Here is a 50,000-nt window from a genome sequence, read left to right as displayed (position 1 = left end):
CCCCACCTTCCTCCGGTTTGTCACCGGCAGTCACCTTAGAGTGCCCAACTAAATGCTGGCAACTAAGATCAAGGGTTGCGCTCGTTGCGGGACTTAACCCAACATCTCACGACACGAGCTGACGACAACCATGCACCACCTGTCACTCTGTCCCCCGAAGGGGAACGCTCTATCTCTAGAGTTGTCAGAGGATGTCAAGACCTGGTAAGGTTCTTCGCGTTGCTTCGAATTAAACCACATGCTCCACCGCTTGTGCGGGCCCCCGTCAATTCCTTTGAGTTTCAGTCTTGCGACCGTACTCCCCAGGCGGAGTGCTTAATGCGTTAGCTGCAGCACTAAAGGGCGGAAACCCTCTAACACTTAGCACTCATCGTTTACGGCGTGGACTACCAGGGTATCTAATCCTGTTTGCTCCCCACGCTTTCGCGCCTCAGCGTCAGTTACAGACCAAAAAGCCGCCTTCGCCACTGGTGTTCCTCCACATCTCTACGCATTTCACCGCTACACGTGGAATTCCGCTTTTCTCTTCTGCACTCAAGTTCCCCAGTTTCCAATGACCCTCCACGGTTGAGCCGTGGGCTTTCACATCAGACTTAAGAAACCGCCTGCGCGCGCTTTACGCCCAATAATTCCGGATAACGCTTGCCACCTACGTATTACCGCGGCTGCTGGCACGTAGTTAGCCGTGGCTTTCTGGTTAGGTACCGTCAAGGTACAAGCAGTTACTCTTGTACTTGTTCTTCCCTAACAACAGAGTTTTACGACCCGAAAGCCTTCATCACTCACGCGGCGTTGCTCCGTCAGACTTTCGTCCATTGCGGAAGATTCCCTACTGCTGCCTCCCGTAGGAGTCTGGGCCGTGTCTCAGTCCCAGTGTGGCCGATCACCCTCTCAGGTCGGCTATGCATCGTTGCCTTGGTGAGCCGTTACCTCACCAACTAGCTAATGCACCGCGGGCCCATCTGTAAGTGATAGCCGAAACCATCTTTCAATTTTCTCTTATGCAAGAGAAAATGTTATCCGGTATTAGCTCCGGTTTCCCGGAGTTATCCCAGTCTTACAGGCAGGTTGCCCACGTGTTACTCACCCGTCCGCCGCTAACGTCATAGAAGCAAGCTTCTAATCAGTTCGCTCGACTTGCATGTATTAGGCACGCCGCCAGCGTTCATCCTGAGCCAGGATCAAACTCTCCGAAGAAATGTTTGACTTGCTCATAAAAGTTTAAAAAATTAACGTTGACGTTTGTCGCTTTGTTCAGTTTTCAAAGTTCAATTTGGTAATGGAGCGGGTGATGAGAATCGAACTCACGACATCAGCTTGGAAGGCTGAGGTTTTACCATTAAACTACACCCGCATATGGCGCGCCCGAGAGGAGTCGAACCCCTAACCTTTTGATCCGTAGTCAAACGCTCTATCCAATTGAGCTACGGGCGCATTATTTTCTATCGCTTCGTTAGCGACTTAACTATCTTATCATCTCTATTTGTTAGTGTCAATACCTTTTTTTGTTTTTTTGGTGCGGCCGAGAGGACTTGAACCTCCACGGGTTATTCACCCACTAGGCCCTCAACCTAGCGCGTCTGCCATTCCGCCACGACCGCTTAATAAAAAAGGTTAAAGATAAAAGTGCGGGTGAAGGGACTTGAACCCCCACGTCATAAAGACACTAGATCCTAAGTCTAGCGCGTCTGCCAATTCCGCCACACCCGCGTGTGTGTATTTAAAATGGTGAGCCATGAAGGACTCGAACCTTCGACCCTCTGATTAAAAGTCAGATGCTCTACCAACTGAGCTAATGGCTCTTGATGGCTGGGCTAGCTGGATTCGAACCAACGCATGACGGAGTCAAAGTCCGTTGCCTTACCGCTTGGCTATAGCCCAATCAAAAAGAAATGGCGGTCCCGACGGGAATCGAACCCGCGATCTCCTGCGTGACAGGCAGGCATGTTAACCGCTACACCACGGGACCATCCATACAGATGATATACAAACAAAATATGGAGGATGACGGGATCGAACCGCCGACCCCCTGCTTGTAAGGCAGGTGCTCTCCCAGCTGAGCTAATCCTCCGGAATTAAATCATAAATTATTCAAGCAAATATAATATGACCCGTACGGGATTCGAACCCGTGTTACCGCCGTGAAAGGGCGGTGTCTTAACCACTTGACCAACGGGCCATTATAAAATGGCGGAGAAGGAGGGATTTGAACCCTCGCGCCGCTTACACGACCTACACCCTTAGCAGGGGCGCCTCTTCAGCCTCTTGAGTACTTCCCCGTTATAATGGCTCCACAGGTAGGACTCGAACCTACGACCGATCGGTTAACAGCCGATTGCTCTACCACTGAGCTACTGTGGAATAGTGTTATCAGACTCATTAAAATTTACTATATTTTGACTTATTTGTCAATGTTTTTTCAAAAAATATTCAAGCACTTTTGAGTGCTTTATAAATTTATCATATGCCTTTTCCATAGTCAAGGGCTTACTCTAATTTTTTTAACATTCCACCGCAATAACCACAGAGATACTTTTGGAGATGAATCTTTCTTTTCCTTGTATATTTAATCTTACAACCAGTGCATTGATAAAGATGTACTGGACTATTTTGCTTTTTTGCTATGTTTTTTGCAAGTGGCTTGCAAAACCTAGGGGCACCTACTTCTTTCATTAATTGGCGAAAGTCTCGATCTCGATGTCCATATCCTTTGCCTTCTAAATGCAAATGGTAATGACATAGCTCATGTTTAATAATGTTAATAACCTCTTCTTGACCATGTTCTTCATAGTGACCATAGTTGATTTCAATATTAGAGTTATGAACAAGGTACCTTCCACCTGTTGCTCTTAGTCGTCTATTAAAATAAGCTTTATGTAAAAAAGGTTTGTGAAAAAATTTCATTGATATTTCTTCTACTAATTGTTGTAGTTCGTTGTTCTCCATTTTATTTCCTCCTTGTTATCACCTGACTAGCATGCATTGCATACATTTAATATTACATTATTTTTTATACATTTATATAAAAGGAGCGAATGCTGTGATGCCGATGTGGTTACAAAGACAAATGCAGCGTGCTTACTTACAGAGAGATTGTGCACAGATTCGACTATTAAACCAATGCTGGTTTTTTTACCGTAAAAACCACTCTTCAATGGACTAACCCCTACAATCCAATAGAAAAATCGCCCTGACATTAATGTCAGAGCAATTTTTCTGATGGATTTAGAAAGTAGCTTGTGGCGAAATCATTGTTAATGAAACTCTCCCTTTAGCAACATCTACACCTTCTACCCAAACAGTTACCACATCTCCGACAGAAACAACATCTAGCGGGTGTTTTACATACTTGGTTGTTAATTTTGAAATATGAACCAACCCGTCCTGCTTTACACCGATATCTATAAACGCACCAAAATCCACCACATTGCGTACGGTTCCTTCAAGTTGAAGACCTTTCGATAAATCCTCCAGTTGCAAAATATCTTTTTTCAAGAGCGGCTTTGGCAAATCGTCCCTAGGGTCTCTCCCTGGCTGTACTAGCGCTTGAATAATATCTTTTAAAGTAAACTCTCCAACTCCTAGCTCTTCTGAAAGATCAGAAATAGATAAGCTATTTAATGCTTCTTTTAATTCATCTGTTCCAAGATAATCATAAGTTAAATTCACCTTATCTAGCAATTCATTCACGTAACCATAGCTCTCAGGATGAATACTCGTTTGATCTAGCGGCTCTTGGCCATCAATAATTCGCAGGAAGCCAATACATTGTTCATATGTTTTAGCACCTAATCTCGGAATCTTTTTCAGTTCCTTTCGGCTTTTCAGCTTGCCATTTTCTTCTCGATAACGAATAATATTTTGAGCGACCGTCTTATTAAGACCTGACACATATTGAAGCAAAGAAGAAGAAGCCGTATTTACATTCACTCCCACCTGGTTTACTACTGTTTCCACCACGAACGTTAATGAATCATTTAGCTGCTTTTGAGAAACATCATGCTGATATTGTCCAACACCAACTGATTTTGGATCGATTTTAACAAGTTCGGCAAGCGGATCTTGTAACCTTCTCCCAATTGAGACTGCACTTCTTTCTTCCACCTGAAAGTTTGGGAACTCGTCCCTAGCGATGTCAGAAGCAGAATAAACGCTAGCACCCGCTTCATTTACGATTAAATAAAAAATATTTCTAGATTGATGTTGCAAAATCTCCGCAATAAACTGTTCTGTCTCTCTAGAAGCTGTACCGTTTCCGATTGCTACCATTTCAATTGAAAATTTTTCAATGATTTCAGTTACTTGCTTTACACTTTCTACTTTTTTATTAACAGGAGGATGCGGGTAAATAACATCAATCTTGAGCACTTTTCCTGTTTCATCAATAACTGCCAGCTTACACCCAGTTCGATACGCAGGATCTACAGCCAGGACAACCTTTCCTTTTAGAGGCGGTTGAAGAAGTAGCTTTCTCAAATTCTCGGAAAAGATATGTATAGCCTGTGCTTCAGCTCTCTCTGTTAGCTCTTTTCGAATCTCTCGTTCGATAGCAGGAGCAATTAGCCGCTTATATGCATCTGTAATCGCTTCTTCTACTAATGAGACAACAGACGATTTCGTATTTTTAACAAATCCTTTTTGTATGTATCTAAAAATGCCTTCTGTAGATACGTTAATGGATACTTTTAATATCCCGTCTTTTTCCCCTCTATTCATAGCTAACACGCGATGAGGAACAATCTTGCTTACAGATTCCTTATACTCATAATACATTTCATATACATTTTTTTCATCTTTTTCATGAGCTCTAGCTTCGGTTTCAATAACGCCATGTTTAAACGTATAGTCTCGAATCCACTGACGATAGGAAGGCTCGTCAGATATAATCTCCGCGATGATATCTTGAGCACCCTGTACGGCATCCTCCACGCTATCGACACCTTTTTCCGTAGATATGTATAGCTGTGCTTTCTCTTTAACTGCTTCTAAAGGAAATGTTAAAATCCATTGAGCAAAAGGCTCTAATCCTTTTTCTTTTGCAACAGTTGCTTTAGTTCTTCGCTTTTGTTTATAAGGTCTATATAAATCTTCCACTTGCTGTAACTTTGTTGCTTTTGCAATACTTGTAGCCAGCTCATCCGTTAGCTTTCCTTGCTCTTCAATCAAGCGGATAACTTCTTCTTTTCGGGTATTTAAGTTCGTTAAGTATGTCCACTCGTCTAAGATTGCTCGAATTTGCACTTCATCAAGAGATCCTGTTTGTTCCTTACGGTAACGAGCAATAAACGGAACTGTATTTCCCGCTTCAATTAAATTTATTACATTCTTTACTTGCTTTAAAGGAAGGTTTACTTGATCACTTACATGCTTCATTACATCAGTTGTTTGCACTTTTGCTATGGCCGTCAACTCAATCTCTCCTAGCAATGTTTTCTTTTAATTGTAACAAAACTCACATGTATTAGCACATGTGAGTTAAAGTTTTACATCATTAATTTGTTTGTAGCTCTCCCAATATGAATGTTACATCGTCTTTGTGAGAAGATAGTTTCGCTTTCAGTTGAGCGGATAATTGCTCTATGTTCATCCGAGAACTAAAAAAGGCTCTAACTTCTTTTAAATCTAATCCATCCGTATGAATTAAAAACTGAGAGTTCGGTTCATATGGAAAAGTCTGAACCTGAATTTTTTGTTTTCGACCTGATAAAAACCCTTTTACAGGTAAAGGATACGTAAGATTTCCGTCTGGGGCATATAGATAAAAACGAATATTACCTACGTTCGTGTACGAAAAATGCCCGCTGCGTTTATCAAACTTCAATAGAGCAACAGCGGCTCCTCTCGTCCCTTTAGTCACATCATTACACAGCATCATTAAATCATCAAGCTCAAGATTATGATTTTGCTTCGCAGTTTGAATGACAGCATCGGACGCTATTTTTGCATGTTCACCGCTTCCTAACCCATCCGCAATGGCACATAAGAAATAATCGCTAGTTTCTTTGATATAAAAGCCGTCACCACAACAGGTGTTTCCATCTTTAGGTGTTTGATGAGTGGCTGTTTTTATGAAAGATTGATTAGCAGATATACGATTCGTCACTTTTTATACTCCGCTTCGGTTAAGTCTGTTCGAGCCGCATTTCGAAGCTTATCAAGAGCTCTTCTCTGAAGACGCGACACATGCATTTGAGAAATACCTAATTTCTCACCAGCTTCTTTTTGACTCAGGTTCTCAATGAAGGTATAGCGAATGACTTCTCTTTCTCGCTCGCTTAAAACATGTAAAATCTTCTCCAAGACCAATCTTTGGTCGGTTTTCTCATAGCCTGCTTCTTTTTCACCAACTAAATCTAGAATAGTTACGGTACTGCCATCAGAATCCGCTTCAATGGAGTGGTCAACAGAGAGCGCTTGGTAGCTTTGCCCCATTTCCATCGTCTCTAAAACTTCTTCTTCCGTGACTCCAATATAATCAGCAATCTCTTGCACTTGAGGAGAGCGCTGTAATTGGGTTGTCAACTCTTCAACAGCTGCTTTAATTTTCGGACCTAATTCTTTAATTCGACGAGGAACATGCACGCTCCACGTTTTGTCACGTAAGAATCGTTTTATCTCACCAATGATTGTCGGAACAGCAAACGACTCAAAGCTTCTTCCAAACGAAGGATCATATCTACGAATTGCACCTAAAAGGCCTAACATACCAACTTGCACAATATCCTCATGCAAACTTCGGCCTTTTGAATAACGACGGGCAATCGATTCAACAAGATTTTTATAGTGAATAACGAGCTCACTTTGTGCTTCTTCATCTTGGAATTTTTGAAAACGCTCAATTCGTTCCTGAACTTGTTCTTTAGTTAATTTCATAGGTTGAGACTGTGTTTTCATCACTCTCCACCTGCTCTCTTTGCAAATACTTTGTCATCATGAGGGTAACACCTTTAGAATTCATCATTTTCACTTCATCCATGAGCGTCTCAATTAAATATAAGCCTAATCCACCTTCTGGCAGCATCTCAACTTCTTTCGCTGTCTCGTAAGGCCCGATTTTCTCTTTTAATTCTTCAAAGTTAAAGCTTTCACCTTTATCAACCACCATAATTTCTAAGCGGTCAGAAAAAAGGCCAAAACCTACCTTAACTTCACCATTTTCATCTTCTTTGTAAGCATGCTGAACAGCATTCGTACACGCTTCACTTATTGCAATCTTCATGTCTTCAATATCATCATAAGAGAAGCCCATACGGTTTGCCACTCCTGACAAAGTTAGGCGAATGATTGCGACATAATCTGGCTTAGCTGGAATTTTCATCTCAACGAAATCATACGGTTGCTTCATTTCACGCCACCTTCTACCTGTGAATTCACATTTAAAATATCCGTCAATCCTGTAATATCAAATAATCTCTTTAAACGCTCAGACACACCAACAAACTTTAATGAACCGTTATGCTTTTTAATTGCTTTTAAAAGTGCAATAAAAACACCAAGACCTGTACTGTCCATATATGAAACGTCTGTCAAATCAATTGTGATTCTAACATCGTCTTGTTCTGCTATCTCCATAAATTTCTCTTTTAAATTCGGAGCTGTATATGCATCAATTTCGCCAGCCAACGTAATACGATATTCCTGACCAGCATCTTGAACATCAATCTTTAAATTCATCGTATCTATAAACCCCCTCAGTTTTCATAAACTATACATTCTTTACCCTTCATTCTTTCTAGTTAAACTGCTTTTTTTAAAATAATAAGGGTAAAATCGTCTCGAAGCTGAAACTCTTGTAGTTTTTCTAATTCTTTAAAAACTGCCTCAACAATTTCTTGAGGTGTCAAATGCATGTATTTACGAATTAGTTTTATAATGTCCAACCTTTCCAAAAATCCTGCTTCAGTTCGACATTCTGTTACTCCATCCGTTAATAAGATAATCATATCATCTTTGTGAAGCTCTTTTTCATACTGTGAGTACTTCACATGACGATCTACACCTAGAACTAGACCTCTTGCTTCTAAATCATGAAATGTATCAGTTGAAGCTTCATAATAGAATCCTGGTTCATGACCGGCTGATGCGTAGGTAAACAAGTTGTTAGCAGGATGGTACGTACCATAAAACATTGTAATGAACATACTCGGATCCACGTTGCGCTCTACAATATTATTCAGGTTTTCAAGCACATAGCTTGGATTTTTCCGAGAATCCGGTAAGCTATCCATCGCATACTTAATCATCGACATGCACATCGCAGCCGGTATTCCTTTACCAATTACATCTGCAATCGCAATGCTAACACCACCGTTGTCTTCATCCACGAAATGAAAATAATCACCGTTCATCTGCTTGGCTGGTACGCTCACTGCGCCAATCTCTAAAGTATCCACATTATCCGGAATATTTGTTCCCAATAAATTTTGCTGAACATTTGCAGCAACTTCAATCTCTGACCGAAGCTCTCTCTGCTTACTTTTTAACGTTTGATGTTCACGTAACGCTAATCCATAGCTAATCATAACCTCTAATAAAAAATCTAATGAATGCAATACTTTCTCTGGAATATCAGAATAAATCTCTTCAATTACCTCTTTATGAATACTAACGATGTCTTCTGGCGATATTTCATTTTCTAAAGATTTGCGACTTAGCTTTTGTCCTTGGTATAAAACTTGCTCATCTTGCGTTTGAATATAATTCCCCAAAATATCCCTATATAGCTGTTTCATCTCTTTATCAAAAGACATTTATTCTCCTCCTAGCGGAGCCACTTAATTGCTTTGATTTCAGTACCGTCTCCTACATTTGATTCAATTGAAAACTCATCCATGAGACGTTTCACTCCTGGTAAACCTGCACCTAATCCTCCAGATGTAGAATATCCATCTTCCATCACTTTGCGAATGTCAGGAATACCTGGCCCTTCATCTGTAGCAATAATTAAAAGTCCTCGTGTAGTTGAACGATCCAATTTTTCAATATGAATCTGTCCTTTCCCCGCGTATAAATAAATATTACGTGCTAATTCAGAGATGGCTGTTGTAATACGCGCTTGATCTACAGTTCCAAATCCTAAATCCTTGGAAACATTTCTACCTAGCTGACGCGCCGCCACAATATCCCACTCCGTTACAATTTTTACACTGGATTGGAATTCCATCTATTATTCCCCCAGTTCCGATTGGAGTTTCTCAAGACCTTTTTCCAAGTCAAGCGCAGTAAAAACATCATTTAATCCAATACCTAGTTCCACTAAGGTAATAGCAACAGCGGGTTGAATTCCTGTTAAAACAACACGTGCCCCCATTAAACTGGACATGCTAACTACATCACCTAACACTTTAGCAATAAATGAGTCAATCATATCAATGGATGTTAAATCGATTACTACGCCTTTTGCTCCAGTTTGGTGTATTTTACTTAGTAAATCTTCTTGAAATTGAATAGCTGTGTGATCATCAAGCTCCCATTGAATCGAGACCAGTAAGTAGTCATATAATTTTAAGATCGGTATTCTCACGTTCATTCCCCCGATTCCATATCGATAATTTGACGGTTAGTCATTTCTAACGCAAATTCGATTCCTTTCTTCAACGAGTTCTTCGTAATTAGCTCATTTAAATTGATTCCCAAATTAACAATTGTTTGTGCAATTTCAGGGCGAATCCCTACTAATAAACATTTTGCTCCTACTAATCGTACAGCCTCAGCAGCTTGTATAATATGATGAGCTACCATTGTATCAACTACCGGCACTCCTGTAATATCGATTAAAACCACTTCTGAGCGATGCTTAACAACGCCTTGTAGAAGGTTTTCCATAATTTTTCTTGCACGCTCTGTATCGATTGTCCCCACGAGGGGCATAACTGTTATTTTATCAAATACCGGAATTAGCGGCGCTGATAATTCTTGTAAAGCTACTTTTTGTAGCATAACCGTATTTTCCCATGAACTTGAATATTGCTCTACTATCTTGTTATAAACAGGACTAAGCCATTTATCAAAATGATAAAAGATTTCCGAGTGTGCTTCTTTGTTCGAAGATCCTTCGTTTAGATACCCTTCCACAACAACATGTCCTAACTCACGCAAGCCTTGCGTTAGGTATCCAAGTGGCCATCCTAGCTTGACAACTTTTTCTACAATATCTTCGAGTTCATTTGAAAACTCATTTAAAGAACGAAATGCATTCGATAAAACTACATTCACAAAATTTGAACTAACGTTTACATAAACTTGTTCCGATACAACACTTTTAATTCGACCCGTTTCAATATCATTCATTGTAACAAGCCAACGTTCAAATATATCCGCTTTAGATTGTTGAATATACTCAAATAACTTCTCTTGATTCATGAGCTCCTCCTTGTAAGAAATCACATTTCTTTATGCTATTTAGCTATTTTTTACCATATTTAATAAACCCATTAAATAGATTTCTTCTTTCAATATACGTTTACTAGTTATTCTTCGTCAAATTAAAAAAGTTGCCCTTAAAGGAGCAACTTAGTATAAATGGAAGTATAATTCTAAAAGTCGATAAGTCCTACACTGATTTGCAAGGCATCATCCACTCTGTCCATCATTTCATCATCTAAATGGGTGATTTTATCAGTTAGTCGCTGTTTGTCAATTGTTCGAATTTGCTCTAGCAAAATAACTGAATCGCGCTCAAACCCATACTTTTTCGCATTAATTTCTACATGCGTAGGCAACTTTGCCTTTTGAATTTGAGCAGTAATTGCAGCAACAATGACAGTCGGACTAAACCGATTTCCAATATCATTTTGGATGACAAGTACAGGGCGAACGCCTCCTTGTTCTGAGCCAACAACAGGAGATAGGTCAGCAAAATAAACGTCGCCGCGTTTGACTACCAAGACATTAACCCCCGCTGACTAAACGATCCACTGTGTGATTTGCTTCAGACTCAGCTAAAAAAGCTTCAGAAGCAATGTTTAAATTTATCTTTGCCATCTCCATATATCCGCGACGCATAGACTCGCGAATATGGCGTTTTTTTCGCTCACGAAGGTATAATTTCGTTGCTTGGTAAATAAATTCGCTTCTGTTACCATTTTCTTGTTTCACCATAAGGTCAAGTTCCGATACTAAATTTTTCGGCAATCTTACCAGGATTTCTGTAGTTGCGCTCGCTTCAGACACAAACATACACCTCCAACATCAATACACACACACCAATAGTCTCATCTTTCCTTATCATAACACTCATACGTATTAATGGAAAGTTAATTCTGTCAATTTCTACACTATTATTGTCAATCGACGCATTGTTTTATGCATAAATTTAATTTTTAAGCTGAATATTTATTAAATCCTACGTCAATTGTGTTCGTTCAACAAGTAGTTAGTAATATTCACTTGCTCTTGATTCTTCACAATCACCCTTGGTACACGAGCTGAAATCATACAAGGTACTTCGTAGTTAATAGTTTCCAAGTGCTGTGCTACTTGATCAATGGATATTTGTTCGTTGCCCTGCTTACCAATAAGCGTCACTTTTGTACCTACTGGATACTGCTCTGGAAGGCGTACCATTAGTTGATCCATACAAATACGTCCCACCACAGGAACTTTCTTTCCTTTAACAAGGATAGTAAAGTTATGAAGCTTTCGAATCCATCCGTCCGCGTAGCCAATTGGAACCGTTCCAATCCATTCTGCTTTCTCTGATTCATACGTAATACCATAGCTAATACCACTACCTGGCTCTACTTTTTTAACATGTACAAGTGTACTATGCAATGAAAAAGCTTCTTTTAAAGGGACAGAAATGATTTCCTTCATCTCTGGTGACGGGCTTAACCCATACATTGAAATCCCTAGTCTAGCAGCGGTAAACAAATTCTCAGGTTGCTGAAAAATAGCCGCACTGTTTGCACAGTGAACCAGAGGAGGATTAATTCCTAAAGACTGAATAAGCTGCACTACGCTTTGAAACCTGTGATATTGATTTTGAAAGTAAATTGAATTTAGTTCATCTGCCGTTGCAAAGTGAGTAAATACTCCCTCTACTTCCATAAAGGATTGTGATTTTAACAGTGTTGCTACTGCCTTGATCTCATCATCACTTCGTAAGCCTAGTCTTCCCATTCCAGTATCTATTTTCAAATGAATAGTTAACCTTCCATTATTAGCTTGGTCTGCAATTACTTCTTCTATCCATTGCTTACTATAAGCAGTTATCGTAACATTCCATTTAATAGCCTCTTTAACATAAAGAGACGGCACAGCTCCTAGTACTAAAATGGGGGCTTTAACCCCTTTCTGACGAAGTGAGATTGCTTCATCCAAAAATGCAACTGCTAACATATTAGCACCTGCTTGTAGTGCTAAGTCTGCTACTTCTACATCTCCGTGCCCATATGCATTTGCTTTCACTACAGCCATGAGCTTTTGATCCGGTTTTAATAACTTTTTAACTTCTTGAACATTATACAAAATTGCATCTGCATTAATTTCTGCCCATGTTTCTCGGTAAAATGCTTTAACCATTGTGACACTTCCTTTTTCAGAACCATTATAAACATATGCTACTTTGCTAGTATAATACATCCAAAATTAAAGTTCATTAGAAGGAAATAAAAATTAAACTAAACAGATTTGAATTTTCTCACAAATGAAACCAAATCCAATTAAGAAAACAAAAAAGACTCGCTATTCGCGAGCCTGTATTAAAAGTAGTTATTTGCCAAGCTGAGTTTGAACTGAATTCGCCACTTTACTCATCTCTTCAGACGTTAAGTTTTCTGAAGCAATCATAAAGTCAATTCCATCATAAGACCAAGAAAGCGTCTTATCCGTTAGTGCTCCAACTGTAAATCCTAAATCAAACGGCTCCCCAGCTGTTAAAGTAGCTGTAGAGGCTGCTGTTTCCGCTACTTTTGCTTTCTCTTGAACAAGCGTAAACGACTTTTCACCTTCATACTTTAAAACAATTCGCTCACCGTTTTCGCCTTCAACCTTTTTCTCCTCTGCTAGCTTAACGCCTTTTGGTAAGATTTCTGGATAAAGCACACCGAACTCATCAGATTTCTCTGTAGCCATTGTTGGAACATCAATTTTAGCCCCTGTCATGTTGCGTTTCGTATCAAATGCACCCTTATCAAACTTTGAATCAACTTGTACTTTTGAAAAATCCACTTCAATTAGTACCTTGTTGTCTGTATCCATAATTTTTACAGATACAGGCGTTAAATCCTTTTTATTTAGCTTAATTTCTTGTTTTGGCAACATCGTGCTATTTTGGTAATTTGTTTTTGTCTTAAATACATAATGTTTATCCGTCGACTTAAATTCTGCACTTTCATCCTGCACAATGTCTTGCACTAACGATTCATATAAATAAGCTTGGCTACTGTTTTGTGGCCAATCACTTTGGAAACGGAAGCTTTTGTTTAAGGCTGGTGTTAAGACAAAGACACCTTCATCGTTGCGCAAAATCATTTGACTTTGGTCTTTCTTCGTATTTTTTAAGTTTACACGATAATAGGTTGGCTTACTGTGCCAAATTTCAACGTCATATACTTGCGCGTCCTTGCCTGTATTTAGCTTCATTTCTGCTTCAGCTTTATACCCTTTCATATCTTCAATCTTAGCATCTAGTGCATCCGTTACGTCTTGCTGACTTTTTTCGCCACAAGCAGCCAATAGTAATAGTAAAAAGGCGCACGCGAATAACCCAATAAACTTTTTATGCATCTCCCCAACTCCTTTTATATCATGTCATACCTACATGTCGAGAGAAACAAGATACTACCTGTCTCCCTTGTCCGCAATATGAATATATGAAGTTGGGAATATGAATATGCAGACTAGCTTGACGAGCTTTCAATAATTACCTGTGTTACAACATAATGTTGACTGTGTGAAATGGAGACATGAATGTACTTGTTATCGCTTTTATTTAGCGTATAAAGCACTGGTTTTCCACTATGTTCATTTAGAACTTCAATATCTTGAAAACTTAAATCTTTTCCTATTCCTGTTCCTAATGCTTTAGAATAGGCCTCTTTCGCTGAAAAACGACCTGCCAGAAACTCAATCTGCCTTTTCCCTTGGAGTTTATCGTAGCTCGCCTTTTCATTTTTTGTTAAAATACGAGTAACAAACGAAGATTGTCTTTTTGCAAGCTTTTCAATTCGATCTAGCTCGGTAATATCCAGTCCAATCCCTTTAATCAATTGCTCTTCACACCCTTCTATCTTTTTGCATACTGCATAAAATAAAGAAATGCACCTAAAACAAACTATACTAATTTCCTTATGAAAGGAAGTGGTTGCGATTTTTGTTCGAACCGAAAGCTTTCGCGAATTCAGAACCTACTATCCAATTACATTTCTACTACTTTGTATTCATATACTCTTGTGGGCTTTATTTTTAATTCCTGCCCAACCTATTCAATCCTTATTTTATAACTTTGTTGGTTATAACGGTGCCATTGGCCAAGGAGAATATTGGCGCTTGGCAACATCCATGTTTCTACACAACAGCTTTGCTCATTTACTGTTTAACTCTTTTTCACTATTTTTATTTGCACCACGTTTAGAAAGAGAGCTATCACGCTATAAATTTCTTGGTTTTTATATCGCGTGTGGCTTATTAGCAAATGTACTTACTTTTATCATTCAGCCTGCTTACTATAGTCATGTAGGCGCATCAGGTGCAATCTTCGGCGTTTTCGGTGCCTATATTTACTTCATTCGAAACAAAACAATTTATTTTACAAAAAGCGATCAACAAATTGTCATTGTGCTCTTAATTATAGGGTTACTATCTGGATTTTTAAATAGCGGAGTAAATAACGTTGCTCATATCGGTGGCTTTATAAGCGGCTACCTATTAACAATTTTGTTTGCCCGTAAATAACAGGAGAACCGTTCTTTAAACGAACGGTTCTCTTGTTATTTTACAATAAACGTAGATCCATTTACTATTTCGATTCTTTCATATGTTTTTAAATCATTCATCAGCTGAAAGAGCGCTGCATCTTTTTGTTTTGCTTCAATCATGCAATCAATCTGTGGTATTGTCCCAGAAATTGATTGTAAAAATTGATAAAACTCTTCTGCATTTATGTAGTCTGCATGGGCACGAAAGTCTTTTGAGCTTTTTGGACTCGAGATGTGCATTTTCAATGGAAGCTTTTCTTGTTCCCACGTAGCAACAATTCTAGACCAATATTCTGTCCAATCAGGGTTTTCATGATTAGCTTGATGGTGATGCAAATCAAATATTAAAGGAATGTTCAATTTTTCGCAGAGGTATAATGCATCCTGAACAGAGAATGTTGTATCATCATTTTCAAGCATAATCATTTCTTGAATAGAATGAGGTACTAGTCCCCAGTTATGAATAAACTGCTCAAGCGCTTTTTCTTTGTCGTTATAAGCTCCTCCTACATGTAAAACACAGCGGTTTTTAGGTAATATCCCCATTCCTTTTAACAACTTTTTATGCATTTGAAGGGTTTCAAGGGAATGCTTTAAAATATCTTTATTTGTAGAGTTTAGCACAACAAAATGATCGGGATGAAAATCAACGCGCATCGGATTCCTCTCTAGGAACTGACGAATCTCAAGAATGACCGGCTTTAAAGCGTTCATGTAGTTCCAATCACTAATCTCTGGGTGATTGGCAAGGGGAATGAGTTTTGAACTAAGCCGAAAAAATTCCACTTCACTCCAAACATTATGCTTCAATAACCTTAAACAGTTTTCTAAGTTAGAAATAGAAATACGCTCTAATTTAGAAATAGCAGCTTCTCGGTTTTGAATTCGTTGAAACTGCGCAAAAGTCATCGTCTGAGACGGAGACGCATTCTGTAATTGAACACTCATTGCTACATATCCTAAGCGCACTAAAGTTGACATAGAAAACACCTCACTTTCCGTTTAGTATTTCCTGATGGCAAAAAAATAAGCGAGCCAATTGGCTCGCTTTTCTTTTATGCTTTTGTACGTGAATCTTTGCGGTTGTTTTGGCGATTTCCTTGACCACCGCTATTATTGCTACGGCGCTTATCTCCAAATCGCTTAGAGTTTCCACGACGGTTTTGTTGTGAATAGTTTTTAGAATTAGAGCGTGAACGACCACTGCCGTTGTTACCACCACGTCTGTTCTTATCACCTTTTCCAACAACAGGTGGTTCAGCTGTTAAGTTTACAGGCACATCGTTTGGCTCTTTTGTTGCTAACTTAAGTGCTGCTGCTACTAATGCTACAGATTCATTTTCTTCTAGTAGCTCTTCAGCTAATTGCTTATAGTAAGATAAGTTACCTGTTTTTACTGTTTCAACTAACTTATCTGCAGCAATACGCTGTTGACCTTCTAATGCTTCATCCAATGTTGGAGGTGTCATCCGATCCATTTTACGCTTAGTTGTGCGCTCAATGTTGTGTAATTGACCAGATTCTCTTGGTGTTACAAACGTCATCGCTGCACCCATTTTACCCGCACGACCTGTACGTCCAATACGGTGAACATAGCTTTCTGGATCTTGTGGAATATCAAAGTTATAAACGTGAGTTACGCCTGAAATATCTAGTCCACGAGCAGCTACATCTGTAGCAACTAACACGTCAATAGAACCTTCTTTAAATTGACGCAAAACAGATAGACGTTTTGCTTGCGTTAAATCACCATGGATTCCTTGAGCTGAATAGCCACGTACGTTTAGAGCTTCTGATAACTCGTCAACACGACGCTTTGTACGACCAAAAATAATAGCTAATTCTGGTGACTGCATATCTAAAAGACGTGTTAACACATCAAATTTACGTTTTTCTTGTACTTCAACGTAGTACTGTTGAATGTTTGGAACTGTTACTTCTTTTGCTTTTACTTTTACAACTTTAGGTTCGCTCATGAATTTTTCAGCAATGCGGCGGATTGGGTCAGGCATTGTTGCTGAGAATAATAGCGTTTGATGATTTTCAGGAACATTAGATAAGATTTTTTCAATATCTTCAATGAATCCCATATTTAACATTTCATCCGCTTCATCTAATACAACAGTGTGAACATCTTGTAAGCGAAGTGTACGACGGTTAATATGATCTAACATACGTCCTGGTGTTCCAACGATAATGTGAGGGCGTTTCTTTAGAGCGCGAATTTGACGGCTGATATCTTGACCACCGTAGATTGGTAAAACACGAACGCGTTTTGTTTGTCCAATCTTATAAAGTTCTTCAGATACCTGTACAGCAAGTTCACGTGTAGGTGCGATAATTAAACCTTGAATTGCATCAACGCTTGCATCTACTTTTTCGATAAGAGGAATACCGAATGCTGCTGTTTTACCAGTTCCTGTTTGTGCTTGTCCAATTAAATCATGACCTTGTAGCGCTAAAGGAATTGTTTCAGACTGGATTGGTGTAGCTTCCTCAAAACCCATTTTACTAACAGCGTTGTTTAGCTGTGGACTTAAACCTAACTCTTGAAATAATGCCAAATTTTTCAAACTCCTTCTATATTTAGACTATCTATATTTTACAAAAAAAAGCATTCCCCGATACCCGGAAAATGCTCTAAACGATTACTTAATGAAATCAACGTTTAGAGAATAAGCATCTCAAGACACTCAAACTACATCATAACACTATGAGTTTTTATTTGCAATAGAGCTTATTCTATTATTCGTCTTCTTATTTCGACATCACTTTAGTGATTACTTCTTCAAGCTTCATACCTCGAGATGCTTTCACCAATACAATATCATTTGAAGAACTAACAGATTGTAAGTGATCTGCTAACGTATCTTTATCGTCAAAATGAAGAACTTTTCCTTCTTGAAAATTCTCTTGTGCTCCTGAGGCAATCTCCTTACTTAGTGGACCGTATGTAAATACATATTCCACTGCAGCAGGGTCAATAAATTTTCCAATCTCTTTATGAAATTGTATTTCTTGATCACCAAGTTCGAGCATATCCCCCAAAACCAAGATTTTCTTGTTATAACCTTGAATCTCATGGATTAACTTAATCGCTGCTTTCATTGATGTTGGACTTGCATTATACGCATCATTAATAAACGTTAATCCACTCTCAGCCTTCACTAATTCCATTCGCATATTTGTCAGCTTCAAGCCAGCTAATCCTTGTGCAATTGTTTCATTACTCAGGTTAAAATAGCGACCAACAGCAATAGCAGCCATTGCGTTATGTGCATTATGCTCACCTAATACAGGAATGAAAAACTTTTGTGTTTCACGTGAAACGAAAAATGTCGTTCCATGTTCTTCTCTTGTCATATCCGTTAAAAAAAGGTCATTATTTGGTGAGCTTCCAAACGTAATGGCTTTAAACTTTGGATTATTCACTCGACTTGTTAGAAGTGGTTCATCACCATTAAAGATAAATTGTCCTTGCTCAGATAAACCGCTTGTGATTTCAAATTTTGCTTCAGCAATTCCTTCTCGGCTACCTAAATCTTGCAGATGGGATTCACCAATGTTTGTAATGACAGCAACATCAGGCTCAGCCAGGTTTGAGAGAAATTCAATTTCACCGCGACTACTCATTCCCATTTCAAGGACAGCAATATCAGTATCTTCTTCCAAACGCAAGATTGTTAATGGCATACCGATATGGTTGTTAAAATTACCTGCTGTTTTCAAAACTTTATACGTTGTCGATAAAACAGCATCCACCATGTCTTTTGTTGTTGTTTTCCCGTTACTTCCTGTAATTCCTACCACTTTTACCGCTAATTCATGACGGTACGCTTTTGCTAATTGCTGTAGTGCTTCAAGCGTATCATCTACTAAAATGACAGGTAAATTTTGTGGAATATCTTTTTCATCTTTGTTCCATAAGGTTGCCACAGCACCTGCTTCAATTGCTTTTTCAACAAATTCATGTCCATTGAAGCGATCACCTTTAATTGGTACATATAAATTTTCTGGTTGCAGTGTTCTTGTATCAATTGAAACACCTTTAATATGAACCTGTTCGTCACCATGAGCTAAACTGCTGTTTGGAATCATCTTCACCACATCTTTTAGCTTTCGATTAATCATAATGCTTATAACTCCTTTCGCAAAAAGCAGAAACACTATTCATTTTGAATAGTGTCAGCCTTTTTCTTACATCGTATGTTTAATTTTTTGCTTTTCATCATGACGCTGAAGCGCTAAATCCACTAATGTTTCAATTAACACCGGATATTCAACACCTGCATGCTTCCATAATAATGGGAACATACTAAACGGTGTAAACCCTGGCATTGTGTTTACCTCATTAATGATTAACTCGCCTTCTTTTGTTAAGAAGAAATCAGCACGAACAAGTCCTGAACCGTCAATTGCTTTAAATGCTTTAATTGCCAATTCTTTCATTTCTACATACGTTTCTTCGCTAATTTCAGCCGGGATAGCAAGACCTGTGCTACCATCTTCGTACTTAGCTTTATAATCATAGAAAGCAGCCTTTGGTAAGATTTCTCCAACAACTGAGCACGATGGATCATCATTACCTAATACACCGATTTCCACTTCGCGTCCAATTGCCGCTTCTTCAATAATAATTTTACGGTCAAATTGGAACGCTTCCTCAAATGCCGCTTCTAATTCTTTGCGATTATCACACTTACTAATACCAACGCTTGAACCTAAGTTAGCTGGTTTGACAAAGCATGGGTAACCTAAGTTTTCCTCAACAACTTCATATGCTGCTTCACGGTTCTCATCCCACTCTTTGCGAATAAAATATTCATATTTTACTTGCTTTAAACCTGCTTGAGAGAAAAGTTGCTTCATCACGACTTTATCCATCCCTGCTGCAGATGCTAAAACGCCGTTTCCTACATAAGGTAGGTTTAATAATTCTAACAGCCCTTGGACTGTTCCATCTTCACCGTTTGGACCGTGTAAAAGTGGGAAAATTACATCAAGCGTTTCTTCATTTTTCACGTCGGATAAAGCAAACATATTTGTATTTAAAGATACTGGTGAAATGACCGTACCACTGTTACTAATTTCAAGTTCGTTTACCGTTTCAAGTGGACCCGTCAACTTTGTACCGCGAACCCATTCGCCTGTTTCAGTAATATAAATTGGATGTACTTCGTATTTATCATGGTTAACTGCTTTTGTTACTGCTAAAGCTGTTTGTAAAGATACTTTATGTTCAGCGGATTTTCCCCCGTATAAAAGACCAAGCTTAATTTTCACAAGTGTTCCTCCTAACACAATTTAATCTTTTCTATTTTATCACTTTCTCTATCCTTATAGGAAACAGTTTCTTTCTTTATTACTTATGTAAAACGTGGGCAGATGTGAGTCAAATTATAATTTTTTTTTGACTTATCTGCTATCGTAACAGCTTCTGTTCAAATCAGTAAGGGAATTCCGACTCCAATAAAAAAGTGGTAAAAGAGTTGATCTTTTTACCACTTTTATTATTATTGTACTTCATGCTTGTATAAGAATACTGCTTTCTTTGGAAGCTTTCCATACAATAAACTTGCAAACGGTAAAAACCGATGACAAGCCCATATAATGAGGTAGCATAAAGCTAAAGTTAATACATACCGAATTAGCATTTCAATGTGAAACAATTGATTACTATTTGCAGGTACAAATTCAGAAACAATATTTAATACTAAAGGATGGATTAAATAAAAGCCAAAAGAGTACATTGCAATATTTCGAACTGTAATAACAGCTCTTCTAGGAAGTTTTGCAGCTAAGATCTCTCCTATACGAAATGCTACGTAGCTTCCTAACACGAGATAAAACGTATTAATCGTCTCGTACATAACCCCTGATAGGTAAAGTGTCTTAATTGTATACACATAATAATGTAAAGAAGAGACGATTGCTCCTGCAATTAAAGCAATAATTAGCAAAACAATCGTAGATTTATTCGCGCTTTTTGCTTTCTGTTCATTATAGTAAACACCAATCCATGCTCCTAATAGGAAGGTAGATAATGAACTAATAAATAAAGTAAATGATACAAGACCGTACATTGAATTTAATTGAAGATAAACTAACTGTAAGACGACTCCGAATAACCACATATAGCGGCGAAAAAAAGTAAACTTTTGAGCGATCCATATAAAAACAGGTAAAACAAGATAAATTTGCACAATTAAGAAAATAAAGTGCAGTTGATAGTAAGATTCACCTTTTAAAATGCGCAGCAAAATTTCTGTCGCGTTAAATTCTCTTGCACCTACATAAATTGAATATGCTTCATAAATCAATGCCCAAATGATATAAGGAATAAGAATATATGTAACTCGCCTCTTATAGTAACTTTTCCATAACTCTTTTGTTAACGGCTTTTTTATATAGCTATAAAAGAATACGAGTCCTGTAATCACAATAAAGATTCCCGCTTCAATCCGAATAATGCGGTTGATAAAATGATACTTCTGATACGCATCACCGCTATATGGAAGGACGCTTGCATACGCTGCCGTTACGTGTACAAGTACAACCATCATCATGGCAAATAATCTTAAAAAATAAATTGATTCAATTTGTTGTTTCTTCACATTCTGTCTCCTATTATGAAAAAATTTAACACGTCATCTCTATTCCCCTATGCCATAAGTGTTACGCCTTACTTTTCCCCTATTTTTAAAAAAGTTTCATAAAAAAAGAGGCTGGGACATAACTAGCCAAAAATAATGAAAAAGGGTTCTCATCATCGCATTTTGATGATGAGAACCCTTTTTTGTTGATCTGTTTGATTGGTCTATGCACATTTTACGCTGGAGGCGATGTACTTTCGTACATTCACCGCCATGAACGCAAACCCTAATTCGTTTTTCACGTTCTCTTTGCCTCTTACGGACATTCGAGTGAAACGCAAATTAGCCTTCAGATATCCAAAAACTGGTTCTACGTCAATCTTACGTTTTCCGTAGATTTTACCCGTTTTTTCTTCTGAAAGCAGCTGTTGAATGCTTTTCTTTTGTTGTTCCCACTTTTCGTTATAATGGATTCTTCGGTTCTTTCCTTCCTTCGCCTTCGTACATTGTGAACGAAAAGGACAACCTGAACAGTCTTCACATTCGTACACATTGAATAACCTTGTAAATCCGTAACGGTCTGTGCGATGCGATTTGTAACGAAACGTCAACTTATTCCCGTTGGGACAAGTAAAGGAATCATCTTCTTCATGATAATCCCAATTCGCTGTCTGAAATGGGTCATTCTTAACGCGTTTTTTCTTCTCTTTTCGATACATACTATATGTGATAAGAGGCGTACGCTTTCTGTTCTGCACATCGAGGTAATTCTCTTCACTTCCATATCCCGCATCTGCGACAATATAGTCTGGGAGTTCGAAGTAGTGATGTTCAATTGCGTCAAGAAACGGACAAAGTGTTCGTGTGTCCGTTGGATTTGAAAAGACATCGTAAGCAAGTGTATATTGACCTTCTGTCGCAATTTGCACATTATACCCCGCCTTCAGTTGGCCATTCTTCATGTAGTCATCCTTCATACGCATAAACGTGGCATCATGATCTGTTTTTGAATAACTATTCCGTTCGTTAAAAATCTCCATGTCTTTTTCATACTTTAACTTACGTTTCACAAAGTCTTGAAATTGCTTATACGCTTTCTTCGGTTCTTTTCTGCTTGATCGCAGTTGTTTTCGTTCATCGGCATCTTCACTTGCTTCAATTTCTTTTGTCAACTCTTCAACCTTTTCTTCTAATTTTTTAGTGATTAGAGATAATTCTTCAACAGAAAGTTCGTCCGAACTTTCTCGTTCGATCTGTGGAATAATTTCTCTTTCTACTAGTTCGTCATACAGCTGGGTTGATTTCTCCAAGAGGCTCGCACTATACTTTTCGATTGATTTGCGCCAGACAAATGTGAACTTATTGGCATTTGCTTCAATCTTCGTTCCATCAATGAAGATTGCTTCATTATCAATCTCGTTCTCTTGAATAAGCTGACATCGAAACTGGACAAAGCACTCACGAAGAAGCACTTGAACTTCTGGGTGAACACGAAATCGATTGATTGTCCGATAGCTCGGTTCGTAACCTTGAGCTAGCCACATCATACGTATACTATCTTTGAGAAGCGCTTCAATTTTTCTTCCTGAAAAAACTGACTGTGTGTAGGCACATAAAATGATTTTCATCATCATGCGTGGATGGTAAGCAGGACACCCCGTTTTCTGTAAGAAGCCGGCAAAGGCTTCATCTGGAATATGTTCAACGAGATGGTGAACGGCGAAGGCAATATCATTTTCTTGTAATTTTATTTCTAAATCTAAAGGCAAAACCACTTGATTCATGTTATAATCTTTAAACATAAGGACCCTTCTTTCCGATAAGATTTTGTATGGTAACTTTATTTTATCAGAAGTGGTCCTTATTTTAATGTAAAAATAAACAAAGCCGGTGAAATTTTACTCGTCGTAAAATTTCACCGGCTTTTTCGGTTCAGAGGAGGGTTTTGTCCCAGCCTCTTTCTTATCTCTATATTAAAGGTCTATTTTTATCTTTTCAACAGGGAGTAAAACCTATTTATTTTACACATTTATCCTTGTTGGTGAGATAAAGGGAGTGAAAACAACACCTATTTTCTATGCATTTTAAACTCTAAAAATAATTCGTTGTAGTAGCTTAACATTTCTTTTCCTAGATTATCATACACCTCTAACTTTTCAGTTAATGCTTCATCTGGATAGAAGCGCTTATCCTCTGCAACTTCATCCGGTAAATAATCAAGAGCCTTTTCGTTTGGCGTTGAATACCCTACATATTCAGCATTTCGAGCTGCGATTTCTGGGTCTAACATGAAATTCATAAACTGGTGAGCACCCTCAATATTTTTTGCTGTTTTAGGAATTACCATATTATCAAACCACAGGTTCGACCCTTCTTCTGGGACTACATAATCTAGATCTTCATTTTCACTCATAATCTCTGAAGCATCACCAGACCAAACTAAACCGACGGATGCCTCTTCGTTTGCTAGCAACATTTTAATTTCGTCTCCAACAATCGCTTTAACGTTGGGTGTTAACGTATCTAGTTTTTCTTTCGCTTCTCTTAAATGCGTTTTATTCGTGTCATTTAGCGAATAGGCTAAGCTGTTAAGTCCCATTCCTATCACTTCTCGTGCACCATCAGCTAACAGGATTTGATTTCTTAATTCTGGGTCCCATAAATCGTCCCAGCTCGTAATCTCCTTGCCATTTAGCATTTCTTTGTTATAAACAACACCTACTGTTCCCCAAAAGTAAGGAATAGAATATCTATTTCCTTCATCAAACGATAAGTTGAGGAAGCGTGGATTAATATGTTTTAAGTTAGGTAGCTGCTTATGTTCTACAGGAAGTAGTAAATCTTCTTCCTTCATTTTGCTAATCGCGTACTCTGATGGTACCGCAATATCAAACGTGGTGCCACCTTGTTCAATTTTTGTCATCATTGCCTCATTGGAATCAAACGTTTGGTAGATAACTTTAATCCCAGTCTCTTCCTCAAACTCATCAATAATTTCTGGATCAATATAATCACCCCAGTTATACACGGTCAAGGTATTACCTCCTGAATATCCCTGAGCAGAGTTTAACCGAGATACAACGTACATTAAGACGAGTGAAATGGCTACAATAACAACAAATGACCGCATTAATTGTTTCATTTCTCAACCCCGCCTCCTTTCGTACGAAGATTACGCTGGCTAACAAAATAGTAGCCTACTACTAAGAGCACAGTAAATAAGAAAATTAGCGTAGACAGTGCGTTAATCGTTAATGATACGCCGCGTCTTGCTAGTGAGTAAATTTCAACCGACAGTGTAGAAAATCCGTTGCCTGTTACAAAGAACGTAACTGCAAAATCATCTAACGAATAAGTCAGCGCTAAAAAGAATCCTGCAAAGATTCCCGGTGAAATAAACGGCAAAATAACTTTTGATAATACTTGAAAACGGCTCGCCCCTAAATCCCGTGCTGCATCAATTAGAGTTGGACTCATTTCTTGAAGCTTTGGAAGAATCATAATAACAACAATTGGAACACTAAAAGCAATGTGGGCCAGTAGAACAGATGTAAAGCCAAGCTTAATTCCAACAATCGTAAATAAAATAAGGAAAGAAGCTCCTATGATGACATCTGGGCTAACAATGAGAACATTGTTTAACGTCAGCAGCGTATTTTGAACTCTTCTTCTTTTCACATAAATAATTGCAAGCGCTCCAATAATCCCAAGAATTGTTGAAATTACGGATGAAAGCAAAGCAATAATAAGAGTGTTTAATACAATGATTAATAACCTTGTATCTTGAAAGACTTCTTTATACCATTGCAATGTAAAGCCTTCAAACTCTCTCATTGAACCACCGCTATTGAATGAATAATACATAAGGTAAAAGATTGGCGCATATAAAATGACAAAAACTAAAATTAAATATATATTGCTCCATTTCCATTTCTTCATCATTTTATAGTCCTCTCTTTCTAGTTCCAGTTGCAATCATCATAATTGCCATCGCAATAATTAAGAAGACCGCAATCGTCGCTCCCATTCCCCAGTCTTGTGTTACTAAGAAATGCTGCTCAATTGCAGTACCAAGCGTAATCACTCGGTTCCCGGCAATTAGACGAGTAATCATGAAGAGTGATAGCGCAGGAATAAAGACCGCTTGGCACCCTGACTTCACGCCATTTAATGTGAGTGGGAATATAACTCGACGGAATGTTGTCCATGAAGAAGCCCCTAGATCACGCGATGCATATATTAAAGAAGGGTTCAGTTCTTCTAGCGAGTTGAAAATTGGTAAAATCATAAATGGAATAAAGATATAAACAGATACAAAAACAAAACTAAAATCAGTAAATAATATTTGATGAGTGCCAAATCCTAAAAACTCACTAAAGCTGTTAATTGTTCCATACGTACCGAAAATCCCTAAAAACGCATATGCTTTTAGCAGTAAGTTAATCCAAGTTGGTAAAATAATCAACAACAGCCATAGTTGCTTATGTCTTGTTTTAGTTAACAAGTACGCTGTAGGATAAGCAATTAATAATGAAAATAGCGTAATTAAAAAAGCATACCAAAACGAGCTGAGTGTCATTTTTAAATAAACAGGTGTAAAAAACTTTTCATAATTGGTTAAAGTGAACTCATTGTGAATATCAAAGAACGAGTAATAAACAACTAAGGCAATCGGTGCAATAACAAACAAAGCTATAAAAAGCAGATACGGTACTAAATAAATATTACGTGACTTAGTTTGCATGAGTCTCGTCACCATATGCTTCTAGCCTCTTATCAAACTCTTCCTCTGTTTCACCAAAGCGCATAACGTGAATTGCTTCAGGATCAAAGTAAAGACCAATTTCTTCGTCTACTGTTGCTTTTTTTGTTGAATGCACAAGCCACTCGTTTCCATCCTTATCGTATCCACAAATTTCATAATGAACCCCTCTAAACAGCTGAGAATCAACCTTCACTTGAATTTTACCTTTTTCTGGATCCGTAATTTCTAAGTCTTCCGGACGAATAACAATCTCTATTTTTTCATTTGGGTCGAAGCCTTTATCGACGCATTCAAAACGTTCACCCGCAAACTCTACAACAAAGTCCTCAACCATACTTCCTGGAATAATATTTGACTCCCCAATGAAATCTGCTACAAAGCGATTAATTGGTTCATCATAAATATCTGTTGGTGCACCACTTTGCTGAATATGTCCTTTGTTTAATACAAAGATTTCATCAGACATCGCTAGTGCTTCTTCTTGGTCATGCGTAACAAAAATAAATGTAATACCTAATCGGCGTTGAAGTTCTCTTAGTTCATACTGCATTTCCGTACGCAGTTTTAAATCCAGTGCCGATAGCGGTTCATCAAGTAAAATGACCTCCGGTTGGTTTACAATTGCTCGAGCAATTGCCACGCGCTGGCGTTGCCCTCCAGACATCTCTTTAATTTCACGATTTTCATATCCTTCCAAATTAACGAATCGAAGTGCTTCACTCACTCGCTTTTTGACTTCTGTATTCTTTACTTTTTTTATTCGTAATCCAAATGCAATGTTTTCAAATACATTAAGGTGCGGAAACAATGCATAATCCTGAAACACAGTATTTACTTGACGTTTGTTAGCCGGCACGGAATTAATTTTCTTACCGTTGAAATAGATATCTCCGCTTGAAGCCTCTGTAAACCCTGCAATTAAGCGTAAGATAGTCGTTTTACCACACCCTGATGGACCTAGTAGCGTATAAAACTTTCCTCTTTCAATTTCAAAGCTTACATTATCAAGTACTATTGAATCGTTGTCGTATTGCTTTGTTACATTTTCAAAGCGAATAATCGCTTGATTATCGTTCATTTCAATCGTCTCTCCTCTTAATCTCTTTATAAATATGATTCTGTCGCTACTACAATAAGCTCGGTGACGCCGTCATAGGCATTGAACATTTTATGCTCTTCAGCAGCTTGGAAGTAAATCGTTTCTCCTTCTTTCGCTTCATACGTTCGCTGACCAATTTGAACAATAACAGCTCCTTTTAGCACATAGCCAAAGGTTTCAGATAAGGAAGGCTCAAATTCTTTAAATTCACCTTTTTTTTCTAAAATTAAGCGAATAGGTTCCATTTCTTTTTCATTCGATTCATGAACTAACCATTCAATGTGATAGCCTTTTTCTTCATCACAATAATTGGTGTAGTCTTCTTTTTTATATACAACTTTTTGCACCGTTTTATCTTGATCAAAAAACTCGTTTGGTTGGCAGCCCAACACTTCTAAAATACTAAAAAACGTTTCAAGAGAAGGAGAACTTAAATCTCGCTCTAACTGTGAAATATAACCTTTGCTAAGGTCAGTCCGTTCTCCAAGCTCTTCTTGCGTTAATCCTTTTTTTAAACGTAAGTTTTTAATCTTCTTACCTATCTCCATTTATTTAAACCTCAACATGTTTAAAATAAGTAAACTTCCAGTAAATAAAGTTTTGTAACACTTAACTTAAAGTTTACTTTCAACTCGTATTATTATACATGTTTTAAAGCTGAGCACAAGGAGTTTTTTGCAATTATGTCACTTAAAAATTTCCATTTACTTGGATTAAAAAAAGCATCGCTTAAACGATGCTTTATTCCACTTCTTCAATTTCCTCTCTTATATTTTCTTTGTCTAAATTAGCATTACGAAAACGCTGAGTATCATCTAAGTCCAATTCCAAAAACGTTTTTTCTTCTAAGATTACCTTTACATCTTGAACTGTTACATCTAAAACATGACCACCTGCCGTTTTATGTTCATCAATAAAATGGAAGTGGTATCCTGGAATTCCTACACCTGCTACATAATTTGGCGTAAAAAAACCTACCATTGTTCCTTTTACATCTTCCAGTTCAAAAACAGGTTGGCTTTCAGCGACTTCCGTCATTGGTGGATATGGCTTTCTTTGTTTCGCTACCGTTCTTGTTTTTACTTGTTTAAAAACTCCTTCTATCTTAATTGCATAAAAGACGTTTTCACTACTCATTTGAGCTTCTAGCTGTTGCTCAAGCTCTTTCTGAGTTAATACATCATCTAAAATCATTTCTGTTTGGCCTTTAAAATACGTCATCACGGCAAATGGAAGCACGTCTTTTGCTTCTACCTCTACCGCTTTTCCTTCTCTTAAATGATAAAAACCCCCATCTACCGCTAGCATTTCACCATCTAACGCCTGAAATGTTCCCAGGCCAAAATCTCCTTTTTGAGAAAGCTCTTCTTTTGTCATTGTTCCATCATAAACACCTTCTAGCAATGCTACCATCGTAGATTTTTGATAAATAATAGAGCTCATCGATCTTTTCTCCCTTCCCTACGGATACTTATTGATATAGAAAGTATTCCCTCTGAAGAGAAGTCGAAACGAATGATTCAGCTAAAAAAGCGGCTCATAATAAGTGTGTTGTAATAATGACCATCAGATAGACGCTTATGCTTCTTTAAAATTCCTTCTATTTCAAACTCATACTTTTTGTAAACATATATAGCACTTTTATTCGTTTCAATGACCTTTAACGTCATCTTAACAAGACCTTGATGATGAGCCCAAAGAATCGATTGACTTAGTAATGCCTGACCTATTTTTAATCCCCAAAACTCTTTTATGACACCTACTCCAAATTCGACTTGATGTTTGAGTCGCTTCAGATGACTGCCTTCACATCTAGAAAAACCAACAAGGTTCCCTTCTACTTCCGCGACGAGAAATAAATGGTTGGGTATAGACGTGTCCAGCAAAATTAACTCCTTAAATTCCCCTTCATCAATCAGGCCTTCTCCTTGTACACGATCGAAATGTTCTGTTTCACCATCAATTTGTAACCGCAATTCAGCAAGTGCAGGTGCATCACTGACTTTAGCAGGTCGAACAGTATACTCCGTTCCGTTAACTTGAAATATTTTTGGTTTTATCATGGATCCTCTCTCCCCTTTTACTCCATTAGAAAACGAGCCTCTTTTTATTATAAGGCTCGTTTTGGAAAAGATATTTTTATTTCTGTAATTGAGAGTAGTGCTTAATTATTTCTTGAGTTAAATCATCGTTTTCATGTAAGTCGCTCACTTTACTTAGCACATACAAAATACCGTGTTCTTCAAGCATTGTCTGTAGCTGAACAGCTTCTTCATCTTCTGAAGGATTAAACAGCAATGCTGCAGCGATTGCCTTTGCTAAGTTTGCATATGGCAAACCTGCTTGTTTTGCTTCTACAGCTGGACGAACTAATCGATCTTGAGAGCCTAGCTTACGAATAGGTGAACGCCCTACACGATTAACAGAGTCGTTTAAATAAGCATTTTTGAAGCGCTCAATAATCTTCTTAATATATGCCTCATGTTCACCTTGATCAAGACCATACCTTTGAACAAGATACGCACCTGTTTCTTTCAACGTCTTTTGTACCTGTTCATAAATCTCAGCATCCTCTAATGTCTGATGAATTGTTTCTTTTCCTTGCAAGTACCCTAAGTAGGCAATTACGGCGTGTCCTGTATTAACCGTAAAAAGCTTACGTTCGATAAATGGCGCTAAGTCCGGAACAATTTTCATTCCTTCAACTGTTGGAATATCTTCTGTTGTCTCTACTACCCACTCATAATATGGCTCAACCAATACATCAATAGAGTCTGGATTCGATTGAATTGGTACAATACGATCGACTGCTGAGTTAAAGAATGATACTTTTTTAGAAAGCTCTTCTTTTGTTTCTTCATCTAGGTTTTCTAGAATATAACCTTTTAGTAATTCCGTTGCCGAGATTTGATTTTCACATGCAATAACGTACACTTTCTCATCGTTTTCCTTGACGCGAGCTGCTAAGCCTTTTGCAATCAACGGCGCAATACGAGGTAAAATTGTTGGTCCGATAGCTGTTGTGATATAGGTAGCCGTTTTTAAAGCGTCCAATACTTCTTCCTCTTGCGTCATATTATTTAAGCCAGACACATTATTCACTTCAATCACTTCGGCATTTTCTGCTGCGGTTTTCACATGGTACCCTTTACCTTCATTGAGTTTATCAATAACTGTTTGCGCAATATCAACAAACGTAACGTGGTATCCCGACTGAGCAAATAGTGAACCGATAAACCCTCTTCCAATATTACCTGCGCCAAAATGTACAACTGTTTTCACACTTATCATTCCTTTATTAAATTATTTTGTAAGTATTCATAAAATGTATCTTCCAGTTTTTTTCGAATCATCTCTTCATTAGACGAAGAAAAAATCATCATCGCTTCTTTATCTTCAATCAAGTTTGTACTAATTAAGCTTAAAATCTCTTGCTCGCGGATGGTAAGATTTTCTGGCGCCAACATCAGCAGTAGGTTTCGGACTTCCATCATCTTTCCATCCATTCCTTTTACCTGACACGGATAGTGTAAATGAGAGATTTGAAACAATAGTTTTCCTACTCCTTCATGACGACAGTGAAAAAGAGCCATGCTTGTTTCTGGAATACCAAGTCCCCCTTTTTCTTCTCTTTCCTTGAGTTGTTGGACAATAGCTTCTTTATTTGAAACCAAAGCTTCGCGTTCAGCAGCCGCAACCATACGAGCAATGATTCGTTCATGGTCTATCTCCGAACTTTCTCGGTAAATTCTTAGATTGTCAAAAATTGAATCAATACTTGTATACACTTCTTTTATTTCTTTCATTATTTGTTGAAAAGGCGGCCTACTAGCTGGAATTGAAGTAGCGGTTATATTGCTTTTTGCTGAATATCGGTTCTTTTGTGTTAGCTCCTCCACATTTTTTTGAAGAAAGGTCCGAATAGAATTAATGTCTTCATCGCTAAGCAGCGGATTAACTAAGATGTATTCACATGCTAAAAATGGTAAACGAACGGTTGAAATAATAAGATCGTACCTCTCTGTATTCGTTTCATGAATTTCTTTAATTGATTTCACATCAACAGAATCAATTTCAATAAATTCTTTTTTTATCCGACTCGCTAGCATCTTAGATGTACCAATGCCTGTTGGACATACAACTAAAGCTTTAATTACCACATTTTCCTCTCGCACAACTAAAGCAGAACCAAAGTGGAGAACCACATATGCAATTTCATCATCTGAAAAAGATAACTCTTTAAACTCTTTTTCCATGCTGTTTCTTACTGCCATAAACAGCAGCGGATACTTCTTTTTTATCTCTTCTGTTAAAGGATTGAATGCTTCTAGGTGCTGTTGAATGCGAAATATAGATGGTTCCATATGTGCCAACAAGCCTTGAAATAGTGAAAAGTCGTTTGTTAAATCAATGTGTAGCTGATTAGAAACATCTTGAATAACTCGCTTAATAATGCGTCCTAAAACTAGACTATCGTAATCCACTGCGTTGGCTACTTGAAACTTGGATGCTCGCAATACAACAGCTAAGAATGTAATATCATTGGGGTTAATGCTGAGAGAAAACTGTGCTTCGAGCTCTTGACACACACTTTTGATTAATTTGTACTCATTTGACGCTTCATTAATTAACATCGATTCTTCTAACTGAAAGCCCTTCTCAGACCTTTGTAGCATGATGCATATATGAATCATTAACCCCATATAATCGCTATCCGCTAACCTAGAATGACCTTTATTTATTTTCAAATTAACAATGCGATCTACCTCTGCCAAATAAGCAGTATTAAAATAATATAAAGCCTTTTCCTGCTTTGACTGATTATTTTCAAGTAAAAAAAGCTGTTCGATTAGCTCTTCTCCAAAATAAACAAGAAAGTAATTAGCAAGCGCTTTTCGTTTATTGATTTCAGTTGAAACGACCTCTAGCCCTACTCCTCTTCTTCGAACAAGGGTTATACTGTAATGTTCAAGCCAATCTGTTAATTCATCCAAGTACGAGGTTAAGGTAGTGATGCTAACACCTAAGTCTTTAGCTAGCGTTTGGAGCTTAAAAGATGCTTCTTCCAATAGCTTAATAACCAATAGTAGCTTACGTTCTTTCGGAGACTGATCGGTAGGTTGAACTTTCATAAGTTCTTGGATCAACTTGAAAATCTGTTCATCTTTACCGCTAATTATTAGTCCTTCATCTTGTGTACGAACTAATTGCAAATTAAATTGCTTCAGTAAGGATTCAATTGCTTTCAAATCCCGATGTACTGTTCTAGCACTTACCTTCAAAAAACTAGCAATGGATAAAGCCGTATGTTTTTCTGACGTTTTAATGATTAACTCAATAATGGTCTTTTCCCTGGACGTAATAAACACATGCATCAACTCATTTCTTATCTAAAGAAATCAACGCCTTTCAAAAAGAACGAATAGAAAGGCACTTCACATGCCTTTCTACTCTTTTACTTCTTTAGTTCAGCTCACCTTGAATAATTGCTTTAAGTTCTTTAGCTGATTTAGCTTGAACCATTTTTTCAATGTTATCCATGACAGAACATGTTACTGCGATACCTGATAGAATTTCGAGGTGCGTACCATCTTTACCAGCAATACCAAAGATTAAACGTACTTTTTCACCATCAAAATCAACGCCATTTGGAACTTGTAGCACAGTGAATCCCGATTTTAATACGTTCTTTTTCGCTTCTTCTGTACCGTGTGGAATAGCAACATCATTTCCCATATACGTAGACGTCATATTGTCACGCTCAATCATGGCTTCAATGTAGCTTTCTTCCACATAACCACCTTTTACAAGCACTTCCCCTGCAAATCGAATCGCTTCTTCTTTGTTGTTAAACTCTTGATTAAGGAAGATATTCTCTTCGCGCAGTAAGCTATCATCTTCTTGACTTGATTCCACTACTTCCTCCACTTCAGGAGCTCGCCCTTCCGCTGAAGAATCATCTTTAAGCTTATTAATAAGCTTGTCATATTCAGGGCTAGATAAGAAATTATCTACTGAAATATGATATGCTTCTGGAATTTTATTTTGAGCACGTGGAGTAAGCTCTTCTTGTGTAATAACAATTTGAGCATCACTCGGAATATTGCTGATTGCTGTATTTGTAACAAAGATATCTAAACCGGCTTCTTTTACTTTTTTACGAAGTAATGATGCTCCCATTGCACTTGATCCCATTCCAGCGTCACAAGCGAATACAATCTTGTTAACACCTTGTGGTAAAGCTGCTTTATTTGTCACAATTGAACCAGCAACCGAACTCTTTTTACCTTTCATCTCTTGCATCTTGCGCGTTGCCTCATCTAAATCTTCTGTTTGCTTACCTGTTTTTAAGATAAACGCTGAAACAATAAACGATACGACTGTCGCTACCAGAACCCCTGCGATGTTTGCGATGTAGCTTCCTGCATTACCTGGCGTTGCAGCTAAAATAGCTAAGATACTACCCGGAGATGCAACTGCTTGAAGACCTCCACCTAGCAGTACAAGCGTGAATACACCGCTCATACCTCCTAAAATTGTCGCAATAATAAGCATTGGACGCATTAACACATACGGGAAGTAAATTTCGTGAATACCTCCAATAAAGTGAATAACTGCTGCACCTGGAGCAGATTGCTTCGCTGTTCCACGCCCAAAGAACCAATAAGCTAACAGTACGCCTAGACCAGGGCCTGGATTTGCTTCAAGAAGTAGCAAGACAGACTGGCCAGTAGTACGAATTTGCTCTGCACCAATTGGCGATAAGATTCCATGATTAATTGCATTATTTAAGAATAGAATTTTTGCTGGTTCAATTAAAATGCTTGTTAGTGGAAGTAATCCAGCACCTACTAACCAATCTACACCAACAATTAGCGCTTGGGTAAACGCGTCTACTGCAGGACTAATACCTAAGAAAGCTAAAATGGCTAATACGCCACCTAAAATACCTGCCGAAAAATTGTTTACAAGCATTTCAAAGCCTGTTTTAATTTTACCGTCAATTAACTGATCAAATTTCTTAATAACATACCCACCAAGTGGACCCACAATCATCGCTCCAAGGAACATTGGAATATCTGCTCCAACAATAACTCCCATTGTAGCAATGGCACCAACAACTGCACCGCGCTGGTCATGAACAAGCTTACCACCAGTATAACCAATCAAAAGGGGCAATAAGTACGTAACCATTGGTCCAACAAGCTTAGCAAGCTCTTCATTTGGAAAAAAGCCTTTCTCAATAAATAGTGCCGTAATTAGACCCCAGGCAATAAATGCCCCGATATTTGGCATTACCATTGAGCTTAAAAAGTTACCAAACTTTTGAACGCCTACTTTTATATTTGATTGAGCCATGTGCTCTCTTCCTTTCTATATCATAATTACACTTATAATGTTAGGATATGAACCGCTTACATTCAATGAAGAAGAAAGCTAACTTTGTCACATCCTCTCAAGACAAAGGTATATTTATGTATATAGACTGTGAAACGGCGCGCATTGGCATACATATATCTTAAACCCAAAGAGCTGCTAAAACAGTTCTTTTAGCTCTTGAAACGTACCAATTGTATAATCAGGCGCTTCAACTTCGCCAAATCCATACGATGCGTAGACAAATGGAATACCCGCATACTGAGCTGCTTGAAAATCTCCTTGTGTGTCTCCTACATACACAGAACTTTTTAATTTATTACGCTTCATGATGAGCTTAATGTTCTCACCTTTTGATAAACCTGTGCGCCCAGGATTTTCAAAGTCAATAAAATGTGCATCTAGCTTATGATAGTTATAAAAAGCTTCAATATAGCCTGCTTGGCAATTGCTCACAATATACAATTTATATTTTTTAGAGAGCTCTTTTAGCGTTTCTTCTACTTGTGGATACAGATTACCACCGTGTTTTTCCAAATAAGTATTCTCTACTTCACAACACTCCGCTAGAATCTGTTTTTGCTTTTGTTCATCTAATTCTGGGAATAGTTTTTGAGCAATTTCTTGAAATGGAAGACCCATGGTTTGTTCAAAGGCTCTTTCTGTTACTTCTCTTTCAACATAATTGCTCTTCTTAATGACTTCGTTCCAAGCGATAGCTACTGTTCCAATTGAATTCCAGAGCGTTCCGTCTAAGTCAAAGATTATACTATCCATCTAGTCACCCCCTTTAGTTCGTCTTACCGTCATTATAAACATAAAGAAGAGTTTGGGACATAACAAAATGATTGCCTCTAAAAGACGAACACTAGCTGTTCCCATCTCTTTGATTTGTCTCAACACATTCGTTCCATTGCGCTACGGCCACTCGCTTTCCGCGGGGAGGAACCTGAGCTTCCTCGCTGCGCTGCGGGATCTCAGTTTTCCCTCTCTTTCCCGCAGGAGTCGAGTGTCCTACGCTCCATTCCACCCTGTTTCCAACATTGTTTTCACAATCAACAAAAAAACCTGAACGATTAAAAGTTATGAACTCTCAATCGTTCAGGTATAGTAGAGGCTGAACTACTTATGTCTCAGTCTCTTTACCAAAATCTATAGCACACTAGTATAAAACCTTACCTAAAAAACAGCCTTTTCATAACTATTAGACGGAAATTCCCACTAGAAGTTAGTCGACTACAATATAAGTTGCTTTGACAGGACCGTGTACACCAACAATCAGGTTCATCTCAATATCAGCACTATTGCTTGGTCCAGTAATAAAGCTCACATAAGAAGGCACGTCTTCACCTTGGGTCTGCATTTTATGAATAAGCGTAGCTGCTTGGGTCATTCGAGGTACCAGCGTACTCTTGGGAATAATCGCAACAAACGTTTTCGGTAGCAAACTAATTGATCTGCCGTGATCTTTATTATGAAAGAGCGTTACCGTTCCTGACTCTGCAAGCGTGACATCGCTAAACACCAGACCTACGTCAGCTACTTCTGCAATTTGTTGATTTACCTTACCCTTCTCAGCCTCCCAAATATGGACATGAAGATCTTCAGCATTTCTATCAAAAAAGTCCATTAACCCGTATTCCTCATGTCGCAAGTCGTTTGAAGTAATCAACGACTTCCCATTATAGCCTTTAATTGTTTCCGCAAGAACGCCAAGCAACCCTTCACGGCCTGTTCGCTTAAACGTTGTGTGAATAACTTTACAATGCTCTTGTAAAATATCGACAAGCTCATCCTGTGTCTTATCTTTAAATACGTCATGCTGTGGTGTAACGCTCCAGTCTGGACGCTGTACACCTTCGACTCTTCTTTCTCTACCTAAAGTAGTAGCTAATTTATCTAAAAAAGCCTCTCTATTCTGTATCATTATGACTCCCCCTCCTTCTGTCGTTGCTTAAACCAAGCACGGAACGACTGACCTTCAGGAGCATAGAAATTACGTACACTCGTCCAATCTTTCAATGGGCCCGGTCCATTTTCAATCATGCCCTCTTTTGTCCATGGTCTAAGAGCAGGCTTAGCGAGATTTGCACTTAAGTTATAAAGAGATGGGTTTGCTGACCACTTCGCAAATCCCTTCATCATGAGCTTTTCAGCCATAGGTGCTTTATTTTCTCGTTCCACAATGATTTGACGATGGCGAACCAAATGCTCGTGCAGTGGGATTTTAACAGGACATGCCTCTGAGCACGCTGCACATAGCGTCGATGCATATGGAAGCTCTTTATGATCATCATAGCCTTCTAAAAGCGGCGTAATGACTGCACCAATCGGTCCTGGGTAAATTGAGTTATAAGCATGCCCTCCGATATGACGATAAACAGGGCATGCGTTAATACAGGCTGCACAGCGAATACAGTGAAGTGCTGATTGAAATTCTGTTCCTAAAATTTTCGAGCGGCCATTGTCTACAATAACTAGATGAAATTCATCTGGACCATCTACTTCTTCATCAAGCCTTGTCCCTGTAATAGCAGTGATATAGCTCGTTAGCTTTTGTCCAACCGCTGCTCGCGTTAGCAAACTAACAAGTATCTCCATCTCTTCCCAAGTTGGAACAATTCTTTCCATTCCCATTACTGTAATAACAGTGTCCGGGAGGCTTGTGACCATTTCTGCGTTTCCCTCGTTGGTAACAAGCGTGATAGCACCTGATTCTGCAATAGCAAAATTACATCCTGTAACCCCCACATCAGCCGCTAAAAAATCTTGACGAAGTTGTTCTCGCGCGAACGCTGCTAGCTCTTCCGGGGTATCTGAGCCATCATATCCTTTTTTATTAGCAAACGTTTCTCGTATTTGCCCTTTATTTTTATGAAGAGCAGGAGCTACGATGTGGGAAGGTGGATCTTCATCCAATTGTAAAATCCATTCGCCCAAATCAGATTCAACAACTTCAGCACCTACTTCTTCGAGCGCTTTATTTAAACCGATTTCTTCCGTTACCATCGATTTTGATTTAACAACTTTTTTCGCTTCCTTCTTTTTTATCACACTTTTAACATACTCATTTGCTTCTTCTGCTGTTTCTGCAAAAAAGACATTTCCTCCTCGTCTAGCTACTTGCTCGCTTAGTTGCTGCAAATAGTAGTCTAGATTCTCTAATGTATGCGTGCGAATTTCAGAACCTAGCTGTCTCCAATCTTCCCAGTTTCCCAATGCTTCTGCCTGACTCAGTCGCCCATTTCGAAGTCTTCCTTGAGCGGAGGAAACAGCTTGCCTCATGAAATCATCTGCAATTCCTTTTTGAATTCGTTCTTTGTATGGAATTTCACCAATTTTGACGCTCATCTCCATTCCTCCGTTTCTTAATGAGTGTTTAAAATCTCCGTAATATGAACGACTTTAACTTCTTTTCCTTCACGACTCATGCGACCGCCAATATTCATTAAGCATCCCATATCAGCGCCCACTAAATACTCTGCTTCCGTTTCTGATACGTGGCGTGACTTTTCACTAACCATCTCTTGTGAAATAACAGAGTTTTTCACAGCAAACGTACCACCAAATCCACAGCAATCTTCTTCACAAGGTAAGTCAACTAATTCTACACCTTTTACATTTCTCAACAGTACTTTAGGCTGTTCCTTTACTCCTAACAGTCGTTTCATATGACAGGAAGAATGAAACGTGACTTTTCCTTTAAACGAAGAATCTAAATCTGTAACGTTTAATACATCTACAAGAAATTCAGTAATCTCATAGCACTTAGCTGCAAAAGCTTCTGCTTCTTTCTCCCATTCTACATCTCCTTTGAACACAGCCGGATACTCTTTCAACATGCTAATGCATGATCCTGATGGTCCAACTATATATTCAGAATGACGAAAAGCTTTCATCATTTGCTTCATTGACTGCTTTGCTTCCTGTAAGTATCCGCTGTTATACGCTGGTTGGCCACAGCACGTTTGCTCCATAGGGTAATCAACTGTACAGCCGCATCGTTCCAGGATTTCAAGCGTATCTTTAGCGACATTGGCAAAAAGAATGTCACTTAGGCATGTACTAAATAAGGAAACTTTCATACTTGCTCACCTCTCAGAAATTTGGTAAACAGCCCGTTACATCATTCAATATATGTAAAGAGACGGCTTTGAACATTTTGTAAATGCTCAAGCATCGCTTCACTCGCCTCATTCGGCTGTCTATTTTTAATAGCTTCAAAGATTCTTCGATGCTCTACTTTTAAATCTTCCACTGTATTACCTGAATATAAGAATACTTTTCTCGTTTCTTGAATCGTCTCAGAGATCAACGACGACACGCTGCTCATTAAATTAATAAGTAATTTATTATGTGTCGCATTCGCAATGGCCAAGTGGAAGTCTAAATCAGCGCTTGATGCTAACTCTTCATTCCCACTTGCATTCTCCATTACAATCAATGCTTTCTCAAGCGCTAATAGGTCCTCTTCTTCGTGCACCGCTGCTGCTTGAGCTACCGTACCTAGCTCTAAAATTTCACGAACTTTGTAAAGTTCCTTAATATCTTCAATCTTCATTAAAAAAGCAATGTTAACAGGCAACTGGAATTTAGAAGGATCGAAGTTATTTACAAATGTACCTTCTCCATGCCTCGCTACTACTAGCCCCATTGTACGTAAGCCACTTAAAGCCTCGCGAATAGTTGACGTCCCTACATCAAAGCTTTTTGCTAACTTTTCAACAGACTCTAATTTATCACCGGGCTTTAGATCTCCCGCTTTAATTAATTCAATTAGTGTTTCAGCTACTTCCTCATATGCTTTTTTTCCACGAACACGTTTATAGTTCATTTCATTCAACTCCCATCTATCTCTCTATTATATAGATTTACTTATAAGAGAATACAATGGGAACCCTGCTTTTCTTATTTAAAAAACATTTAAAAAGAGAAACCCCGCTATACCCGCTAATACTACATATACAACTGCTGTTCCTAACGTTTTGCGAATAATTTCCCCCTCTTTACCAGATAAACCAACAACAGCACTAGCAGCCACCACATTGTGAACACAAATCATATTTCCCGCTGCAGCACCAATTAGTTGAACTGCTAAAACAGTGTTTAAGTTTAACCCAATTGCCTGGGCAACATTATATTGGATTGGTGAAAAGGTTAATGTGGATACCGTTGCACTTCCAGTGATGAACGCCCCAAGTTTTCCAAGGAATGGCGCTACAAAAATCCAGACTGACCCCAAAGAACTCGCTAATGATTCTGCAATATATTCTGGCATGCTATTTAAATTGTTTAGATTCAGTCCGGAATTAACAAACACCTGTACCATCGCAAGCGTTGCAATGAGTGAAATCGCTGTGATTTTCATTGTACCTAGTGACTCTTTTGATGCTTGCAAAAATGTTTTATAAGACTTTCTTTGAATAAGAAAAGCAAACACAGCTGCCAAAGTTAGAATCGTTCCTGGAGAATATAAAAACTCCCACTTAGAAACAATACCTTGTACTCCTAAAATATCCGTCCAGGTTAAGTCAATAGCAGTTAACGCAAATTGCTTAAGTCCTGGGATAACTCTAGTCAACAGCAATAAGACTACAACGATAATATACGGTGCCCATGCTGTTAAAATGCCCATTTCCGCTTTATCTTCCACTATCTTGAAATCTTTCCTCATTACCTTTTTCCATTCTCCTTTAGGTAATAAGATTCCTCTCTTTGCTGTCAAAGTTGCTACAATTAACGTAATAAGAGAGGCTAAAATGGAGACAAATTCATGCCCAAAGAAATTAGCAATCAGAAATGCGCTTCCCGTATATACAATTCCGATGAGGAACGTCCATGGAAACATTTGCAGCGCATCTTTTATACCACTGCGACTAAATGTGGTTAATACAACCATTAAAATAAATGGAATAAAGACACCCGCCAATAAGTCTAAACTTGTGACTTGCACCGCAATTTCTTTAAAGAAATTAATATCTGCGCTTGGAATATTACTGAGTCCGACTGCTACTGGCGTCCCCACTGCTCCAAACATAACGGCTGTACTATCAGCAATTAGCGCAATGGTGGCGGCCACCAGTGGTTGAAAACCCAGAGCCAATAATAGCGGGCCTGTCACCATCGCCGGTGTCCCAAAACCAGCGGCTCCTTCAATAAGTGAGCCAAATAAAAAAGCTACAATAACTACTTGGACACGCATATCAGCTGAAATGCTTTGAAAGCCTTGATTGATTCGAACAACTCCACCCGTATTTCGAAGGGTATTCAACAATACCAATGCACCGAATAAAATCCACAAAATCGTAAATGTTTTATGTATTCCTTGAAAAATTGATGCTAAAATTACTTTCCCTTCCATCCCCCAGATAGTAAGCGCTAACAATATGACGATAATTGAACTCAATGCCATTCCTTTAGCAGCTGACATCCTTAGAACTACAAGAAACAAAAATGGCGCAATGATCGCACTTAGCGCAATGAACAATAACATATAAACCCTTCCCCCTAGTTGACTTATATTATTAAGCGCTCATATCTAATAAGGTCATCTGATGACCTTATTAATATAGTTACATAAATTTCATAAATAGACAATGGGGAATTTTGCATTTTTTATCATAAAAGCAAGTTTAGCAGTAATTTTTATTCGTTTATCATTTTTTAACGAGTATCTATTTTCATTACTTCACCTTTTGAAAAGAGATAAGAAGAATTTCCTATCCAGAAGAGTGCAACAGCTATATGAAATAAAATTAAAAACCAGGCAAATACCTCCATTCTCAACCTCCTTTATATCTATCGTAATTTTAATATAGAATAAATTAACTTTTTTGTAATTTTTATTAATTTAAATAAAAAAAGAAGGAGAGTAACCTATTGGTTATTCTCCTTCTTTTTTATGATCTAAAAAACTAATCAGTTATTATTCAACCGTAACAGACTTAGCTAAGTTACGTGGTTTATCTACGTCACAATCACGGTGTAGAGCTGCGTAGTAAGAAATTAATTGTAATGGAATAACCGCTGCTAAAGGTGCTAATGTTTCGTGTACCTTTGGAATTACATAGCGATCTTCTTCTGTTTCTAAGCCCTTCATTGAGATAATGCAAGGATTAGCTCCGCGCGCTACTACTTCTTTTACGTTTCCGCGAATGCTTAAGTTTACATGCTCTTGTGTTGCAAGGGCAATAACAGGCGTATTGTTCTCAATTAACGCAATTGTTCCGTGCTTTAACTCTCCACCAGCAAATCCTTCTGCTTGGATATAAGAGATTTCCTTAAGCTTTAAAGAACCTTCTAATCCAACGTAATAGTCAACAGAGCGTCCGATGAAGAATGCGTTACGCGTTGTTGCTAAGAATTGAAGAGCGATGCTTTCCATTTCTTCTTTATCGTCACATAGAACTTCCATTGTATTAGCAACAATCGCTAGTTCTTGCATTAAGTCAAAATCAAGCTTAATGCCACGTGCTTGTGCAGTTACTGCTGCTAGAATTGAAAGTACTGCTAGCTGAGCAGTATATGCTTTTGTAGAAGCAACAGCAATCTCTGGACCAGCGTGTAATAATAACGTGTAATCTGACTCACGAGATAGAGTTGACCCCGGAACGTTTGTAATTGTTAATGCTTTGTGACCAAGCTCTTTAATCTGAACAAGAACTGCACGGCTATCTGCAGTTTCACCACTTTGAGAAATAAAGATGAATAGTGGTTTTTCAGATAAAAGTGGCATGTTGTAAGAAAACTCACTCGCTACGTGGACTTCAACTGGAACTTTCGCCCAAGTTTCAATGAATTGTTTTCCTACTAATCCAGCATGGTAACTTGTTCCACAAGCAACGATATATACACGATCAGAGTCGTTCATTGCTTTTACAATATCCTCATCAACATGAAGTTCATTGTCAGCACCTTGATATTGCTGAATGATTTTACGCATTACTAGAGGCTGCTCATCAATTTCTTTTAGCATGTAGTGAGGATACGTACCCTTTTCAATATCACTTGCATCTAATTCAGCAGTGTAAGGATCGCGCGCTACTACTTCACCATCTAATGTTTTAATTGTAACAGCTTCTTTTGTTACGATTACTGTTTCTTTATCCATTAGCTCTACATATTGGTTTGTTACTTGTAGCATCGCCATTGCATCACTTGCTACAACGTTAAAGCCTTCACCTAAACCAACAAGTAACGGACTTTTATTTTTAGCAACATAAATTGTGTTTTTATCTTCATTATCAATTAATGCTAGTGCATAAGAACCGTGTAGTAAGCTTACCGCTTTACGGAATGCTTCTTCTACTTCTAATCCTTCACTTGCAATTTTTTCAATTAAATGAACGATTACTTCTGTATCCGTTTCACTTTTGAATTCAACATCTTGTAAATACTCACGCTTTAAGATTGCGTAGTTCTCAATAACTCCGTTGTGAACTAGCGTAAAGCGACCGTTATGACTTTGGTGTGGGTGAGCATTTTCACGGCTTGGAACACCGTGTGTTGCCCAGCGCGTATGACCGATACCAGCTGGTGCTACAACGTTATTATCGACTGATTGACGTAGTTCAGCAATACGTCCTTTTTCTTTGAATACGTGTACGCCACCGTCATTAACAACTGCAATACCCGCTGAGTCATATCCACGATATTCTAATTTTTCAAGACCACGTAATAAAATTTCCTTTGAATCTTGAGTTCCAATATAACCTACAATTCCGCACATAGATTGTAATCCTCCTTAAAGTAATGAAGAACGTTACCTTCTTCACAATAACGATTATCTTCTTAATGCGTTTGTCCAAAGAGTCACCCCTTTGTTTTTCACATTAAGCTTTCGATTGTGATAATCAACAACCGGGAGGCATCCGCCGATACTTCGATAAACCTCCTCCTCGTCAACTAAGCCACTGTCGTCTCAGACTTAGTTCAGGCGCTTTTACATATATTAAATTATTTTTAACATTCCCTCCTTTTGTAAACTAGAGACGAACAGATTTAATCTTACAACAAAGCATAAGAAATCGTCAATTATCTTTATTACCAATAGTAAAAACAGGCCTTTTTGCGTGCCGCTTTGTACAATTGGCATAATATAAAAATATGCATAAGCAGCTCATGTGGTCACTGCTTATGCATAGAATGATGAATTACTCTAGTCCCATTTCTTCTTTTACAACTTCAACAATGCGGTTTACGTAAGTCTCACACTCATTTTGGCTTGGTGCTTCAACCATTACGCGCACAAGTGGCTCTGTACCTGAAGGGCGAACAAGAACGCGACCGTTTCCAGCCATTTCTTTTTCTACTTCGGTAATTATTTCTTTTACCTTCTCGTTTTCAGTTACGTGATGTTTATCCGTTACTCTCACGTTTACAAGCAGCTGTGGAAACTTTGTCATTTCGTTTGCTAGTTCAGATAATTTTTTATTTGTTGCCTTCATAATGTTTACAAGCTGAATCGCAGACAACATACCGTCTCCTGTCGTGTTATAATCAAGGAAGATAATATGACCTGATTGCTCTCCACCTAAATTGTATTGATGTACTTTCATCTCTTCTACCACGTAGCGATCTCCAACCGCTGTCTGAGCACTTTCAATTCCGTTTGCTTCAAGAGCCTTGTAGAATCCAAGGTTACTCATAACCGTAGAGACAAGCGTGTTATGTTTTAAACGCCCTTGTTCAAATAAATACTTTGCACAAATGAACATAATTTGATCGCCATCTACAATGTCACCATTTTCATCGATTGCAATTAGTCGGTCTCCGTCACCATCAAAAGCTAATCCTACGTCCGCACCTTTTTCTTTCACAAATGCTGATAATGCTTCAGGGTGAGTAGAACCAACACCTTCGTTAATATTTAATCCATTTGGAGATGCACCCATTGTTGAAATATCAGCATCTAAGTCTGCAAATAAATGTGCTGCTAGAGATGAAGTCGCACCATGTGCACAGTCAAGCGCAACGTGTAAGCCAGAAAAATCTTCATCGATTGTTTGCTTCAGATACTGAAGATATTTTTGACCGCCTTCAAAATAGTCATTTACCTGTCCAAGATCTTTACCAACAGGTCTTGGTAGCTCATCTTTTGGATTATCAATTAATGCTTCAATTTCATTTTCTTGAGCATCAGATAACTTGAATCCATCTGGACCAAAAAACTTGATTCCGTTATCTTGCACTGGGTTGTGTGAAGCAGAAATCATAACCCCTGCTTGTGCACCCAGCGCTTTTGTTAAGTAAGAAACACCTGGAGTTGAGATTACACCCAAGCGCATTACCTCCGCTCCGATAGACAGAAGACCTGCTACCAAAGCTCCCTCTAACATATGCCCTGATACACGCGTATCGCGACCGATTAGGACTTTTGGTCGTTCTGTATCTTTTGTTAATACGTATCCTCCAAAACGACCAATTTTAAATGCAAGCTCAGGTGTTAATTCACTGTTTGCAACACCCCTTACACCGTCTGTTCCAAAATACTTACCCATTCTTTTTCTCTCCTTTTATGTCCATTGTGTATATTTAATTTGCGGATGATGAGCCACTTTCTTCGTTACTTGCATTGTTTTCAACGTTACCTTCATCCTCTTCGTTAGATCCGGTATTATCAGACGGATCAGAAGGCTCGTCCGGATTATTATTACCGCCTTCTTCTGGTGGTTCAGAAGGGTTTTGTTCTTCTTCATCTGAAGGGTTTCTTTCACTAACTTTCACTCGTAGCGTTTTTGTAGAAAGAGTGCCTTCAATCCCGCTTGGAACCGTTAAAGAAATAGGAACCGAAAACTCACCAGGTGTTAACCTTGCGACATTGGCAGATATACCAATATCACTTCGAGTAACATTTCTTAGCTGTTGTTGTGGTCCTGATAGGTCAACTCGTACCGCTCCGTTTTTAGGAGATAAAATTTCATATTTATATTTGGAGTTTTGACCATTTAATGACACTGACAAGCTTTCAAACGACTTTTTTCCATCTTTCTCTTCTTCGGCTACAGAGGTTTCTTCTGCGTCAGTTTCTTCTTCCTCTTCTTCATCCAGCTTTTTTACGTTTACACTCACTGTAACTTGCTTAGGCTGAACGCTATCTGCACCTTCTGGAACAGGGACATCAACTTTTACTTCGGAAGTTTTGGAAATCCCCGTCACGTCGACTGGGATATTATCAATTGACGAGATAGAATCTAATACGTCTTTTTCACCAATAACGGTTACTTCATCTTTATCTAAAGAAAGATCTGTAATTTCAATTCCTTCGCCTAAGGTGCCCGTTTGCTCAAGGCTAATCGGAACCTTCTTACTTCTATTTTCAATTGGGATTGTAACATTAACTACTTCTGGTTCAATAGCTACATCTAGCTTATTCAGGTTTTTATCAAATGCTACTACCTCTGCTTGTTCATTTACATCTTTACTTACGTTATCTAATTCAACAAGAGCTTTTACATAGGCTACTTGCGATAGCTGACTCTTAGCTCCAGTAACCGTTACCGTCTCTGGACTAATTTGTGCAGAGCCCGCTTTATAACCTTTTTTTACCTGATTTTTATCAAAGCTTGCTTCTACTGGAAATTCTTGTGATTGTTGATTTTCAATGCTAACTGTTACGACTTGCGGATCAATTTTAACATCCAGACGATCCGAAATATTTCGGTGTTGTAATTCTACTTGGTGCTCTCCCAAACCGTAGTTATTTAAATCCACATATACTTCCAAGTCTTGCTTTAGCTTTTCTTGTTGAAGAGCACTTTTAGAACCTTCTAAAGTAACATTAACCGTATCTGGAACACCGCTAATAATCATATTATCTTGATCATAGGAGACTTCCACAGGAACATTTGTAATGGTTTCTGTACCTGTTCCTGATGATTTACTTGTACCAAGGATTGTATTTGTATCTTGATTATCGATGCTAACAGATAGATAAAGCATCAAAGCTAAAAGAAGCGCAATTATTTTCATGATCCAAGGATTGTTTAATAATCTATCCATTCTTCTTCGACCTCCATTGCCAACGAGCTGAAGAAGATGCTCTTGAAGTATTAACCAACTCTTTCTCAAGCATTTCTTTTAACGTATCAATTGTTAACTCACGATATAACTCACCATTCTTTGTCACAGAAATACCACCTGTTTCTTCAGATACTATAACCGTTATACTATCTGTTACTTCACTAATACCAACAGCTGCTCGGTGACGAGTTCCTAGCTCCTTTGAAATGAAGGGGCTTTCGGAAAGTGGTAAGTAGCAAGCTGCAGCTGAAACTTGATTGCGCTGTAAAATAACGGCTCCATCATGCAATGGCGTATTAGGAATAAATAAATTAATCAATAGCTCTGATGAAACATTGGCATTTAGCGGAATACCTGTTTCAATATAATCATTCATTCCTGTTTCTCGCTCAATCGAAATTAAAGCTCCTATACGACGCTTTGCCATATAATGCGTAGCTTTTGTAATAGCTTCAATTGTTAATGCGCGTTCATCCTCTTCAGGAAGGCTAGCTTTAGAAAATAAACTCCCTCTTCCTAATTGCTCCAACGCTCTGCGAACTTCAGGTTGGAAAATAATAATAACTGCTAAAAATCCCCATGTTAAGGCTTGATCCATTAACCATTGTAATGTGTTTAGGCCCAGGAAGTTACTAATAAAGCGTACAACAACGATGACGATTATTCCTTTGAGTAACTGTACAGCTTTCGTACCTCTGATGACCATTATCAATTTATATATAACAAACCAAACAAGGAGAACATCGATTATATTTCCTAAATATGCGAAGATCGGTAGCTCTCCAAAAGGCATCGTCTCACTTCCTCTATTTATATGTAGTCAATTAAACATAACTTTTTTATTATATCATAAATTTAAAATTCCCTACTAGTTAGACATAACAACAATTGGTTTTTATTTACAAAAAGAATCGTCCAATAGTCGTGATGACCGGGGACGATTCTTTAGCAAATCTTTATTTTTACCGTCAAGGGAACTTGTTTTTATTCATTATTTGACAGGTTAACTGCGTCTTTAACACCATTCTTTACATTGTACCAAATCCATTCAAACATTTGGTCTAATTCTTCAATATCACCGGTAACCTCCCCCGCAGATGCAAGGTATTGATCACCATTAATAACTGTAATATTTCCATCTACCGTTCCTTCTACTTTTATATCACCGTTGCGTACAGTAACATCTCCTTTAACCACTTCGCCAGCTGGTACAATAACAGTCTTGTTTTCAATCACAAGGTTATCCTGCTTAGAGACTGCAAACTCTTCGTTAGTATTCCATGCTGAAAAAGTAGCCCCAGACATTAACAACGTAAACACAGCAGCTGCTGTTAAAAATGGGTGATTGGTAAACCAACGATTCATTCTTACAGCGCTCTTCTCTTTAGGAAGACCTGCCATAATATTAGCCGTAAAGTTCATAGGTGTATCAATATGAGAAGTGCTTTGAACAAAAGCAATGGTTCGCTTTAATTGTTTAAAATGTTCTTGGCATGCATCACATTCCTGTAAATGCTGCTTCAATAACTGTTCATTCTCTTTTGTAAGATCTCCATCTAAGTATTCATGGATTAGATTTACATAGGAACTTGAGCATTTCATTATTTTCACTCCTTACAAATGGCGAAGTCTGTTTCTTAAGGCTTCCCGTCCTCTATGAATTCTTGTCTTTACAGTACCAATCGGTAGCTCTAAAATTTCACTAATTTCTTTCAAAGAAAGTTCATCAATATATTTCAGCACAATAACTGTACGATATTTCTCAGGTAGCTTTAAAATTTCAGATTGAATTAAGTCTTGCAGCTCTCCTCTTTCTAATTCATCTTCAGGGAGTGCTTGGTCTGCAGCAATCTGTGAGTACATATTAAGACCTTCCGTTCCAGCTACTTCTGCATCTAAATAATAATCTGGCTTCTTTTTACGAATTTTATCAATACAAAGATTTGTTGCAATCCGATATAGCCATGTGGAAAATTTCTTGGATGAGTCATAACTGTGAATATTAACATAGGCTCGAATAAAAGCTTCCTGAGCCGCATCTTGCGCTTCTTCGCGATTACCTAACATGCGATAGCATAGCTGATAGAGCTTATCTTTATGATATTCTACAATATCAGCAAACGCATCTTGATCGCCTTTTTTTACTTTTTTTATTTTCCGCTTTAATAATAACTCCATGTAAAAGTGACCTCCGCCCATTGCGGGATAGTATATATACGTTTACTTCTAATTAAAGTTTCATTCATGCTTAATTATTTTAACAAAAATTTGATGTTTATGTTTAAGATTTTTTAAATTGGGATATTTATGAAGTAAAAGACTATTATAAAGTGAGGAATGTCGCTGATGGAGAAAAATTTACTGGAACGAATTGAAGAGCATCGCCACATGATGTTAAATACTGCACAACAAACATCTCTATGTTCTAAAGAGGTACTGAGGTTAAGCTCAGAGTTAGATACACTATTAAACCAATATACAAAGCAATCAAACTAAATCAGCCCTTGTTGTCAACAACAAGAGCTGATTCTTTTTTATAGTAATTTTTCGCCGAATAAAGAACCCATCAACGCAACAGCCACCGTTGCTGTTTTATTACGCTCATCTAAGATGGGATTAACTTCTACAAACTCAGCTGAAGTAACGACGTTAGATTCAGCTAGCATTTCCATAGCTAGATGGCTTTCTCTGTAGCTAATTCCTCCAATAACAGGTGTTCCTACTCCAGGTGCGTCATGAGGGTCTAAACCATCTAAATCGAGTGACAAATGTACTCCATCTGTTTTATCTTTCAAGTAAGAAATTGTCTCTTCCATAACATGTGCCATTCCAAGTCTATCAACTTCATGCATTGTGTATACCTTAATGCCAATCTCTTTAATTAATTCTCTTTCTCCTTCATCTAAAGAACGTGCACCAATAATCACAATGTTTTCAGGCTTAATTTTTGGCATGTATCCAAAAATATTTGTTAACGTTGGATGCCCAATGCCTAGACTAGCTGCTAGTGGCATTCCATGTATGTTGCCTGATGGAGAAGTGTCAGCCGTATTTAAATCTCCATGTGCGTCATACCAAATAACTCCAAGATTCTCATAATGCTTGCTAACACCGGCTAACGTTCCAATAGCAATACTATGATCACCACCAAGTACAAGTGGAAAATTACCATTTGTAATAACATGATCTACTTTAGACGCTAATCGTTCACTAGCATCTGCTACAGC

General features: G+C 38.1%; 47 protein-coding genes, 11 tRNA genes and 1 rRNA gene (2 of these 59 only partly in view). 3 read left to right on the top strand and 56 right to left on the bottom strand.

The window, feature by feature from the left end; genetic code table 11:
* The 13 genes from MKZ18_RS01250 to MKZ18_RS01190 all read right to left on the bottom strand — a co-directional run.
* A 16S ribosomal RNA gene (locus MKZ18_RS01250) occupies positions 1 to 1,197 on the bottom strand (it extends 356 nt beyond the left edge of the window).
* An 83-nt stretch (positions 1,198 to 1,280) separates the two neighbouring features.
* Positions 1,281 to 1,354 (bottom strand) — tRNA-Gly (locus MKZ18_RS01245).
* A gap of 3 nt (positions 1,355 to 1,357) precedes the next feature.
* Positions 1,358 to 1,434 (bottom strand) — tRNA-Arg (locus tag MKZ18_RS01240).
* An 80-nt stretch (positions 1,435 to 1,514) separates the two neighbouring features.
* Positions 1,515 to 1,601 (bottom strand) — tRNA-Leu (locus MKZ18_RS01235).
* Between the two features lie 26 nt (positions 1,602 to 1,627).
* Positions 1,628 to 1,710, bottom strand: a tRNA-Leu gene (locus tag MKZ18_RS01230).
* A 16-nt stretch (positions 1,711 to 1,726) separates the two neighbouring features.
* Positions 1,727 to 1,802, bottom strand: a tRNA-Lys gene (locus MKZ18_RS01225).
* Between the two features lie 4 nt (positions 1,803 to 1,806).
* Positions 1,807 to 1,881: transfer RNA gene (locus MKZ18_RS01220), tRNA-Gln, on the bottom strand.
* 12 nt (positions 1,882 to 1,893) lie between these two features.
* A tRNA-Asp gene (locus MKZ18_RS01215) sits at positions 1,894 to 1,969 on the bottom strand.
* 29 nt (positions 1,970 to 1,998) lie between these two features.
* Positions 1,999 to 2,071, bottom strand: a tRNA-Val gene (locus MKZ18_RS01210).
* Positions 2,072 to 2,107: 36 nt separating this feature from the next.
* A tRNA-Glu gene (locus tag MKZ18_RS01205) sits at positions 2,108 to 2,179 on the bottom strand.
* A gap of 9 nt (positions 2,180 to 2,188) precedes the next feature.
* Positions 2,189 to 2,279: transfer RNA gene (locus MKZ18_RS01200), tRNA-Ser, on the bottom strand.
* 7 nt (positions 2,280 to 2,286) lie between these two features.
* A tRNA-Asn gene (locus MKZ18_RS01195) sits at positions 2,287 to 2,361 on the bottom strand.
* Positions 2,362 to 2,487: 126 nt separating this feature from the next.
* Positions 2,488 to 2,946: a SprT family protein gene (locus MKZ18_RS01190; RefSeq protein ID WP_025910616.1), complete on the bottom strand. Its 459-nt coding sequence runs from the start codon at positions 2,944 to 2,946 to the stop codon at positions 2,488 to 2,490.
* Between the two features lie 97 nt (positions 2,947 to 3,043).
* Between MKZ18_RS01190 and cmpA the strand changes: the two genes are divergently transcribed.
* Complete coding sequence (cmpA, locus tag MKZ18_RS01185) at positions 3,044 to 3,163, top strand: cortex morphogenetic protein CmpA (RefSeq protein WP_100346445.1); 120 nt, start codon at positions 3,044 to 3,046, stop codon at positions 3,161 to 3,163.
* A gap of 62 nt (positions 3,164 to 3,225) precedes the next feature.
* Here the strand turns inward: cmpA and MKZ18_RS01180 are convergent, their stop codons facing one another.
* The 14 genes from MKZ18_RS01180 to acpS all read right to left on the bottom strand — a co-directional run bounded on the left by MKZ18_RS01180 (position 3,226) and on the right by acpS (position 14,210).
* Entirely contained in the window at positions 3,226 to 5,373 is a 2,148-nt protein-coding gene (locus MKZ18_RS01180) for a Tex family protein (protein ID WP_076513569.1), read from the bottom strand.
* A gap of 118 nt (positions 5,374 to 5,491) precedes the next feature.
* Complete coding sequence (locus MKZ18_RS01175; RefSeq protein ID WP_025910614.1) at positions 5,492 to 6,103, bottom strand: PP2C family serine/threonine-protein phosphatase; 612 nt, start codon at positions 6,101 to 6,103, stop codon at positions 5,492 to 5,494.
* A complete protein-coding gene (gene sigB, locus MKZ18_RS01170) occupies positions 6,100 to 6,894 on the bottom strand; it encodes an RNA polymerase sigma factor SigB (RefSeq protein ID WP_025910613.1) in 795 nt (264 codons plus the stop codon). Before sigB ends, MKZ18_RS01175 begins: the two co-directional genes overlap by 4 nt.
* Positions 6,860 to 7,345, bottom strand: coding sequence for an anti-sigma B factor RsbW (rsbW, locus tag MKZ18_RS01165; RefSeq protein WP_061785866.1), 486 nt, complete (start codon positions 7,343 to 7,345; stop codon positions 6,860 to 6,862). The genes sigB and rsbW overlap by 35 nt, the downstream gene beginning before the upstream one ends.
* Positions 7,342 to 7,674, bottom strand: a complete 333-nt coding sequence (locus tag MKZ18_RS01160; protein WP_025910611.1) for an anti-sigma factor antagonist — start codon at positions 7,672 to 7,674, stop codon at positions 7,342 to 7,344. Before MKZ18_RS01160 ends, rsbW begins: the two co-directional genes overlap by 4 nt.
* 62 nt (positions 7,675 to 7,736) lie before the next feature.
* Entirely contained in the window at positions 7,737 to 8,750 is a 1,014-nt protein-coding gene (locus MKZ18_RS01155; RefSeq protein ID WP_025910610.1) for a PP2C family protein-serine/threonine phosphatase, read from the bottom strand.
* A gap of 11 nt (positions 8,751 to 8,761) precedes the next feature.
* Positions 8,762 to 9,163, bottom strand: a complete 402-nt coding sequence (locus tag MKZ18_RS01150; protein WP_025910609.1) for an anti-sigma regulatory factor — start codon at positions 9,161 to 9,163, stop codon at positions 8,762 to 8,764.
* Positions 9,164 to 9,166: 3 nt separating this feature from the next.
* Positions 9,167 to 9,529 (bottom strand): STAS domain-containing protein, encoded by a 363-nt coding sequence (locus tag MKZ18_RS01145; protein WP_035321022.1) that lies wholly within the window; start codon positions 9,527 to 9,529, stop codon positions 9,167 to 9,169.
* The gene (locus MKZ18_RS01140; protein ID WP_025910607.1) at positions 9,526 to 10,362 is read right to left on the bottom strand and encodes an RsbT co-antagonist protein RsbRA; all 837 of its coding nucleotides are present in this window, start codon (positions 10,360 to 10,362) and stop codon (positions 9,526 to 9,528) included. Before MKZ18_RS01140 ends, MKZ18_RS01145 begins: the two co-directional genes overlap by 4 nt.
* A gap of 173 nt (positions 10,363 to 10,535) precedes the next feature.
* Complete coding sequence (locus MKZ18_RS01135; RefSeq protein ID WP_025910606.1) at positions 10,536 to 10,886, bottom strand: type II toxin-antitoxin system PemK/MazF family toxin; 351 nt, start codon at positions 10,884 to 10,886, stop codon at positions 10,536 to 10,538.
* Positions 10,887 to 10,890: 4 nt separating this feature from the next.
* Positions 10,891 to 11,172 carry a CopG family ribbon-helix-helix protein gene (locus MKZ18_RS01130; RefSeq protein WP_025910605.1) on the bottom strand — a complete coding sequence of 94 codons (282 nt, stop codon included), beginning with the start codon at positions 11,170 to 11,172 and terminating at the stop codon, positions 10,891 to 10,893.
* Positions 11,173 to 11,349: 177 nt separating this feature from the next.
* Complete coding sequence (gene alr / locus MKZ18_RS01125) at positions 11,350 to 12,522, bottom strand: alanine racemase (RefSeq protein ID WP_163070557.1); 1,173 nt, start codon at positions 12,520 to 12,522, stop codon at positions 11,350 to 11,352.
* 189 nt (positions 12,523 to 12,711) lie between these two features.
* On the bottom strand, positions 12,712 to 13,728 hold the full coding sequence (locus tag MKZ18_RS01120; protein ID WP_025910603.1) for a LolA family protein: 1,017 nt from the start codon (positions 13,726 to 13,728) through the stop codon (positions 12,712 to 12,714).
* 113 nt (positions 13,729 to 13,841) lie between these two features.
* Complete coding sequence (gene acpS, locus MKZ18_RS01115; RefSeq protein WP_025910601.1) at positions 13,842 to 14,210, bottom strand: holo-ACP synthase; 369 nt, start codon at positions 14,208 to 14,210, stop codon at positions 13,842 to 13,844.
* 91 nt (positions 14,211 to 14,301) lie between these two features.
* Between acpS and MKZ18_RS01110 the strand changes: the two genes are divergently transcribed.
* The gene (locus MKZ18_RS01110; RefSeq protein ID WP_283880482.1) at positions 14,302 to 14,895 is read left to right on the top strand and encodes a rhomboid family intramembrane serine protease; all 594 of its coding nucleotides are present in this window, start codon (positions 14,302 to 14,304) and stop codon (positions 14,893 to 14,895) included.
* Positions 14,896 to 14,930: 35 nt separating this feature from the next.
* Here the strand turns inward: MKZ18_RS01110 and uvsE are convergent, their stop codons facing one another.
* The 28 genes from uvsE to sigW all read right to left on the bottom strand — a co-directional run bounded on the left by uvsE (position 14,931) and on the right by sigW (position 48,951).
* Positions 14,931 to 15,899, bottom strand: a complete 969-nt coding sequence (gene uvsE, locus MKZ18_RS01105; protein ID WP_076513561.1) for a UV DNA damage repair endonuclease UvsE — start codon at positions 15,897 to 15,899, stop codon at positions 14,931 to 14,933.
* 74 nt (positions 15,900 to 15,973) lie between these two features.
* Positions 15,974 to 17,482 carry a DEAD/DEAH box helicase gene (locus tag MKZ18_RS01100; RefSeq protein WP_025910595.1) on the bottom strand — a complete coding sequence of 503 codons (1,509 nt, stop codon included), beginning with the start codon at positions 17,480 to 17,482 and terminating at the stop codon, positions 15,974 to 15,976.
* A gap of 193 nt (positions 17,483 to 17,675) precedes the next feature.
* Positions 17,676 to 19,049, bottom strand: a complete 1,374-nt coding sequence (locus tag MKZ18_RS01095; protein WP_340842975.1) for a UDP-N-acetylmuramoyl-tripeptide--D-alanyl-D-alanine ligase — start codon at positions 19,047 to 19,049, stop codon at positions 17,676 to 17,678.
* Between the two features lie 66 nt (positions 19,050 to 19,115).
* Complete coding sequence (locus MKZ18_RS01090) at positions 19,116 to 20,201, bottom strand: D-alanine--D-alanine ligase (RefSeq protein ID WP_061785873.1); 1,086 nt, start codon at positions 20,199 to 20,201, stop codon at positions 19,116 to 19,118.
* Between the two features lie 230 nt (positions 20,202 to 20,431).
* Positions 20,432 to 21,532: an acyltransferase gene (locus MKZ18_RS01085; protein ID WP_025910590.1), complete on the bottom strand. Its 1,101-nt coding sequence runs from the start codon at positions 21,530 to 21,532 to the stop codon at positions 20,432 to 20,434.
* Positions 21,533 to 21,735: 203 nt separating this feature from the next.
* Positions 21,736 to 23,313, bottom strand: coding sequence for an IS1182 family transposase (locus MKZ18_RS01080; RefSeq protein WP_138116520.1), 1,578 nt, complete (start codon positions 23,311 to 23,313; stop codon positions 21,736 to 21,738).
* A 266-nt stretch (positions 23,314 to 23,579) separates the two neighbouring features.
* Positions 23,580 to 24,653, bottom strand: a complete 1,074-nt coding sequence (locus MKZ18_RS01075) for an ABC transporter substrate-binding protein (protein WP_025910588.1) — start codon at positions 24,651 to 24,653, stop codon at positions 23,580 to 23,582.
* The gene (locus MKZ18_RS01070) at positions 24,650 to 25,453 is read right to left on the bottom strand and encodes an ABC transporter permease (RefSeq protein ID WP_025910587.1); all 804 of its coding nucleotides are present in this window, start codon (positions 25,451 to 25,453) and stop codon (positions 24,650 to 24,652) included. The genes MKZ18_RS01075 and MKZ18_RS01070 overlap by 4 nt, the downstream gene beginning before the upstream one ends.
* Before the next feature lies 1 nt (position 25,454).
* Positions 25,455 to 26,255 (bottom strand): ABC transporter permease, encoded by an 801-nt coding sequence (locus MKZ18_RS01065; protein ID WP_076513556.1) that lies wholly within the window; start codon positions 26,253 to 26,255, stop codon positions 25,455 to 25,457.
* Positions 26,245 to 27,354, bottom strand: coding sequence for an ABC transporter ATP-binding protein (locus tag MKZ18_RS01060; RefSeq protein ID WP_061786330.1), 1,110 nt, complete (start codon positions 27,352 to 27,354; stop codon positions 26,245 to 26,247). The genes MKZ18_RS01065 and MKZ18_RS01060 overlap by 11 nt, the downstream gene beginning before the upstream one ends.
* A 26-nt stretch (positions 27,355 to 27,380) precedes the next feature.
* Positions 27,381 to 27,923 (bottom strand): helix-turn-helix domain-containing protein, encoded by a 543-nt coding sequence (locus MKZ18_RS01055; RefSeq protein ID WP_061786329.1) that lies wholly within the window; start codon positions 27,921 to 27,923, stop codon positions 27,381 to 27,383.
* Between the two features lie 193 nt (positions 27,924 to 28,116).
* Entirely contained in the window at positions 28,117 to 28,818 is a 702-nt protein-coding gene (gene budA, locus MKZ18_RS01050; RefSeq protein WP_025910579.1) for an acetolactate decarboxylase, read from the bottom strand.
* A gap of 77 nt (positions 28,819 to 28,895) precedes the next feature.
* Positions 28,896 to 29,438, bottom strand: coding sequence for a GNAT family N-acetyltransferase (locus MKZ18_RS01045; protein ID WP_061786328.1), 543 nt, complete (start codon positions 29,436 to 29,438; stop codon positions 28,896 to 28,898).
* Positions 29,439 to 29,514: 76 nt separating this feature from the next.
* Positions 29,515 to 30,657 carry a mannitol-1-phosphate 5-dehydrogenase gene (locus MKZ18_RS01040; RefSeq protein WP_025910575.1) on the bottom strand — a complete coding sequence of 381 codons (1,143 nt, stop codon included), beginning with the start codon at positions 30,655 to 30,657 and terminating at the stop codon, positions 29,515 to 29,517.
* 5 nt (positions 30,658 to 30,662) lie between these two features.
* Positions 30,663 to 32,750, bottom strand: a complete 2,088-nt coding sequence (locus MKZ18_RS01035) for a BglG family transcription antiterminator (protein WP_061786327.1) — start codon at positions 32,748 to 32,750, stop codon at positions 30,663 to 30,665.
* 88 nt (positions 32,751 to 32,838) lie between these two features.
* Positions 32,839 to 34,734, bottom strand: coding sequence for a PTS mannitol transporter subunit IICBA (locus MKZ18_RS01030; protein ID WP_061786326.1), 1,896 nt, complete (start codon positions 34,732 to 34,734; stop codon positions 32,839 to 32,841).
* A gap of 177 nt (positions 34,735 to 34,911) precedes the next feature.
* Positions 34,912 to 35,529: an HAD family hydrolase gene (locus MKZ18_RS01025; RefSeq protein ID WP_061786325.1), complete on the bottom strand. Its 618-nt coding sequence runs from the start codon at positions 35,527 to 35,529 to the stop codon at positions 34,912 to 34,914.
* A gap of 451 nt (positions 35,530 to 35,980) precedes the next feature.
* Positions 35,981 to 36,679, bottom strand: a complete 699-nt coding sequence (locus tag MKZ18_RS01020; protein WP_035321018.1) for a LutC/YkgG family protein — start codon at positions 36,677 to 36,679, stop codon at positions 35,981 to 35,983.
* Entirely contained in the window at positions 36,679 to 38,103 is a 1,425-nt protein-coding gene (locus tag MKZ18_RS01015; RefSeq protein WP_025910568.1) for a LutB/LldF family L-lactate oxidation iron-sulfur protein, read from the bottom strand. The genes MKZ18_RS01020 and MKZ18_RS01015 overlap by 1 nt, the downstream gene beginning before the upstream one ends.
* A 17-nt stretch (positions 38,104 to 38,120) precedes the next feature.
* Positions 38,121 to 38,837, bottom strand: a complete 717-nt coding sequence (locus MKZ18_RS01010) for a (Fe-S)-binding protein (RefSeq protein ID WP_025910567.1) — start codon at positions 38,835 to 38,837, stop codon at positions 38,121 to 38,123.
* 41 nt (positions 38,838 to 38,878) lie between these two features.
* A complete protein-coding gene (locus MKZ18_RS01005) occupies positions 38,879 to 39,586 on the bottom strand; it encodes a FadR/GntR family transcriptional regulator (RefSeq protein WP_025910564.1) in 708 nt (235 codons plus the stop codon).
* 78 nt (positions 39,587 to 39,664) lie between these two features.
* Positions 39,665 to 41,245 carry an L-lactate permease gene (locus tag MKZ18_RS01000; RefSeq protein WP_078990482.1) on the bottom strand — a complete coding sequence of 527 codons (1,581 nt, stop codon included), beginning with the start codon at positions 41,243 to 41,245 and terminating at the stop codon, positions 39,665 to 39,667.
* A 432-nt stretch (positions 41,246 to 41,677) separates the two neighbouring features.
* A complete protein-coding gene (gene glmS, locus MKZ18_RS00995) occupies positions 41,678 to 43,480 on the bottom strand; it encodes a glutamine--fructose-6-phosphate transaminase (isomerizing) (protein WP_025911479.1) in 1,803 nt (600 codons plus the stop codon).
* Between the two features lie 424 nt (positions 43,481 to 43,904).
* Positions 43,905 to 45,251, bottom strand: a complete 1,347-nt coding sequence (gene glmM / locus MKZ18_RS00990; protein WP_025911477.1) for a phosphoglucosamine mutase — start codon at positions 45,249 to 45,251, stop codon at positions 43,905 to 43,907.
* 34 nt (positions 45,252 to 45,285) lie between these two features.
* Complete coding sequence (locus MKZ18_RS00985; RefSeq protein ID WP_061786222.1) at positions 45,286 to 46,752, bottom strand: CdaR family protein; 1,467 nt, start codon at positions 46,750 to 46,752, stop codon at positions 45,286 to 45,288.
* Positions 46,745 to 47,566 (bottom strand): diadenylate cyclase CdaA, encoded by an 822-nt coding sequence (gene cdaA, locus MKZ18_RS00980; protein ID WP_061786223.1) that lies wholly within the window; start codon positions 47,564 to 47,566, stop codon positions 46,745 to 46,747. Before cdaA ends, MKZ18_RS00985 begins: the two co-directional genes overlap by 8 nt.
* Positions 47,567 to 47,757: 191 nt before the next feature.
* Entirely contained in the window at positions 47,758 to 48,375 is a 618-nt protein-coding gene (locus tag MKZ18_RS00975) for an anti-sigma factor family protein (RefSeq protein ID WP_061786224.1), read from the bottom strand.
* Positions 48,376 to 48,387: 12 nt separating this feature from the next.
* Positions 48,388 to 48,951, bottom strand: a complete 564-nt coding sequence (gene sigW / locus MKZ18_RS00970; RefSeq protein WP_025911472.1) for an RNA polymerase sigma factor SigW — start codon at positions 48,949 to 48,951, stop codon at positions 48,388 to 48,390.
* Between the two features lie 168 nt (positions 48,952 to 49,119).
* On the opposite strand from sigW, the gene MKZ18_RS00965 reads away from it, so the two are divergent.
* Complete coding sequence (locus MKZ18_RS00965; RefSeq protein ID WP_100346476.1) at positions 49,120 to 49,269, top strand: aspartyl-phosphate phosphatase Spo0E family protein; 150 nt, start codon at positions 49,120 to 49,122, stop codon at positions 49,267 to 49,269.
* A 38-nt stretch (positions 49,270 to 49,307) separates the two neighbouring features.
* On the opposite strand, the gene rocF is transcribed toward MKZ18_RS00965, so the two are convergent.
* Positions 49,308 to 50,000, bottom strand: partial view of an arginase gene (gene rocF, locus MKZ18_RS00960; RefSeq protein ID WP_025911471.1) — the 3' portion only. The gene runs 207 nt beyond the window's last position; only the last 693 of its 900 coding nucleotides appear in the window; its start codon lies off the right edge, out of view — the gene reads right to left on this strand; it ends in the stop codon at positions 49,308 to 49,310.

The sequence above is a fragment of the Priestia sp. FSL W8-0001 genome (genome assembly GCF_038050335.1).
GTDB lineage: Bacteria > Bacillota > Bacilli > Bacillales > Bacillaceae_H > Priestia > Priestia flexa.
This window is presented reverse-complemented; position numbering and strand designations above follow the sequence as displayed.

Bases quoted from the DNA above. Each gene is read 5' to 3' on its own strand.
- MKZ18_RS01180 (WP_076513569.1), bottom strand. From the start codon at position 5,373: ATGAAGCATGTAAGTGATCAAGTAAACCTTCCTTTAAAGCAAGTAAAG.
- MKZ18_RS01120 (WP_025910603.1), bottom strand. From the start codon at position 13,728: ATGCATAAAAAGTTTATTGGGTTATTCGCGTGCGCCTTTTTACTATTA.
- MKZ18_RS01015 (WP_025910568.1), bottom strand. From the start codon at position 38,103: ATGAGCGTCAAAATTGGTGAAATTCCATACAAAGAACGAATTCAAAAA.
- MKZ18_RS01160 (WP_025910611.1), bottom strand. From the start codon at position 7,674: ATGAATTTAAAGATTGATGTTCAAGATGCTGGTCAGGAATATCGTATT.
- MKZ18_RS01080 (WP_138116520.1), bottom strand. From the start codon at position 23,313: ATGTTTAAAGATTATAACATGAATCAAGTGGTTTTGCCTTTAGATTTA.
- glmM (WP_025911477.1), bottom strand. From the start codon at position 45,251: ATGGGTAAGTATTTTGGAACAGACGGTGTAAGGGGTGTTGCAAACAGT.
- MKZ18_RS01000 (WP_078990482.1), bottom strand. From the start codon at position 41,245: ATGTTATTGTTCATTGCGCTAAGTGCGATCATTGCGCCATTTTTGTTT.
- MKZ18_RS01075 (WP_025910588.1), bottom strand. From the start codon at position 24,653: ATGAAACAATTAATGCGGTCATTTGTTGTTATTGTAGCCATTTCACTC.
- sigW (WP_025911472.1), bottom strand. From the start codon at position 48,951: ATGGAGTTATTATTAAAGCGGAAAATAAAAAAAGTAAAAAAAGGCGAT.
- rsbW (WP_061785866.1), bottom strand. From the start codon at position 7,345: ATGAAGCAACCGTATGATTTCGTTGAGATGAAAATTCCAGCTAAGCCA.
- MKZ18_RS01005 (WP_025910564.1), bottom strand. From the start codon at position 39,586: ATGAACTATAAACGTGTTCGTGGAAAAAAAGCATATGAGGAAGTAGCT.
- cmpA (WP_100346445.1), top strand. From the start codon at position 3,044: ATGCCGATGTGGTTACAAAGACAAATGCAGCGTGCTTACTTACAGAGA.
- MKZ18_RS01150 (WP_025910609.1), bottom strand. From the start codon at position 9,163: ATGGAATTCCAATCCAGTGTAAAAATTGTAACGGAGTGGGATATTGTG.
- MKZ18_RS01070 (WP_025910587.1), bottom strand. From the start codon at position 25,453: ATGATGAAGAAATGGAAATGGAGCAATATATATTTAATTTTAGTTTTT.
- sigB (WP_025910613.1), bottom strand. From the start codon at position 6,894: ATGAAAACACAGTCTCAACCTATGAAATTAACTAAAGAACAAGTTCAG.
- MKZ18_RS01020 (WP_035321018.1), bottom strand. From the start codon at position 36,679: ATGATACAGAATAGAGAGGCTTTTTTAGATAAATTAGCTACTACTTTA.
- MKZ18_RS00965 (WP_100346476.1), top strand. From the start codon at position 49,120: ATGGAGAAAAATTTACTGGAACGAATTGAAGAGCATCGCCACATGATG.
- MKZ18_RS01145 (WP_035321022.1), bottom strand. From the start codon at position 9,529: ATGAACGTGAGAATACCGATCTTAAAATTATATGACTACTTACTGGTC.
- MKZ18_RS00975 (WP_061786224.1), bottom strand. From the start codon at position 48,375: ATGAAATGCTCAAGTTCCTATGTAAATCTAATCCATGAATACTTAGAT.
- uvsE (WP_076513561.1), bottom strand. From the start codon at position 15,899: ATGTCAACTTTAGTGCGCTTAGGATATGTAGCAATGAGTGTTCAATTA.
- MKZ18_RS01060 (WP_061786330.1), bottom strand. From the start codon at position 27,354: ATGAACGATAATCAAGCGATTATTCGCTTTGAAAATGTAACAAAGCAA.
- alr (WP_163070557.1), bottom strand. From the start codon at position 12,522: ATGGTTAAAGCATTTTACCGAGAAACATGGGCAGAAATTAATGCAGAT.
- budA (WP_025910579.1), bottom strand. From the start codon at position 28,818: ATGAGCTCTATTATTTATCAAAAATCTACGATGGTAGCATTGCTAGAA.
- MKZ18_RS01030 (WP_061786326.1), bottom strand. From the start codon at position 34,734: ATGGCTCAATCAAATATAAAAGTAGGCGTTCAAAAGTTTGGTAACTTT.
- cdaA (WP_061786223.1), bottom strand. From the start codon at position 47,566: ATGCCTTTTGGAGAGCTACCGATCTTCGCATATTTAGGAAATATAATC.
- MKZ18_RS01065 (WP_076513556.1), bottom strand. From the start codon at position 26,255: ATGCAAACTAAGTCACGTAATATTTATTTAGTACCGTATCTGCTTTTT.
- MKZ18_RS01095 (WP_340842975.1), bottom strand. From the start codon at position 19,049: ATGATTAATCGAAAGCTAAAAGATGTGGTGAAGATGATTCCAAACAGC.
- MKZ18_RS00985 (WP_061786222.1), bottom strand. From the start codon at position 46,752: ATGGATAGATTATTAAACAATCCTTGGATCATGAAAATAATTGCGCTT.
- MKZ18_RS01155 (WP_025910610.1), bottom strand. From the start codon at position 8,750: ATGTCTTTTGATAAAGAGATGAAACAGCTATATAGGGATATTTTGGGG.
- MKZ18_RS01035 (WP_061786327.1), bottom strand. From the start codon at position 32,750: ATGCATGTGTTTATTACGTCCAGGGAAAAGACCATTATTGAGTTAATC.
- MKZ18_RS01140 (WP_025910607.1), bottom strand. From the start codon at position 10,362: ATGAATCAAGAGAAGTTATTTGAGTATATTCAACAATCTAAAGCGGAT.
- glmS (WP_025911479.1), bottom strand. From the start codon at position 43,480: ATGTGCGGAATTGTAGGTTATATTGGAACTCAAGATTCAAAGGAAATT.
- MKZ18_RS01190 (WP_025910616.1), bottom strand. From the start codon at position 2,946: ATGGAGAACAACGAACTACAACAATTAGTAGAAGAAATATCAATGAAA.
- MKZ18_RS01055 (WP_061786329.1), bottom strand. From the start codon at position 27,923: ATGGAGATAGGTAAGAAGATTAAAAACTTACGTTTAAAAAAAGGATTA.
- MKZ18_RS01010 (WP_025910567.1), bottom strand. From the start codon at position 38,837: ATGAAAGTTTCCTTATTTAGTACATGCCTAAGTGACATTCTTTTTGCC.
- MKZ18_RS01025 (WP_061786325.1), bottom strand. From the start codon at position 35,529: ATGGATAGTATAATCTTTGACTTAGACGGAACGCTCTGGAATTCAATT.
- MKZ18_RS01045 (WP_061786328.1), bottom strand. From the start codon at position 29,438: ATGATAAAACCAAAAATATTTCAAGTTAACGGAACGGAGTATACTGTT.